Consider the following 57671-nt stretch of genomic DNA (forward strand, 5'->3'; position numbering starts at 1 on the left):
CTCTGGAATGTCCAGAATCCGCTGTGAGAGAATATGGGTGCGCTCCCCTGAAACCTGTTTGTACACACTTCCAGAATTTCAGCTCTGGGAGCGCTTTTTGTCCGCCTATTCAGGTGCAAGTTCTGAGCTATAGTTACCCTCGCGGCAGGGAGTCCTAAAAACTTGCTTGCAAAGGGCTTGAACTCCCAAACATCCAAGTGCATACTGCAGAGCACAAATTTAACTTTCTGCCAAGTGTAAGCATTTGACAGAATATTCTTCCCCTTCTTTCTTTGAGGTATATCTATGACTGTTCCTGATTCCAGCAAAGCCCGCCGACTAAGTGCCCACACCGTAGAGTCTGCCCCAGAAGGGTCACGCGCCCAGCTGGAAGCGGTGCAAAAGCGCAACGGCGGTTACCTGCCCAACCTGCTGGGCGTGCTGTCCAACTCGCCCACGGTGCTGGAAAGCTACCTGACCCTGTCCAAACTGAACGGCAAAACCAGCCTGACCCCTGATGAGCGCGAAGTGGTACAGCTGATGGCCGCTACCACGCACGGTTGCTCCTTTTGCGTCGCTGGACACACCTTGACGGCGCAGAAAACGACCAAGCTAAGCGCAGAGGATATTGAGGCACTGCGCGGTCACAAAACGCTGCAAGACAGCAAACTGGCCGCACTGGCCAGCTATACCAGCGCCGTGATCGCCAACCGTGGAGCTGTCTCAGACGAGGAGCTGCAAGCTTTCTTCGGCGCCGGCTATGACCAGGCACAGGCCCTGGAAGTGGTGCTGGGGGTGGGCCTGGCAACCATCTGCAACTTTGGCAACAACGTGGCTCAGACCACGCTGAACCCCGAACTGGAACCTTATCGCTGGGACGGCCTGAGCTAAGGCCTGCGCCCCCACATCTGACCTGAGCCAGGGCTTCCCTGGTTTTTTTGTAGCCCTACAAACACTGTAAATATCTAATATTTCTAAGAGGAATAAGTCATGAGCCGATTCACTGAACTGCATCAATGGTTAGAGGGCCATGCGGCCCAGCTGGACGCGGGAGATCCGCAAGTCAGCACTGAGCTGCTGCCGCAACTGGCCTCGGCTGGCCTGTTTCGCCTGGGGGTGCCCACGGAATACGGCGGCGCAGGTGGTTCCATCACCGAAGCGATTGAAGCGCTGGCCGATGTGGCCGAGCGCAGCCTGACGGCGGCCTTTGTCGGCTGGGGCCAGCGCACCTTTATCGAGTATCTGCTCACGGGCCGAAGTTCGGGGCCGCTGCGCGAGCAGCTGCTGCCCGGCCTGCTCAGCGGCGAGATCGCCGGGGCCAGTGGCCTGAGCAATGCCATGAAGTTTCTGTCGGGCATCGAGCAGATCAGCCTGAGCGGTAGACCTGACGCCGCAGGATGGACGGTAGACGGCGCGCTGCCCTGGGTCACCAATCTCCGCACGCAGGACCAGGGGTTCTGGGCCGCTGCTATGGTCGCCACGCCCGCCGGCTCTCCGCATCCTCTGGTTGCAGTCAGCCTGGCGCACACGCCTGGCCTGACCCGCACGCCCGACCTGGACCTGGTGGCCCTGCGCGGCAGTGCGACGGCGCAGCTTCATTTCGAGCAGGCTCAGGTGGCAGAGCATCATGTGCTGGACCCCGACGCCGCCGACTACCTGCCACGGGTTCGCCCGGCCTTTTTGGGCCTGCAACTCGCCCTGCCACTGGGCCTGGCCCGCCGCTCCCTGGCCGAGGCCCGCTCCCGGCTGGCCTGCTTCGACACCTCAGTCCTGCACGGGCCTGTGGCGGACACCCAGGCCGAGCTGGACGCCCTGAGCCAGCAACTGTATAGCGGCCTGGCAGCGGGAAAGTTCGTGCAGGACTGCGCCGAGCTGTTCCGCCTGAAAGTGGCCCTGGTCGAAACGGCGGGCCGGGCCGTGGATTTGGAGCTGCAGGCCACGGGCGGGCTGGCCTACCTGTCGGGCCGCGCCGATGGCCTGATGCGGCGCTGGCGCGAACAGGCATTCTTGCCACTCATCACACCCAGTGTGGTGCAGCTTCAGACCCAGCTGGCCCAGGCTGGGCAACCTTACACCGGCACCCCTACCAGGCAGGCGGCGGTATGACGGCAACTCCCGTGCTGAGCGCCAGAAACCTGGCCGTCCGCTACGGTTCTCAGGCAGTGCTGCAGGGCTTTGACCTCCAGGTGGCACCGGGTGAAATCGTCGCGGTGCTGGGGGCCAGCGGCGTGGGCAAATCCAGCTTGCTGCGTATCCTGGCCGGGCTGCAACCGGCAGGAGCCGGAGAAGTGCAGCTGAAGGGCCAGCGGCTGAACAGGCCGCACCCGGCGATGGCCTTTGCTTTTCAGACGCCCAGTCTGCTGCCCTGGCTGAATGTGGAGCGCAACGTGGCCTTCGGGCTGGATTTTCGCCACCAGCCGGCGCTGGACCCTGCTGAAAGACGCCTCCGGGTGGCGCAGGTGCTGGCCGAAGTGGGGCTGGAAGGCCAGGGCCGCCGCTTCCCGGCGCAGCTCTCAGGCGGGATGGCGCAGCGGGCGGCGCTGGCCCGCAGCTTTGCCCGACAGCCGGAAGTGCTGCTGCTGGACGAACCCTTCAGCGCCCTAGACGAGGTGCGCCGCAGCGAAATGCAGACCCTGCTGCTGGCCCTGCTGCAACGCCACCAGACGGCTGTGGTCCTGATTACCCACGATATTGACGAAGCGCTGCTGCTGGCGGACCGGGTGGTCCTGCTGGGCCGCCCCGCTCAGGAGACTTCTGCGCGGCAACTGCGCGAGTGGACGCTGGACCTTCCGCGCCCCCGCGCCGCGCACTCCGAGCAGCTAAGCCACCTGCGCACCGAGGTGCTGCGCTGCCTGTTCGAAGTGCAGCAGGGCAACTGGGCTGCCTCCCCAGAGGGTGCCCCTCAGGCGCTGGTCAGCTGAACCCGCCTGCCCGACCTGCTTGCTCACCTTATTTCCCCGACTCTTTGCAAGGACCCTACTGTGTGCCATGACCACGCTTTTGCGTTTACTGCTCCCTACTCACGCCGCGAGTTCGTTCGCCTGGCCGGTCTGCTGAGCGCTTCTGCCGGGAGCGCTACGCTGCTGGGCGGCTGCACTCCCCGTCAGCCGGACCCGGATGAGCCGGTGCGTGTCGGCTACCTGCCCATCACCGACGCGGCTCCACTGCTGGCGATGCACGGCCTGGGCTACCTGGAAGCCGAGGGCCTGAGTGCCGAGAAGCCCCGGTTGTTCCGCAGCTGGTCACAGCTGGTCGAAGCTTTTGTGTTCGGGCATGTCAATGTGGTTCATTTGCTCTCTCCCCTCCCCATCTGGATGCGCTATAGCGCGCAGGTGCCTACGCGCATTGTGGCCTGGAGCCATGTGGACGGCTCAGCGCTGACTGTTGCGCCAGATATCACCGAGGTGTCCGACCTGGCGGGCCGGACGGTGGCGCTGCCCTTCTGGTATTCAGTACATAACGTGCTGGCCCAGCGCCTGCTGCGTGAAGCGGGCCTGAATCCGGTGGTCAGTGCGCGTGACGCCAGAGGAGAGCGGGACGTACAGCTGGTGGTGATGGCTCCCAGCGACATGGTGCCCGCCCTGAAAGCAGGCCAGATCGCCGGTTTCGTGGTGGCCGAGCCATTCGGTGCCCTGGCCGAAAGCCTGGGCGCAGGCCGGGTGCAGCGCCTGAGCGGCGACGTGTGGAAGGAACACGCCTGCTGCGTGGTCACCATGCATGACCGCGATATCGAGGGCCGACCCAATTGGACCCAAAAAGTAGTGAATGCCCTGACCCGCGCCCAGCTCTGGCTGAACAGTCACCCGGCAGAGGCCGCTCACCTGCTCTCCGCAGAAGGCGAGCAGCGCTACACCCCCCACAAACCGGCTGTACTGGGGCGGGTGTTGCAGCACGAGCTGCCCGCGCAGTACCTGCAAAGTGGCGCAGTGCAGCACCCGGAGTGGCAGGAGCGGCGCATCGCTTTTCGCCCCTACCCGTACCCCACCTACACCGAGGAACTTGTCCGGCAGCTGAGGGAAGTGCGCGTGGAAGGAGACACCACCTTTTTGCAGCGCCTGGACCCGGCTCAGGTGGCCCGCGAGGTCGTGACGGACCGGTTCGTGACCCAGGCCATGCAGGCTCAGGGTGGCCCCGCCGCCTTCGGGCTGAGCGGATACAGCCGCACCGAGACCTTCTCTGCGCCTGCCCAGGGGCCGGTATGAGCCTGGCCGCTTCTTCCCCTGAGGCGCAGGGCAAGTCCGGGCGTCCTTTCCCCTTTCCGGTAGAACTGCTGGGCCTGCTGGGGCTGGGGCTGCTGTGGTGGCTCCTGACCCTCCCTGCTATGACCGGCACCCCCTTTCTGGGGCAGTTCTCGCCCGGCGCGGCGCTGCCAGCCCTGACCCGTCTCCTGGCGGAAGGCACCCTCTGGGAGCACCTGCTGGTCAGCCTGAAGCGGGTCATGGTGGGACTGGGCCTGGCCTTCGTGATAGGTGCGCCGCTGGGACTGTTGGTGGGATCGTCCCGCCTGCTGGAGCGGGCCACCGAACCGGCCTTTCAGCTGCTGCGTATGATTTCCCCGCTCTCGTGGATGCCGCTGGCGGTGATGGTTCTCGGCGTAGGCGACGCGCCCATCTATTTGCTGCTGGCGCTGGCTGGCCTGTGGCCGATCCTGTTTGCCGCAGCTGGTGGGGTCAAGAACCTGAATGCCAGCTGGCTGGACCTGGGGCGCAGCCTCAGCGCCACACGGGGGGAGATGTTCTGGCATATCACCCTGCCGGGCATTCTGGGGTCACTGCTCCAGGGCGTGCGCCTGGCGATAGGTACGCTCTGGATTCTGCTGGTGCCCTGCGAGATGCTGGGCGTGCGGGCCGGTCTGGGCTACTTCATCCTGGATACCCGTGACCGCCTGGCCTACCCGGAACTGATGGCGACGGTGGTCCTGATCGGGCTGCTGGGCTATCTGCTGGACGCCGCTGCCCGCTGGCTGGTGGGGCGGTTCCAGGGGAACACCTGACACGCACTGCATGGGGTCCGGACGGCCACTCACTTTGGTGGCTCCTTACTCTGGTGGCCACTCCCAGCAGCGTCTGCCAAGGCGCGTTCGTACAGGCTGTCAATCATCCAGTGGGCGCGGTCAAGCACTGCAGAATCGTCAAGTCCCCACATATCGCGGAACACTAAAAAAAGCTCTATGCCGAAGAAGGGGGAAAGGGTCTGTACCAACCGCTCGAGATGGACCTGGGGAAGTTGTCCAACCAGCGGTTCTACCGCCCGCCAGAGCAGCTCACGGCGGTGCCCCCGGTTTGGCGTAGCTTGCTCTGGATAAGCTTCTGCCCAGTTGGTCAGATGGACTTGCAAGATCGCCCGGTGATGAACCTCGGCATCGGTGAGCTGACTGAATGTGAAGTCCAGCAACTCGTGCAGTCTTGCCCGGGCATCCTGGGTAACCGGTTCCCAGTAACGAATAGGAATCATCGTATGGCTGGCCAGCGCAGAAACGATATCGGCCTGACTGGAAAAGTAACGGTGAGCCGTTGCCCGCGATACACTGGCCGCTTCCGCCAATTCAGCAACACTTGGAGTGGTGCCACTGTTCATCAGGCGCTCGGCCGTGGTGATCAGGTGCTCAAAAGTGCGCTGCTGGACGGCGGTAGGTTTGCTCATACTCGGTGCAGTCATAACTCATCTCCAGTGTAGATGGTAAGGCGGGCAGATCAAAATGAGACTGCTGTCTTGACATGAGCCTGACCTCAGTAGGTGACAACTTCAGTTCGACCTCGTTCCAGACGGCAAAACCCAAGAGACAGCTCCATCAAGCTTGATGGGGCCGACTGTTCACGGTTTCCTGAGAGTGTGAAAACAACAGAATCCGCTGCTCAGCAGGCTACCGCACTCACCCAGCACTTCAAAGCGCACGCCAGTCATCTCCGCATTGACACCCTTCAGCGCTTGATTGACGTCCTTCTGGCGATGATTGCCGCGAGGAGCATCAATCATCACGACCTGAGTGCCCACATGCCGGGTATCAGCATGCCCCAGGCTAAGAAAAGGCGGGCAGACCGCACCTTCCGGGATGAGCAGCTGGACATGGACTTTTTCATCGCTCTGCTCGTCGTCCATCTTCCACCGGGGAAGGTGTTGCTGAGTCTGGACCGCACCAATTGGGAGCATGGGGAAACGCCCATCAATTTTCTGGTGCTTGGAGCCGTGGTTCATGGCTTCACCCTGCCCCTGATTTGGGTTCCTCTTGATGAGTCCGGGAACAGCCACACCTACGCCCGTATGTGGTTGGTATTGAAGCTCCTCCGCGTCTTGCCAGCGAAACGCTGGCAAGGCCTGGTGGCTGACCGTGAGTTCATCGGTGCGGAGTGGTTCCGTTTTCTCCGTCGTCAAGGCATCAAGCGGGCGATCCGCATTCGGCACAGCGACATGCTGGACGACATGAATGGGAAGGAATGGTTTAAGCACGTCCAGCACGGTCATTTCCATGAAATCGACGAAAAGGTGTTCGTGTTTGGCGAACTCATGCGGGTGGTCGCGACGAGGTCATCCACAGGTGACCTCGTCATCATTGCCACAGATTTCAGCGCTCGGAAGACCTGGAAGCTGTACAAGCAGCGCTGGTCAATCGAGTGCACCTTCAGCAGCTTCAAGAAGCGAGGCTTCGACCTGGAGCGGACTGGGATGACGGAAAGGAGCCGTCTTCAGCGGCTCTTCGGCCTTGTGACACTGGCCTGGATGTTTTGTTTGCGCCTGGGGGTCTGGCTCAGCCAGACCCAGTCCATCCCCATTCTCAAGCATGGTCGTAGAGCGGTCAGTCTGGTGCGGTACGGTGCTCAGTATCTCGTGGATGCCTTACGGTGGAAACCCAAACAGTTCATGGCTATCCTAGACCTGTTGACCCAGCCTTTTTGCCCACCAGGAGGGGCTGGAAGTGAAGTTGTCACCCACTGAGTACCGAAATCACTGAGCTTGATTGTGTTCTCGTCTGCGTCAAAGAGAATATTGCTGAGGCTGAGATCACGATGAATAACGCCCTCGCTATGTGCTAGCTGTACTGCACCAAGAATGTTCTGGAGTGTCTGAATCCGCCAAGCTAGGGTGGGACGACGGCCACAAACTATTCGTTCTTCCAGTGTTTGACCACCGGGAACATATTCCAGAACTCATAAGTTGCACCTTGCATAGCTGAGCGAATAGCCGTGCTGGTGGAGGAATTCTTGCTCTTTTTGAAGCTGGCTCAGCAGGTGGTTGAGCCAGACTTCGGGGAACAGGGTGTAGAGAGCCAGGCGGGCTGCCTCTTTCAGGGTCATGTCCTCAGAGCGGTACAGCATGGTCAGGGTGAAGGCCAGGAAGACCATCAAAATCCAGCGGTCCAGACCCCTGGCAGTTCGCAGCGCGAACTGCGCCAACCCAAACTGATGCTTCCCTTCTTTGAAAAACGACTCCAGTGCCCAGCGCCGTTTTCCTTCAGCAAGGATGTCCTTCCCCTCTAACAGCTCAGACGACACCGCGAAGAATTCACGGTCCCCACGGTCCATCCTCCCCAGGGTCAGCGTTTCCAGAGGCCAGTTGGCGAGGTTGACGTACCCCCCATGCGGACAGTCCGCAACCGTCACCTGTCCAGGATGGTCTGTGCGTCGGTTGCTCCGCACACCCACCACGAACTCGAAACCCAGGCGCTGCACACCGTCCAGAAAGACAGCGGATTCGAATCCACTGTCCGCTAGGACACGTACCCGGAAACGTTTCTTGATGAAGTCCGGCACCTCTTCCAGTAGGTCGAGCGCCAGAGTGACCGGGGTGCTGGTGTGCTTGCCCTGGTAGACCCGGTAAGAAATGGGGAACTTCAGTTCCCCATATTCGGCGAACAGGACCACCAGATGAATGCCGTGCCTGCCGTTGTAGACGCTGACGTAGGGCAGTTGAGTCCCCACCTTTTCCACCGTGGTCAGATCCACACTGAGACGCAGACGAGGTCTGCGTTTGTGACGAGCCGCGTCCAGCAACATGCGCCATTGGGTGTCCTGCATCTCTTCCCAGCAGCGGTCTGAATCCCAGTCATAGATGTTGAAGAAACGGCTGAGTGCACTGGGACTGACTCCCTCAGCCTGGCTGAAGTTGGTCTTCTGACCTGGACTGTGGAAGAGGTGCAGCGAAGCTTGCAAGCTTCGCTGCTGATACAGCGTCTCTGGAATATCCAGAATCCGCTGTGAGAGAATATGGGCGCGCTCCCCTGAAACCTGTTTGTACACACTTCCAGAATTTCAGCTCTGGGAGCGCTTTTTGTCCGCCTATTCAGGTGCAAGTTCTGAGCCTAAGGTAGGGCGCGAAACAGGCAGAGAAGCTCGGCTGGCCGCCACAGGCCCCAGCGAATTTGGGAAGATTCGCCGCACTCTGACTGTTTCTGAAAGAGGTAAGAATATGAAAAAATGACTTTTGTCGCCCTCGGTCTTGGCCTGGCGCTGGCCGCTTGCGGTAACACTCCTTCTGCGCCCGCTTCTACCCCCGCTCAGACGCCGGCACCCGGTGCTTCTGTACCTGGAAACGGCGGAGACCTTGCCCAGGTTCCTGACCCTGAACGCGCTCGCAGCGCCGGGCAGCTGGCTCCTCTGGTGGAAGTGAAACCGGAAAATGCCATCCCTGGGCAGTACATCGTGGTACTCAGCGAAGGCAGCCTGGGTAGTGATCTGAGCGCACAGTCGGCCGGCGGCCTGATTCAAGCGCTGGGACTGAACCCCCAGGGCATCACCATGCAGCACATCTACGGTCAGGCGCTACAAGGCTTCGCCGCTCAGCTGAGCGCGGAAAACCTGCACACTCTGCGAGCCGATCCCCGCGTCAAGTATGTTGAGCAGGATCAGGTCATGCGGGCCAACGCCACCCAGAGCGGCGCTACCTGGGGCCTGGACCGCCTGGACCAGCGTGCCCTGCCACTGGACAGCAGCTACACCTACAACACCAACGTCAGCAACGTCACCTCCTACATCATCGACACCGGCATCCTGACCACCCACAACGACTTCGGGGGCCGCGCCGTGTGGGGCAGCAACCAGACCGGCGACGGCCGCAACACCGACTGTAACGGGCACGGCACCCACGTGGCCGGCACCGTGGGCGGCAACAGCTATGGCGTGGCCAAAGGCACCCGCCTGGTGGCCGTGAAAGTACTGGGCTGTGACGGCTCCGGCAGCAACTCCGGCGTGATCGCCGGCATCAACTGGGCCGCCAGCAACCGCTCCGGCCCGGCCGTGGCGAACATGAGCCTGGGCGGCGGTGCCAGCCAGGCTACCGACGACGCCATCTCGGGCGCCGTGAACCGTGGCCTGACCATGGTGGTGGCGGCTGGCAACGAGAACCAGGACGCCTGTAACGTCAGCCCGGCGCGCGCTCCGCTGGCGATCACGGTGGGTGCCACCACCCGTACCGATGCCCGCAGCTCTTTCTCGAACTACGGCTCCTGCGTGGATATCAGCGCCCCCGGCACCGATATCACCAGTGCGTGGTACACCAGCAACACCGCCACCAACACCATCAGCGGCACTTCGATGGCCACCCCGCATGTGACCGGCGGCGCCGCTCTGGTGCTAGGTGCTAACCCCAGCTACACTCCGGCCCAGGTGGCCAGCGCTCTGAACGCCAACGCCACCACCAACCGGCTGAGTGGCCTGAACGGCAGCCCCAACCGCCTGCTGTACACCCTGGCCGGCACCGACACCACCCCGGCGCCTACCCCCACCCCCCACCCCGCAGCCGGCTCCTGGCCGCACCTACACCAGCACGGCCAGCCAGGGCAATGCCCTGTACGCTCCCAGCAGCAGCAGTGAAACTCGCAGCGGTGCCATTACGCTCACCCTGAGCGGCCCCAGCGGCACCGACTTTGACCTCTACCTGCAGCGCTGGAACGGCAGCACCTGGACGGACGTGGCCTCCAGCGAAAACGCCGGTTCCTCCGAAAAGATCAGCACCAGCGTGCCCAGCGGCACCTACCGCTATGAAGTCTACGCTTACTCGGGCAGCGGCTCTTTCACCCTGACTGTGCAGTAAAACCCGGATATTTCTCCTCAGGCAAACAGCGTGGCCCGCATTACCGCAGGCCGCGCTATTTGTTGCTTAAAGAGTATTCAGCAAGCAAACCTGAAAAAGCCCAGGCCCGGAAGGACCTGAGCTGGAGTGAAGTTGAATAAAGAGCTTAGCCTGCCTGAGCCGCGCTGTGAATTTCCTTCACAGCAGTCATGGCGGAAAGCAGCGCGCCTTCCTGCCAGCCGGGCCAGTAGCTGATCTGTTCGCCGGCCAGGATGATGCGGCCGTGGCGAGCCGAGAGGGTCCTGTAGATGGTCTGGCGCTGTTCGTCGGTATAGGACGAGGCACAACCCAGAACCCAGGGCACCCGGTGCCAGCCCACACTCACACCGCTGATAAATTCCTTGTCGATCTGCGGGTGAATCTGTGCCACCTGCTTGCGCACTTCAGCCAGGCGCTTATCGGGGCTCATTCCGGTGTATTGAATCCCGGTCGGACCATACTGATAGGCCGCCAGCAGCACGCCGGTGTTGTCACGGTTGCGGCCACCGTTGGGGTAAGACACCAGTTCGATTTTCTGGTCGGTATAGGAAATACCGCCGTAAATGCCTTCTTCGGTTTCCCAGAAGCGGCGAGACTCGATGCCGGCCTTGAAAGAAGCGTCGTAAGCAACCTTCTTGCTGGCCTGTACCAGATCCGGATCGGCCTTGAAATCGATCTGTGAGAGCACTGGCAGCGGGATGCTGCAGATGCAGTAATCAGCTTTGACGCTCTTCTCGTTATTGCCGTCGTGGTCGGTATAGACAGCGGTGACTTCATTGTCGCCTACCGTGATCGACTTGACCTTGGCGTTGTAGACGATCATGTCGCGGGTGCGCTTTTCAAAGGCGCGGGCCATCTGGTCCATCCCGCCGACCGGCTGGAAAATCGCCTGCTGGTGTTCGTAGACCAGACCCTGAATCAGGCTGGTCCAGTATTTGTCCTTCATCAGCTCCTGAAAAGGAATCGGGTCGCTGGGTTCCCCGGGCTGCAGGCGCGAAGCCGGGTCGACGTTGTAACCGCGTCGGGCGCTGGAGATCATGCCCTTGACGTACTTGTTGGCATCGTCCAGGGCGCCCCACTCGCTCATGGCTTCGGTCATCATGTCACGGTCTTCAGGAGTCATGTCCTGATCCAGCGCGCCTTTTTTGATGGACTTGGCCAGCAGTTCAGCCGTGTAGCCGTAGAAGTCGGAGCGCACCTCGCGGATGCGGTACTTCTTCTTGGTGTCCTTGCGGTGAACGTAAGCGTTCTCGTTCACCTGGATAAATGCTTCCAGCGGCACCGCAAATTCACGGGCGTAGTGCATGTAGGTACGGTGGTGGTAAGGAATACGCCAGGGGCCAGGGTTCAGGTAGTTACCTTCGCGGAACTTCACCGTCTGGGTTTCGCCGCCCAACTCGGTGAAGGTGTCGCCGCCACGCAGTGTCCAGCAGCGGCCACCGGCACGGTCGTTGTACTCCAGAATGGTGATGTCATAGCCCAACTTTTTCAGCTCGTAGGCCGAGGACATGCCGGCCAGGCCACCGCCCAGAATCAGCACGCTCTTGCCCTTGCCACTGCCCTGCAGGTCCGGCACGGCATCTTCGGTGCCCTGAGCACTCTGGGCCATCCCCAGCGAGGTCATGGCGAAGTAAGCCGCCGAGGTGCCGCCTACGGCACCCATCATTTCAATAAAGCGCCGGCGAGTCACGCCGCTATGTTCGTCTGTCATCCTGCTCCTCCTCCCAGAGCCTTGACTGGGCCTTTGGACCGCATCTGCTCGACATCTTCCGGCTTGGTGTCGCCGTCATATTTGTTCAGGTCGTGGCGCAGGTAGTTCACCACGCTGGCAATCTGCTCGTTGGTCAGGTCGGCCGCGAAGCTGGGCATTCCGCCCACACCGTTGAGGATAAAAGTCAACGGGTACTGCGGGCTTTGCAGGTTCGGGTTGTTGGCCAGCGCCGGGTAGTTCTTCTGGCCCGCGCCGTCGGTGGCCTTGACGCCTACACCGCCGGGCATGTGGCAAGCCTGGCAGGCCTGGGCAAACACGTCGGCACCCTCAGTGGCATCAAAGATGTGCTGCACCACCTGTTCGCCGTTGTTGTCGGCAGTCACGCTGGCAGCGTCGGGGGCCTGGTTGCCAGCGCCGTCCTTGGAGCCGGCCGGCGTGGTTCCGGCCTGCACGCCGCTGTCCTGACCGCTGGTGCCCTTTTGGGTACCGGCAGCATTGTTATCGGCAGACTGTGAAGAAGCCGTCGCCGCCGACTTGTTGGTCGTGGTGCTGGTTTCAGACGTCGTTTGGGCGCTGCGGCCATTGGCCGCCTGGGTGGCCCGGGCCATTTCCCGGTCCGGTGTGGTGCGCGCAAAGCCCAGCAGCAGCGCCGTGACAATCACGAACAGTGCGGCCAGAGCTGCCACGATCTTCCAGACCGATGATTTTGCTTGATCCATTGCGTCTCTCCTCAGGTTAAGTGAAGCCGGCGAGAACAGGCCCCGGCCAGCTGCGCTTTGTGATAAATGACCCTGTAGGTCTAGGGTCAACTTAGTCCTTTTTATCGCTGGGGGCAACTCATGAGAAGAAAGATGAGCACCATCTGAACCGTCGCTTAGGCATCGGGCAGGGCTTCAAGGACCACCACCGCCGAAGCGTGTTCGCGGCTATGGGTCAGGCTGAGATGGGCGCGCCAGCGCCGTTCCGCCATCTCGGCCGCAATGTGCGGTACGAAATGCAGCTGGGGCGCAGCACGCTCAAAGGGGCCGCCGGGCGTCAGGGCACGTTCTACCCAGACTTCCTGCCAGCCAAAAGGCCGCGGCCAGACCTTCTGAAAAGCCTCTTTGGCCGCAAAACGGGCCGCCAGCGAGGGCACCGGATCGCGCTGCGCTAGGGCGTACTCCAGCTCGGCGGGAGCAAAAAGGCGGCGGAAGCGCTGCGGCTCGCGCTCCAGCAGGCCACGGATGCGGGCCAGCTCGATCAGGTCATGGCCGACGGCAACAATCACGCCCAGCATGATAGCGGGCCAAGAGGGAGGCAAGGGCGCCGTCTGGCGACTGCCTCGGCCCGCTCACCGGGCGGCTTTAAGCAAACAGGTCCGACGACAGGTAGCGGTCACCCCGGTCACAGACAATCGACACGATCAGGCCGCGCTGGCCGGCCGCGGTCAGTTCGCGGGCCAGCTGCGCGGCGGCGTGCGCGGCGCCCCCACTGCTCATGCCGGCAAAGACGGTTTCTTCGCGGGCCAGGGCGCGGGTCATGGCGCGGGCATCGGCTTCGCTCACATCGATGACCCGGTCCACCCGCTCAGGTTCGTAGTTGGCGGGCAGGTAAGCTTCGGGCCAGCGGCGAATGCCGGGAATGTTGGCGCCCTCGGTGGGCTGCACGCCCACGATCTGCACGCCCGGGTTCTGTTCCTTGAGGTAACGCGACACCCCCATGATGGTGCCGGTGGTGCCCATGCTGGACACGAAATGGGTGACCTGACCGGCAGTGTCGCGCCAGATTTCGGGGCCGGTGGTTTCATAGTGGGCGCGGGGGTTGTCCGGGTTGCCGAACTGGTTGAGCATCTGGGCATGGCCGGCCGCCACCTCGGCGCGCATGTAGTCGATGGCCGCTTCCATGCCGCCGTCTGCCGGCGTCAGGGTGACGGTGGCGCCGTATGCGCGCATGGTCTGTACCCGCTCGACAGTGGAGTTCTCGGGCATCACCAGTTCGATGTCGAGGTCATTGAGCCGCGCCAGCATGGCCAGGGCAATGCCGGTGTTGCCGCTGGTCGCTTCGATCAGGCGCACGCCCGGCTGGAGTTCGCCGCGTTCCAGCAGCCCCTCAATCATGGCACGGGCCGCGCGGTCCTTGACGCTGCCGCCGGGGTTCTGCCCTTCCATCTTGCCGTAGACATCTACCAGATCGGTGCTGAGACTATGCAGCTTGACCAGCGGCGTGTTGCCGATCAGGTCCAGGGCCGAGGAGTACAGAGCGGGTTGAGAGCCGGGTGCTTGGTCAGTCATGTGCGGCAGTGTAGAGCAGGGCCGGGCCGGCCAAATGCGAGCTGAGACGAACCCGGGTTCGGTCCTGCCCCCAGACTCAGCCCAGCCGCAGGTCCAGTTCGCCGCGGTAGTACACCTTGGCGCCGGGAGCCACACTGCGGGTAATCCAGACATTGCCGCCGATCACGCTGCCGGCCCCGATCACCGTCTGGCCGCCCAGAATGGTGGCCCCAGCATAAATCACCACATTGTCCTCGATGGTGGGGTGCCGCTTGGTGCCGGCCATGTCCTTCTCGACACTCAGGGCGCCCAGGGTCACGCCCTGGTACAACTTGACGTTGTTGCCCAGCTGGGCCGTTTCGCCCACCACGATGCCGGTGCCGTGGTCAATGCAGAAGCGCTCGCCGATTTCTGCGCCCGGATGAATGTCGATGCCGGTGCGGCCGTGGGCCCGCTCGGTAATCAGGCGGGGCAGCATCGGCACGCCCAGGCGGTGCAGGCGGTGAGCGATGCGGTAAAGCGCCGCAGCATAAAAGCCCGGGTAGGCACGGATCACCTCGTAGTGGCTGCGGGCGGCCGGGTCGCCCTCCCACATGGCGTGGGCGTCGTCCACCAGCCGGGCGTACAGCTCCGGCACCCCTGCCATGAACTCGGCGGCCAGGGCGTGGGCCGGCTGCGGCAATTCATGGCCCAGCGGCGTGAGGGTGCGGGCCAGGGTCGCTTCCAGGCGAATCAGTTCGGCCCGCAGGCAGTCGGTGTTGTCGATGCAGCGCCCGGTCTGCTCGGGAAAGAGGGTGTAAAGCAGGCCCTCGGCCCACTCCACCATCCACTCGCTGGGGGGGTAACGGCCACCCTCGCGGTGATGCTGCAGCAATCGCTCCAGAAATTCGGGGCGGAGAAAAGCCGGGCCAGACGAAGTCATGACAAGGAGTATAGGCAGCCGCCGGCGCGGTCAGGGGATGCCGCAGCAGTTTTCCTGGCCTCTGGCCGCAGGCGCGGGAAGCCGCCCGCCCAGGCTATCAGCGCTTTTTCTTAAGGCGAGCCTGGCCCGCGCCGTCTGTCCCGGCATGCTAAAATCCACCGACATCTGGGGGAGTAGCGGCCCGTAAGCGGGCGCTCCGGAGCCGTCAATACGCCGGGAGAAACTCCCGGCCGGCCCGGCAGCAGCAAAAGCGAGACCTGGACAGACCACCGCACGCAGAGCGGAGGCTGTCCAGGCGCCTTTTTTTGGGGTGGTCTGGCCCCTCCGCACCTGCGGCGCGGTGGGGAGGTAAAAGCATGGACCTGAGCAATGTGCTAGGCGGAGTATGGCTGGGACAGCCGGCATGGATGTGGCTGGTTTTTGTCGGAACGGTGGCGGCGCTGCTGGCCTTCGACCTGGGCGTACTGGGCCGGCGGCGCGGCGGGAACGGCGAAATCGGCGTGCGCCGGAGCCTGCTGCTGAGCCTGTTTTATATTGCGGCGGCGGAGGCTTTCGGCGGCTGGGTCTGGCTGACCCTGGGCGCCCAGAGCGGGCTGGAATACTTCACCGGCTTCGCGCTGGAAAAGGCCCTCGCGCTGGACAACGTGTTCGTGATCAGCATGATTTTCGGGGCGCTGGCGATTCCGCGTCAGTACCAGCACCGGGTGCTGTTCTGGGGCATTCTGGGCGTGCTGGTGCTGCGGGCCGCCATGATCGGGCTGGGCGCGGCGCTGGTCACGCAGTTCGAGTGGGTGATGTGGGTTTTCGCCGCTTTCCTGATCTACAGCGGCGTGCGGATGCTGCTGAACCGGGACGCGGAGGAACAGGCCCCCGACCCGGCCCGTCACCCCCTGATCCGGGCGCTGGGGCGCCTGCTGCCCATCACGCCGCAGCTGCACGGGGACCGATTCATGGTGCGGCTGCCAGACGCGGCCGGACGCCTTCGGCGGCACGCCACCCCGCTGCTGGTGGCACTGATCACGGTGGAAGCCGCCGACCTGGTCTTTGCGGTGGACAGCATCCCGGCCATTTTCGCCATTACCAAAGACCCTTTCTTGGTCTATACCTCCAACATCTTCGCGGTGCTGGGGCTGCGGGCGCTGTACTTCGCGCTGGAGGCCCTGCTGCACCGCTTCGAGGCGCTCAAGACTGCCCTGTCGCTGGTGCTGGTCTTTATTGGCGGCAAGATCGTGTACGCGCAGTTTTTCGGCAAGGTGGACGCCGGAGTCAGCCTGGGGGTTACGCTGGCGCTGCTGCTGGGCGGCGTGCTGTACGGCCTGTGGCAAACCCGCGGCCGGCGCCAGCCGCTGGCCTGAGCTACGCCATGTCCCTGGCTCTGTACTGCCGTACCGGGGCCAGACACGCGGCATGATAGGCAGCGTGCCCTCTTCCCCGCCCGTATCTGCTCCCCTTCCCGCCTGGCGCCGACTGTACGGGACCTATCCACCGGCTTTCTGGGTGGTGTGGGTCGGCACCCTGATCAACCGCATAGGCGAATTCGTGGTGCCGCTGCTGGGCTTTTACCTGAGTGCCGAGCGGGGCCTGAGCCTGGGGCAGGTGGGCCTGATTCTCAGCGCGATGGGCATCGGCCGCTTTGTGTCGGAGCCGCTGGGCGGAGCACTGAGTGATCGCTTCGGCACCGCCGTGACCATGCGCCTCTCGCTGGCCGGCGGCGGGCTGATGCTGTTGCTGCTGGCCCAGGCCCGCTCGTTCGGGAGTCTGTTTGCCGGGGTGCTGGCCTTCGCGCTGTTTCAGTCGCTGTACAAGCCGGCAGTCAGCAGCGCCGTGGCGGGGCTGACCCAGGGCGAGCAACGCACCCGCGCCTATAACCTGCTGTACTGGGCGGTCAACGTGGGGGCATCGGTGGCGCCGGTGCTGGGCGGCTGGCTGGCGGGGTTCTCGTTCCGGCTGGTGTTCTGGCTGGATGCGGCGGCCATGTTTATCTATGCCCTGCTGCTCACCCTGCGCTTTCCCAACCGGCGGCCGGAACGCCGCTTGGGCGGGCCAGGACAAGCGGGAAGGCGCGGCCTGCTGCCCCGCGACCGGCTGCTGTGGCAGTTCTGCCTGGCAACCTTGCTCTACTCCCTGACCTATCAGGGCTACAAGTTGCTGGCGCTGGTGTTCGCGCAGGCTGGCTACAGCCCTGCGCAGTACGGGCAGGTGGTGGCGGTCAACGGAGTGCTGGTGGTGCTGCTGGGCCTGCCGCTGGGACACCTGATTGCCCGGGACAACCACCCGCGCTGGCAACCTATCGGAGCGGCGCTGCTGGGGCTGGGTTTCCTGGGACACGCTTTTGCCACCACGCTGCCGGCGCACATGCTGGCGGTGGTGGTCTGGACGGTGGGCGAGATCGTGGCCTACTCCATTTCCAAGACGGTGGTCAGTGAACTGGGCCGCCCCGAGCAGCGCGGGCGGTACATCGGGCTGGTGGGCAGTATGAGCGGGCTGGCAGGCTTGCTGGCCCCGCTGCTGGGCGCAGCGCTGCTGGAGCGGGCCGGCGCCGCGCCGATGTGGTACGTGCTCTCGGGGCTGGGCTTCGCCTCGGCCGGGCTTTATGTGCTGCTGGAAAGCCGGATTCAGGCACGCCGGGCCGCCGTGACGGCGCTGGAAGCTGCTGCGACCACCTGAACTGAACACCTGATCCCACCAGCTCTGCACTACATCCGCCAGCTCTGCACTACGCCATCTGGCCCATGCTGCCGCGCTGGCCCATCCTCTAGGCTGGGCAGCATGACCACTTCCGCTTCTCATTCTGCTGCGGGCAGCGCCCCGGCACGGTCGTCCTCCGGGCGCACCCTGGCCGTGCTGGGCCGCTACCTGGCCCCGCTGAAGTGGTGGGTGCTGGCCCTGGCCGCGCTGCTGCTGGGGGCCACCGCCCTGAACCTGATGCTGCCGCAGCTGCTGGCCCGCTTTGTGGACGATGCCCGGCTGGGGGCGGAGGCCGACCTCAGGGTGCTGACCCGACTGGCCCTCACCTATATCGCCTTTGCGGTGGGCGTGCAGCTGATGAACGCGGCCGCCACCTACCTGGGCGCCCGGGTGGGCTGGCAGGCCACCAACCGCCTGCGTGCCGACCTGACCGGGCACCTGCTGAGCCTGGACATGGCCGAGCACAAGGAACGCACCCCCGGCGAACTGATCGAGCGCATTGACGGCGACGTGACCGCGCTGAGCAACTTCTTCTCGCAGTTCGCGGTGCGGGTATTCGGCGCCGGGCTGCTGCTGCTGGGCGCGCTGGTGATGTTCTGGCGGGTCAACGCCTGGACCGGGCTGGGTGTGACCCTCTTTGCGGCGCTGACCCTCTGGGCCATGAATCTGGTCCGCAAGAACGGCATCGAACCTACCCGGCGCGAGCGCGAGAGCAGCGCGCAGCTGTACGGCTACGTGGAAGAGCGGCTGGCCGGCCTGGACGACGTGCGTTCGCTGGGCGCCGGCGAGCATCACCTGCGCGGTTTTCTGGGCGTGCAGCGCAGCTTTTTCCGGAATTTTCTGGCGTCGTGGAAAGCGCGGGCCATCGTCTGGCAGCTGAGCATGGGACTGTTCGCCGCCGGCTACGTGGCGATTCTGGCCGCCGCCGCTGGCCTCTACGCCGCCGGCACCATCAGCCTGGGCACGGCTTTTTTGCTGTACTCGTACATGAGCATGGTGGAAGACCCCATCGATCAGCTCAGCCAGCAACTACAGGACCTGCAAAAAGCCGGGGCCAGCCTCAGCCGCATCGGGGAGCTGCTGGCGCTGCGCTCGGAGCTGGTCAGCGGCACCCAGGAGCTGCCCGCCGGCGCCCCGGAACTGACCTTTGACCGGGTGGATTTCCGCTACTCGCCGGAGGGTGAGCGGGTGCTGAAAGACGTGTCCTTTACCCTGCCGGCCGGGCAGACGCTGGGGCTGCTGGGCCGCACCGGCAGCGGCAAGACCACCCTGACCCGGCTGGTCTCCAGGCTGTACGACCCCAGCGGCGGCGAGGTGCGGCTGGGCAACCTGCCGACCACTGACATTGCCCTGCCCAACCTGCGCGAACGGGTGGCGGTGGTCAGCCAGGACGTGCAGTTTTTCAGGCAAGTGTGCGCGACAACCTCACCTTCTTTGACCCCAGCGTGCCCGACGCGGAGGTGGCCGCCGCCCTCCAGGAAGTGGGCCTGGACGAGTGGCTGGGCGGGCTGGAAAACGGCGTCCACACCCCGCTGCCCACCGGCAGCCTGAGTGCCGGGCAGTCACAGCTGCTGGCTTTTGCCCGGGTGCTGCTGCAACGGCCCACGGTGGTGATTCTGGACGAGCCCAGCAGCCGCCTGGACCCCGCCACCGAGGCCACCCTGACGGCCGCCATGAACCGGCTGCTGAGCGGGCGCACTGCCATCGTGATCGCGCACCGGCTGGAAACGGTGGCCCGCGCCGACCGGATTCTGGTGCTGGGCGCCGGCGAGGTGCTGGAGTTCGGTGAGCGCGCGGCCCTGGCCGCCAACCCACGCTCACAGTACGCGGCGCTGCTGCGGGCCTCGGCCGGCGCGGCGGAAGGCAGCGCCGAGGAGCTGATGGAAGAACTGCTGGTGTAACCGCTTCTTCCCAGCTCTCCCTGTTTGCGCACTCTTTTCTGTCTCAAGCCTTTTTCTCTGCATCACTTTCCCGTGAGGACCCCACCCATGACCACGACTTCCAGCAGTTCCAACCCGCATCAGGTGGACGGCGCCCAGACTTTTGCTCTGGCGCGGCGCATCATCGCCTACAATCCGCTGCTGTTTTTGACCAATCTGGCGCTGTGGGCCAGCGTGTACCTGACGCCGGCCGCGCTGGCCTGGCTGATCAGCGAGCTGTTCCGGCAGCTGGAAGCGGTCACGCCCGGTCCCGGCGCGCAGCTGGGCGCCGTGTGGCTGGCACTGGCGGCCTTTGCGGCGGTGCGGCTGCTGCGCTTCGGGCTGTTTTACGCGGCGTTCCTGAAATTTATCGAGCTGACGGCCACCACCGGCGCGCTGCTGCGCCGCAATCTGCTGAACTACCTGTTGACCGCCAGCGGCACCCGCGCCCTGCCCGACACCCCGGCCGAAGCAGTCAGCCGCTTCCGCGACGATGTGGAAGACGTGAACGCCTACATCGAAGCCTGGGTGGACGGGTTCGGCATGGCACTGCTCGTGCTGGTCGCCGTCGGCCTGATGGCGCGGGTGGACCTGCGGCTGACAGTGGTGGTGGTGGCGCCGCTGTTCCTGATGATTGCCGTGGTGAGCCGCCTCTCGCCGCGGATCCGCACCTACCGCCGCCGGATGCGCGAGGCCACCGCCCGGGTGACCGACTTTATCGGGGAAACTTTCGGCGCCGTAGGAGCCGTGAAGCTGGCCGGCCGCGAGCGGCAGATGGTGGCGCACCTCGAAGCACTGGGCGACATCCGGCAGGATGCGGCCCTTAAGGACGTGCTGCTGACCGAGCTGATCCGCGGCGTGAACACCAACATGGTCTTTCTGGCGACCGGGCTGGTGCTGCTGCTGGGCGCCCGGCTGGTGACCGGCGGACAGATGGTGGTGGCCGATTTCGTGCTGTTTATCGGGCTGCTGCCGCGGCTGACCGGCACCTTGGGATTTTTCGGGGACTGGATCGCCACCCACCGCCGCACCGGCGTGGCCTTCGAGCGCATGAACCGCCTGCTGACCGACGCTGGCCCCTTCGAGCCGGCCCGGCACGCCCCGCTGTACCTGCGCGGCGAGGCGCTGCCGGCCCCCGCCCCAGCCCCGGCCGCCGAGCCGCTGCGCGAGCTGGAAGTGCGCGGGCTGACCGCCCAGTATGGCGGCAGCGGCGGCGTGCAGGACGTGAACCTGACCGTGCGCCGGGGGCAGTTCGTGGTGGTGACCGGCCGAATCGGCAGCGGCAAAAGCACCCTGGTGCGGGCGCTGCTGGGGCTGCTGCCACACCAGAGCGGCGAGATTCTCTGGAACGGGGAGCAGGTCAGCGACCCGGCCAGTTTCTTCGTGCCGCCGCGCTCCAGCTACACGGCACAGCTGCCGGGCCTCTTTTCCGATACCCTGCGCGAAAACGTACTGAGCGGCGCGGACGAAGCGGCGCTGAACCGGGCAGTGCGGCTGGCGCAGCTGGACACCGACTTGGCGCAGCTGGGCGGCGGGCTGGACACCCCGGTGGGCGCCCGCGGCGTCAAGCTGAGCGGCGGACAGATTCAGCGCGCGGCGGTGGCCCGGATGCTGGCCCGCGACGCCGACCTGCTGGTGTTCGACGACGTCTCCAGCGCGCTGGACGCCCGCACCGAGAGCGCCCTGTGGGACGCCCTGGGCCGCGAGCTGGACGCCACCTGCTTGGTGGTATCGCACCGCCGCGCTGCGCTGAGCCGCGCCGACTGGGTGGTGGTGCTGCAAGCGGGCCGGGTGGCCGACCAGGGCACGCTGGCAGAACTGCTGGAACGCAGCCCCGAAATGCAAGCACTCTGGGCCGAGGATGCGCCGCACTGAGCCGAGGACCAGCCTGCAGCGTCATTCGGGGAAAATGCAGCAAAAAAAGCGCGCAAACGTCACATGCCCTGCGGCGGCGCCCGGAGAGAGGCGACTATCATGGCCGCTATGACCATGACCGCCATCAACCCCCACACCGGCGAAAAGCTGCGTGAGTACGCCACGCTCTCTGCCGAGCAGACCCAGGCCGCCATTGCCCGTGCCCACCAGACTTTTCAGAGCTACCGCCGCACCAGCTTTGCCGAGCGGGCCGGCTGGCTGAACCGCGCCGCCGACCTGTTGGAAGAACGCCAGGAAAGCCTGGCCCAGCTGGCGACCAACGAGATGGGCAAGACGCTGGAATCGGCCCGCCAGGAGGTGCAGAAGTGCGCCCGAGTCTGCCGCTACTATGCCGAGCACGCCGAGGACTTTCTGGCCACGCAGCCAGCGCAGACCGACGCCGAGCGTGCCGAGGTGCGCTACCTGCCGCTGGGCGTAATTCTGGCGGTGATGCCCTGGAATTTCCCCTTCTGGCAGGTGTTCCGCTTTGCCGCGCCCACCCTGATGGCCGGCAACACGACGCTGCTCAAGCATGCCAGCAACGTGCCCGGCTGCGCCGTGGCGATTGAGGAGATCTTCCGCGACGCCGGGCTGCCGCAGGGTGCCTTCCAGACCCTCTTGATCGGCAGCCGCGATGTGGAAGCGGTGCTGCGCGACGACCGGGTCAAGGCCGTCAGCCTGACCGGCTCGGAAGGCGCGGGGCGGGCAGTCTCCAGCACCGCCGGCGACACGCTGAAGCCGGCCCTGATGGAGCTGGGCGGCTCCGACCCCTTTATCGTGATGCCCAGCGCCGACCTGGACGAAGCTGTCCGCAGCGCCGTCAGCGCCCGCACCATCAACAACGGCCAGAGCTGCATCGCGGCCAAGCGCTTTTTGGTGCATCAGGACATTTACGGGGCGTTCCGTGACCGCTTCGTGGCGGCCATGCGGGAACTGAAAATGGGTGACCCGATAAATGAGCAGACCGATATCGGCCCGCTGGCCACCGCCCAGATTCGTGACGACCTGCACGCGCAGGTCCAGGACGCCGTCAGCAAGGGCGCCCGGCTGCTGCTGGGCGGCGAGGTGCCGCAGGGCAGCGGGTACGCTTACCCCGCCACCGTGCTGGAAAACCTGAGCCCCAAAATGGCCGTCTGGTCCGAAGAAACTTTCGGCCCGGTCGCCAGCCTGTACCAAATTGCCGACATTGACGAAGCCATCACGCTGGCCAACGCCACCCGCTTTGGCCTGAGCAGCAGCGCCTGGACGAACGACCCGGCCGAGCAGGAACGCTTTATCCAGGACCTGGAAGCCGGCGCCACCTTCCTGAATTCGGTCACGGTGTCGGACCCACGGCTGCCGTTCGGCGGCGTCAAGGCCAGCGGGTTCGGGCGCGAACTGGGCCGCGAGGGCATTCTGGAATTCGTGAATGTGAAAGCGGTGTCGGTCGGCGCGGCGCAGAGCCACGCCGGTTCCAGAACCGAGTAACGCCAGGCGGGGCCGGCCCTGGCCCCCGGCCCGATTTCAGACCTCGGAGAGCGGCTTGGTGCGGACCCGGCGGGCGATGTACCACACGCCGAACAGACCAATCAGAACCCAGGCGACCTGACCAATCAGCACCGGAATCCGCCCCACGCTGAGGCCGACTGCCAGCAGGATGGTCAGACAGGTGACCCACTTGGCCCGCAGGGTCATGCCGGCACCGCTGCGAAAGTCCCGCACCAGCTGACCCACCACCGGCAGGTCCAGCAGCCAGCGCTCGAAGCGGGGGCTGGAGCCGGCGAACAGCCAGGCCGCCAGCACCAGAAACCCGGTGCCCGGCATCAGCGGCAAGATGGCGCCGGCGATGCCCAGGGCGGTCAGCACCAGGCCGGCGGCAATGGCGAAAGGCCGCACGGGGCGCGGGAACAGGAAAGGGCCGTCCGGGCTGCCAGCTGCGGAAGCCCCACGCTGGGGGTCAGGGGCACTCATACTTTCCAGCCTAACGGTTTGATGAACTGACATGGCGCCCAAAACTGCAAAGCTCCTCCCGCATTCCCCTTGTGACCGTGCGGCGCAGCTGAAATAGTTCTGTTCATGAGTGCTGCTTTGCCCGCTCCGTGCTGGGGACTTTTCCGTATCTCCGCCCGGCCGGCCTGGGGCGCCTGTGAGGCGCAGAAATGAGTGCGCCCGCCAGCGCGGCCCTGACCCAGCGCGAGAAACTACTGGCCTTTGCCGGCATCCTGACGGTGCTGTTCCTGGCTTCTATCAACATGACGGTGGTGGGCAGCGCCATGCCGCGCATCGTGGCAGACCTGGGCGGCTTCGAGCTGTACGCCTGGGCTTTTACCGCCTACTCGCTGGTCAGCACCATCGCCATTCCGGTGGCCGGCACCCTGAGTGACCGGATGGGGCGGCGGCCGATTCTGCTGTTCGGCATCGTGGTGTTCGCGTTGGCCAGTACGGCGCTGGCTTTTGTGCAGGACATGACCGGATTGATCGCGCTGCGGGCGGTGCAGGCGGTAGGCGGCGGCGCCCTGATGGCGATGGCCTTTACGGCGATTGCCGACATCTTCACGCCGCTGGAACGCGGGAAATACCAGGGCTACACCGGCGCGGTGTGGGGGGTCAGCTCGGTGGTGGGGCCACTGGTAGGCGGCTTTCTGACCGACCATGTGGGCTGGCGCTGGGTGTTCTCGGTCAACCTGCCGTTTGCGCTGCTGGCCGGCTATTTCATCTGGCGTTATTTCCGGCTGCCGGCCAATAACCCCGGCGCCGGCGCCGGGTTGGACCTGCCCGGCGTCGCCCTGCTGAGCGCCGCTGTGACCGCCCTGACCCTGGCGATGTCGTGGGGCGGCGTGAAATACGAGTGGACCAGCCCCCAGACCCTGGGCCTGCTGGCCCTGACCCTCGTGAGCGGCGGCGCCTACGCCTGGCACTCGCTGCGGGCAGCGCGGCCCATCGTGGACCTGCGGCTGCTTAAAATCCGCACGGTGGCGCTGGGCGCTCTGGCCGGCTTTCTGACCAGCGGGGGCATGTTCGCGGCCATCATGTATCTGCCGCTGTATATGCAGGGCGTGCAGGGCACCAGCGCCACGTTCAGCGGGCTGGCGCTGGCCCCGCTGATGGTGGGCATGGTGGTTTCCAGCACGCTGGGCGGACGCTGGGTCAGCCGGCACGGGCGCTACAAGCCGGTCATCCTGCTGGGGGCCCTGGTTGCCGCCGCCGCCATGCTGCTCTGCACCGGCCTGAGCCTGAGCACCCCGATGTGGCAGGCCGTGGGGCTGATGGTGCTGCTGGGCCTGGGATTAGGCGGAATCAACGCGCAGCTGACCCTGGCCGTACAGGTGGCGGCCCCGCCGAGCCAGGTGGGCAGCGCCACCGGGTCGCTGCAGTTCTACCGCCAGATCGGCAGCACGCTGGCGGTCAGCCTCTACGGCTCGCTGGTGGCCTCCTACGTGGGCCAGCATCTGGCACAGCGACTGCCGCCGGAAGTGGCAGCGCTACCCCGCGCCGTGCAGGCGGAAGTCGCCAACCCCAATCTGTTGAGTAACCCCAGCGCCATCGCCGCGCTGACCCGTGACCTGGGCGGCAGCGGGCAGGCCGCACTGCTGGAGCCGGTGCTGACTGCCGCCCGCGGCGTGATGTCATTGGCACTCTCGCAGGTGTTCTGGTGGGCCGGCCTGCTGCTGGCCGGCACCTTCCTGGTCAGTCTGCTGCTCCCGGAACTGTCGCTGGTCAGCCGCCGCAGCGGGCCGCAGCCGGCCCCAGCCGGCCCCAGCCGCTCAGGCACCAGCTACTCAGCCGGGCGACGACTGAGCCCCGGTTCTTACCACAGTTCAGAGAAGGTCAGGCCCTGTCCGGAACTTGGGGCCTGACCTTCTTCTTCTGCTTGCCAGCTGTCCCCGCGCTGGGCACGCACTGGAGCCACCGCCGGAAAATGAGCTAGAACATGGAGGTTCGCTTAAGGCCGCGGCGCCGCCTGCTGGCCTTTTTTTCCGTCTGTTCTGACCGGTCACGGGCTTTTCGGGGCTCTTCTCACCGTGACCTTTCCGGCGTCAGAAAGCCTGCCAGTGGAGGCCTGGCCCACCATCCTCCAAGGAGACCCATGACCAATATTCCTTTTCGCCAGCGCTCCTGGCTGGACCGCTATTTCGGGCTGACCGAAAGCGGCACCACCGTCGGCCGCGAGCTGCGGGCTGGCCTGACCACTTTCCTCACGATGAGCTACGTGCTTTTTGTGAACCCGCAGATTCTCTCGGCGGCCATTGACGTGCCCAACGCCTTCGTGCAGCTGCTGATGGTCACCGCCATCTCGGCGGCCTTCGGCTCGGCAGTGATGGGGCTGGTGGCCCGCTATCCCTTAGCGCAGGCGCCCAGCATGGGCCTGAACGCTTTTTTTACCTATACCGTGGTGCTGGGCATGGGCTTGCCGTGGCAGACCGCCCTGGGCGCCGTGTTTATTTCCGGAGCCCTGTTCGTGCTGCTGAGCCTACTGGGGGCCCGGCAGGCCATCGTGGACGCCATTCCCACTTCGCTCAAGCTGGCCATTACCGGCGGCATCGGGGCCTTTCTGGCCTTTGTAGGCCTGAAAAATGCCGGCATCGTGGTGGGCAACGACGCCACGCTGCTGAGCCTGGGGCAGCTGACGGCCGCCCCGGTGTGGCTGGCGCTGTTCGGGCTGGTGGTGTCGGGGGCGCTGATGGCCCGCCGCGTGACCGCCGCCGTGCTGTGGGGCATTCTGGCCACCACCGTGCTGGCCATCGTGACCGGCGCGCAAGTGTACGCGGGCGGCCCGGACGGCGCCCTGCAGGCGTTTCCTGGCCTGACCGGCAGTGTGGCCGGCATCATCTCCGCGCCGGTCTGGCCGGGTGACCTGGTGGGCAAGCTGGATATTCCCGGTGCTCTCAGCCTGGGCGCCCTGAGCGTGATTTTCACGTTCTTCTTCGTGGACTTTTTCGACGCCACCGGCACCCTGACCGGCCTGGCGCAGCGGGCCGGATACATGCAAGAAGGCCGGCAACTGCCGCGCGCCCGGCGCCTGTTTGCCAGCGACGGCCTGGCCGCCATGTTCGGCGCCGTGATGGGCACTTCGACCACCACCGCCTTTATCGAAAGTGCCAGCGGCATCGAAGAAGGCGGGCGCACCGGCCTGGTGGCGGTCACGGTGGCCGTGCTGTTCCTGCTGGCCACTTTCCTGTGGCCGCTGGCCGCCGCCATTCCGGGCGCCGCCACTGCCCCGGCCCTGATTCTGGTGGGTTCGATGATGCTCGAAGGCCTCAAGCACATCGACTGGGAGGACGTCACCGAAGCGCTGCCGGCGTTTCTCACGCTGCTGTTCATGCCGCTGACCTTTTCTATCGCCAACGGCGTCAGCTTCGGCGTGATCAGCTACTGCGGCCTGAAACTGCTCAGCGGCAAGGGCCGCGAAGTCAGCCCGGTGCTGTATGTCATCGCCGTGCTACTGCTGCTGCGCTACGTGTACCTGAACGAATAATCCTCCCCTTTCCCGCCGGGCGCCGCAGAGCCGAGACAGGCCGCAGCGCCCGGCGGCTTTGCATGAGGTGGGGGCAGCGACCGGAATGCTCTTTTTCCCCGCCCCGCTCGCCCTAGACTGCGGCCATGCACCGACTGGCCGACTGGGTCACCCGCGCTCCGAAACAGGTTCTGACCCTCTGGGCCATTTTGCTGGTCCTGGCCGCGCCGCTGGCCTGGCAGGCCCCCGGCCGCCTGAGCGCCAGCCTGAGCGAACTGCCCAACGCCGAAAGCACCCGCGTCACAGCCGCGCTGCGCGGGCAGTTTGGTGAGCAGGCGCTCAACTCGGTGCTGCTGGTGTTCAAACCCGGCCCGCAGACGCCGGCAGAGGCAGCTGACCGTTATCAGGCCGGGCTGCGGCAGTTGCCGGGAGTCTCGCGGGTCCGTTCCAGCGCCGAACTGGGCCTGCAGGCCGCGCCAGGAAGCGAGCTGCCGCCCGGCGCCGAACTGGTGGTGGCACAGATTCCCCTGTACGAGGGCGCCGACGAGGCGCTGGCCGCCATTCGCCGCTACAGTGATCAGTTCGAGCAGGCCCAGGGAGCCGACATCGGTGTAACCGGCGGGCAGGCGATTGCCGACGACTTCACCCACTACGCTGAAGCCGACACCAAGCGCAGCGAACTGACCGCCCTGCCCCTGATCGGCGGGGTACTGCTGCTGGTGTTCGGGGCACTGGTCGCCAGTGGACTGCCCCTGGTGGTGGGCCTGACCAGCATCACGGTCACGCTGGCGCTGCTGTACCTGCTGACCGGCGTGATGGAAGTGGCGACTTTTGCCCAGAGCGTGGTGACGATGCTGGGCCTGGGCGCCGGCATCGACTACGCCCTGCTGATGGTGAGCCGCTTCCGCGAGGAACTCGGCCGGGGGCAGAGCAGCGCGGCGGCCGCGCACACGGCGGTGCTGACGGCCGGCCGCTCGGTGGTCTGGAGCGGCACCACCGTGATGATCGCCATGGCCGGGCTGCTGGTGCCGCCCATTTCCTTCGTGCAGAGCATCGGCGTGGGCGGGGTACTGACTGTGCTGGTCACGGTGCTGACCGCCGTCACGGTGCTGCCGGCGCTGCTGACCCTGCTGGGCGAACGGGTCAACAGCCCCCGGCGCTGGGCGCTGCGGCCCGGCCGGCTGGCGGAAGTCTCGCCCGGATGGCAGCGCTGGGCCTGGACCGTGATGCGCCGGCCCTGGGCCTGGACCGCAGGCGGCACTGCCCTGCTGCTGCTGCTGGCCTGGCCGGTGACGCAAATTCAGACCGGCTACGGTGGGGCCTGGGGCCTTTCGGCCGGCATCGAAAGCCGCGACGCGCTGGAAGATGTGCGCCGGCTGGGAGCCGGGGGGCTGCTCTCGCAGTTCGAGGTGGTGCTGCCGCTGGAACGCCCTTACGTTCCCGCGCAGGACGCCGAAGCGTTCCGGCAGGTGGCTGAGCGGGCCAGGGCCGTGCCGGGAGTACAGGCGGTCATCAGCCCTTTTCTGAGCGCGGCAGACCTGCAAGCAGCCGGCGCCGGGAGCGGCAGCGCCCTGAACGGCCTGGAAAGCGCCATCGAGCTGAACCGGCGTTCCTTTTCGGCAGACGGCCGCTGGCTGCGCCTGACCGTGATTCCCGACCACTACCTGCGCGCCGACGAGATTGACAGGCTGGAACCACAGCTGCGGGCGGCGCTGACGGCCGGCCCACTGCTCCCGCTGAGCGGCGCCCCGCTGCTGGGCGGCGCACCCATCGGTGAACGCGAGTTCAGCCATGAGGTGACCGGGGCACTCCCGGCCGTGATGTTCAGCGTCTTTGCGGCCACTTTCGTGCTGCTGTTGCTGGCGTTCCGCAGCCTGGTGGTGCCGGTCAAGAGCATTCTGCTCAACGGGCTGACGGTGGCCGCCGCGACCGGCGTGGTGGCGGCAGTGCAGCGGGGTCCGCTGGGCGCGTGGCTGGGCTTTCCGCCCGGCAGTGAAGTGATGGACGCCATGCTGCCCCTGCTGCTGTTCACGGTGATGTTCGGCCTCAGCATGGACTACGAGATTTTCCTGATTTCACGGGTTCACGAAGGGGTACAGGCCGGGCTGAACAACGACGAGGCTGTGGCGCAGGCTCTGGGCCGCACCGCCCGCATCATCACCTCGGCGGCCCTGATCATGTTTATCGTGTTCGCCGCTTTTATTGCCGGCCGGGTGGTGCTGACCAAGAGCATCGGCCTGGGGCTGGCCACGGCCGTGCTGCTGGACGCCACCCTGGTCCGGCTGACCCTGGTGCCGGCGGTGCTGCGGCTGGCCGGGCACTGGAACTGGTGGCTGCCCCCCTGGCTGGACCGCTGGCTGCCCCGGGTAAACCTCAAACATTAACCTGCTGCGGCAGGGCAATGCGGCTGCGTTAGGGTGGCGTATGGCATTTGTTCTGGTGGTGCTGGGCGCGGCCCTGCTGTATCTCGGCGGCAACCTCTTGGTCAGTAACGCTTCGGCGCTGGCCCGCTCCTTCGGGCTGACCCCTTACGTGGTGGGGCTGACAGTGGTGGCCTTCGGCACCTCCAGCCCGGAGCTGGCCGCCACGCTCTCATCGAGCCTGGCCGGCACCGCCGACATGGCGCTGGGCAACGTGGTGGGCAGCAACATCGCCAACATCGGCCTGATTTTGGGGCTGACCGCCCTGGTCTATCCTCTGGTCAGCCGCCGTGAGACGGTGACGCGCGAATTGCCGGTGATGCTGGCGGTATCGCTGCTGCTGTGGCCGGTGGTGCAGGGCGGTGTCAGCCGGGCCGAGGGCGCCCTGCTGGTCGGGCTGCTGCTGGTCTATCTGGTCTGGCAACTGCGCCAGGGCCGCGCGGGGACTGCTGGCGCAGAAGAGGCACAGGAGGCAGCCGCCCCAGAGGAAACACTGGAAGCAGCCCCATCACGTGGCCGCGCCGTTCTGGGCGCCGCATTGGGGGTTGCCCTGCTGGTGGGCGGAGCGCAGGCGCTGGTTTCGGGGGCCACCACCATCGCCCAGGGCTTTGGAATTTCCGAGCGGGTGATCGGCCTGACCATGCTGGCGCTGGGCACTAGCCTGCCAGAACTGGCCAGCAGCCTGATTGCAGCGGCGCGGCACGAAACCGACCTGATTCTGGGCGGCATCATCGGCTCGAACATCTTCAACATCCTGGCGATTCTGGGCCTGACTGCCCTGGTACGCCCGCTGCCAGTCGATGTCGCAGCCACGCAGGGCGATATCGCGGTGATGCTGGCCTTCACGGCGGCCCTGCTGGCGCTGATGTGGCGCCGTGCCCGCCTGGGCAAGCTGGGCGGCGCCTTGCTGCTGGCCGGGTACGCCGCCTACACCTGGTCACTGTTCTGAATCTGAAGAATCAGGCTTCCCGGCCACTGCCTGGCCGCCCGGTGCCCGCCCCGCCGCCAGCAGCAGCGGCACGTTGAAAGTCACCGCTGGCCCTTCCTCTGTGCCGGCACCGGCGCCAGGGGCAAAATAGGGCGCCAGTTCCGCCAGATGAGCTTCGCGCAGTTGCTCTACCGTTTCCGGCGGCAGCCCCCGCAGCGGCAACCCTTCCAGCCCGTGCACGATATGGTCCCAGCGCTCCTGCGGTGAAGCCAGCGCCAGCGGCAAGTCCAGCGCTTCCAGCCGCAGGTCCACGAAGCCGGCCGCCGTCAGCAGCTCGGCGGCAGTCGCCAGCGACCCGATCCGGGCGGCCGGCGGCACCGGCGGCTTCAGGCCCAGCGGGGCCAGCTGGGCCGCCCACAACTCCGGAAGCGGCGTCATCAGGGACCCGCGAAATGAGCTGAACACTGCCTGCCCGCCGGGCCGCAGCACCCTGTGCCACTCCTGCAGGCCGGCCGGCATATCCGGCAGGAAAAACAACCCAGCCGCGCACAATACGCCGTCCTGGCTGCGATCCGGTACCGGCAGCTGGGCGCCGTCCGCCTGGGCATACCGCAGCTGCGGCGGGTCGGCCGGCGACCGGGCAGAGGCCAGCATGGCGCCGCTCAGGTCGGTGGCCAGCACCGCGCCTTCCGCCCCCACCGCCGCGGCCAGCGAGCGGGCGGCCTCGCCGGTGCCGGTCGCCACATCCAGCCAGCGCTCGCCGGGGCGCGGCGCGGCCCAGCGCACCAGTTCGCGGGCACTGAGGGCCAGGAAACTCAGCGAGCCATAGCCCGGGGCAATGGCGTCACAGTCGGCCAGGGTCGCGCGCGGCATGCCCGGTAGCCCCGCCTCAGTTCTGGAGCCGCAGCGCCGCCAGCTCGGCGGGCAGCTCGTCCAGATAGATGTCGGCCCAGTGATCGCCGTCAAAAGTCACCTGGGACTCGAACAGCAGCTCGTTGGGGTTCTCGGCGTCCTCGATGGCGTCCAGCGGCACGTCCAGTTTCAGGCCCAGCGGCACCGGGAAGTCGGCAGCCGGCACCCCGGCCAGAAAAGGCGCCGTTTCCTCGTAGGCATCTACCAGCGCGGTGCGGGCAAACTCGGCCCAGCGCGCCGGGTCGCCGGCACCGGTGCGTTCCAGCAGCTGCCCACGCAGGCGGCTGCCCTGCTCCTCATCCACCTCTTCCTCGTCCCAGCTGACGCGGCCATCGGCCATCACGGTGAACTCGGTGGTGCCCAAGTCCAGAATCTGGTTAAAGAATTCACTCAGCTCCGACTCGGTCGGCTCGGCGCTGGGGTCCACGTAGGAGTACCAGACTGCACCGTCGGGGCTGAATTCGGTGCTGCCCTGGCCCACCAAAATGGCCAGATCACCCCATTCACCGACCGGGGCAGTCAGTGGAGTATTCAGCGGCGAACGCTGGCGCAGTTCGAAGGTCAGGCGGCGTGCAGCGGGAACACCCTGCGGCAGTGCCCGGCCTTCCTCGTCGGCCCACTCGGTGCGCTCAATCATCTGCTGGTGCGCCTCTGCCCAGCTTGCCTCGTCGCGGCCGTGCAGGGTCAGGGCCAGCAGTTCCAGGGTGCCCAGCAACTCGGCGGGCGGCTCGGGATCCACAGTGACCAGCCCTTCGCGGTGGTGCGTCACCTGATACACCGCTTCCAGTTCGCCGCGCTCACGGGCGATGGGGTGCTGCATCAGGAATTTCAGGCCGCGTTCGCCCATTTCGGCGGCCGGCAGCGGTTCCCAGCTCTGGCCCCCAAACGACACTTCCTGTTCACGCAGGCGTAGGGCCGTCTGGCCGCCGCTGCTCTCGTTGCCGCTCAGTGCTTCACTGTCCAGCAGGAAAAAGCGGCTGGCCGTCTCATCGTCCCGGTCCCGCAGCGAGCGGGGGTCGAACCCGGTCAGCAGTTCGCCGCTCAGCCGCAGCCGCTCCGGCACAGCGATGGCTTCCACGTCGTCCACGCTGTTGAGGTAATCGGTAGGGCGCCCGGCGGCCACCCAGCGGGTACGGTAATCGGCTGCCCAGCCACCGGGGCTCGGCAGGCTGTCCAGCAGACCTTCTTCCAGGGTGCGGGCCAGCCCGCTGTTCTCGGGGGCACGCAGCCACTCCAGCTGCCAGCCTTCTTCACGTGGCTGAGCGACGACTTCAAAAGAATAGGACTGCGGCATCAGGCCCAGTTGTTTGCGGCGTTTGGCTTCTCCCATGTACTGCAGGGTAGCGCGGCGACCGGGCCTGACCCACCGGGCGAACCCGCCTTCATTTCCGCTTCATCTTTTAGGTCACTGCTGTCCTTTCTCTGGAGCCGGAACCAGCCGTCTAAAAATGCTCGGTCGTGACAGAGGCCTCAGAACAAGGCCGACAGCATTTCCAACATTTTTTAGCTGCCCAGCAGGAAAAATAGGTGACCCTGGACAGCTACGCAATTCTTCCCTTAAGCAGAAATGAATGAAGGGCAAGTGTCCAAAGAGCGCTGACGGCGCCTTTTCCTTTATAGGGCGCCGAAGTGTAAGACAGTGGTGAGGAGAGGATGCCCATTCTAAAGCTCATAACTTGCACCTTGCATAGCTGAGCGAATAGCCGTGCTGGAGAAGAAATTCTCGTTCTTTTTGGAGCTGACTCAGAAGATGGTTGAGCCTGACTACGGGGAACAGGGTGTAGAGGGCCAGGCGTGCCGCCTCTTTCAAGGTCATGTCCTCAGAGCGGTACAGCATGGTCAGGGTGAAGGCCAGGAAGACCATCAAAATCCAGCGGTCCAGACCCCTGGCAGTTCGCAGCGCGAACTGCGCCAACCCAAACTGATGCTTTCCCTCCTTAAAAAAGGATTCCAGCGCCCAGCGCCGTTTTCCTTCGGCCAGGATGTCATCCCCCTCTAACAGCTCAGACGACACCGCGAAGAATTCGCGGTCCCCACGGTCCATCCTCCCCAGAGACAGCGTTTCCAGAGGCCAGTTGGCGAGGTTGACGTACCCCCCATGCGGACAGTCCGCAACCGTCACCTGTCCAGGATGATCCGTGCGCCGGTTACTCCTCACACCCACCACGAACTCGAAACCGAGACGCTGCACACCGTCCAGAAAGACAGCGGATTCGAATCCACTGTCTGCCAGTACGCAGACCTGAAAGCGTTTCCCGACGAAGTCTGGCACCTCTTCCAGCAGGTCAAGGGCTAACGTGACGGGAGTGCTGGTGTACTTGCCCTGGTAGACCCGGTAAGAAATGGGGAACTTCAGTTCCCCATATTCGGCGAACAGGACCACCAGATGGATGCCGTGCCTGCCGTTGTAGACGCTGACGTAGGGCAGCTGAATTCCCACCTTTTCCACCGTGGTCAGATCCACGCTGAGCCGCAGACGAGGTCTGCGTTTGTGACGAGCTGTATCCAGCAGGATGCGCCACTGGAAGTCCTGCATCTCTTCCCGGCAGCGGTCTGAATCCCAGTCATAGACGTTGAAGAAGCGACTCAGTGCACTGGGGCTGACTCCCTCAGCCTGGCTGAACTTGGTCTTCTGACCTGGACTGTGGAAGAGGTGCAGCGAAGCCTGGAGGCTTCGCCGTTGGTACAGCGTCTCTGGAATGTCCAGAATCCGCTGTGAGAGAATATGGGTGCGCTCCCCTGAAACCTGTTTGTACACACTTCCAGAATTTCAGCTCTGGGAGCGCTTTTTGTCCGCCTATTCAGGTGCAAGTTCTGAGTTAAGCGTTTATAAGGAGCTGAGACTGTCGCGGCAGCCTGTTCCAGGCCTGTTCCAGCGGCTTCGGCCCCGACTCTTAACTTCTGGAGGAGCATCCCGATGGCAAAAATTCTACTGGTTGACGATTCCCCCGCCGATATCCGTTTCATGACCGAGGTGCTGCGTGGCATGGGTCACACCGTGGCCAGCACCAGCGACCCCGCTGAGGCGGAAGGCGCCATCGGCAGCGAAGATCCGGATCTGGTCCTGCTGGATGTGGTGATGCCCGGCCGCAACGGCTACGAGGTGCTGCGCGGAATCAAGCGCGAATTCCCCAACCCCAGTTTCAAGGTGGTATTCGTCTCGTCCAAGGGCAGCGAAACCGACCTGAAGTGGAGCCTGCGTCAGGGCGCTGCCGACTACATCATCAAGCCTTACACCCCGGCGGATGTGCAGACGGTCCTGAGCCGGCACCTCTGAGCCCCTACAGGAGCTACTGAACCATGGCCGAACGTCTGCTGCTGTTCCGTTATCAGGACGAGGTCCTGGGCCTGCCGGCCAACCTGAGCCGCGAAGTGATCGAAATTGACCGGGTGGCCCCCTTGCCCGGCGGCCGCGGCGGGTTGGCCGGGCTGGTGGTGGCTGGCGGACAGGCCCGGCCTCTGCTGGACCTGCACCTGCTGGCAGGTTTGCCGCGCCACCACGCTTCGCTGGGGCTGGTCGCCCAGATCGGCGAGGACCTGCTGGTTTTGCCGATGGACGAAGTGGTGGGCAACCTCGTCAGCGAGGACAGCCTCAGCACCTCGGAAATGCTTTCCGCGCCCCAGCCTACCGGCGATTATCGCCTGGACTTCAGTGTCCGGGTCATTAACCCCGGCGTGCTGAGCAGCACCTTGCAGGCCCGCCTGACTCCGGTCTGAAGCTCTGGCTCTGTCGCAGTTCACTCAACCCGCCTTTTCTGCCTTTTCTTTCTTGCCCGGGTCACGGCGGCTTCCCGCACCACCTCTGAAACTGCCCCTGATCCCGTGACGGCGCCCCAGGGCCCCAAGGAACTCACACCATGATAGACACCAATCTCGGACCCTCCACTACCCCGGCCGCTCCCCGCAAACTGCAAACTCCCCGCACCGGTAATTTTCTGGGCCGCCTTTCCGTGGGCCAGAAGCTGCTGCTTTCGGGCTTACTGCTGGGGGTGCCAGCCGGCGCCCTGGTCGTCAACATCCTGAACGCCGAACAGGCCCAGATCAACACCCTCGACACCCAGATCAAAGGCCAGCAGTTTCTAGAGCCCCTGGCCCAGACCCAATACCGGATCCGCTCTGCTCGCCCTCTGGCTTTTGCCTACAGCACAGGTGACCAGAAAGTCACCGATAAGTACAAACAAGCGTCTGCTGAAGCCCTAGCGCAGCTGGATACAGCGGCCAAGCTGGCTCAGCAAAACGGCGACACCGAGCTGGTCAATCAGATCAAGGCAACCCGGCAGGCATACAGTAACCTGACCGATGGCCTTCTTAACAAGCGCGTATCTTATCCGGAATACATCAGCGGCACCGGCAAGATTCTGAGCGCCGACCTACTGGGCCTGTTCAATAAGGTCAGTGAAGATTACGGCATGCACCTGGCGTCCAACGAGAAAATGTATGACTTGCTGAGAATCTCGACTGAGCAGCTGCCGGCAACTTTTCCTGTGGTGGCTGCCACCTTCGCCGAGGGCGTGAACTCTGCCAGAACAGCAGCTGGGCTTTGCTGTGCGACAGGGCCGTCAAGTGCAGCAGCAACTGGTGGCCCAGTTCGCGGCGCTGGAAAATGACCATATCGAACTATCAGGCAGCCTGAAAGGCAAGCTCGCCGACCTGGCCAGCCAGACTGAAGAAGGTCTGAACCTGGTCGATGCCCAGCTGCTGCAGCCCCAGCGCATTACCTTGGCGCCACAGGACATCACTGCCTTTACTGGCAGATTACAGCCGCTGCAATATGACACCTACACCGCAGTGAACAACGAAATCGGCCAGGAGTTGCAGTCCCAGCGGCAAAATGTTCAGCGGCGGTTCATAGCTCTGCTGCTCGGAGCCATTCTGCTGGCGCTGGTGCTGGTAGGCCTGCTGATTCTGGTGGCCCGCTCCATTACTCAGCCGCTGGAACGCCTCTCGGGAGCGGCCGCCGCGCTGGCCCGTGGGCAGTTCGGCGCCCGCGTGCCCGTGACCACCAGTGACGAATTCGGTGCCCTCTCTGCCACCTTCAACACCGCCGCTGCCCAGCTTGAAGCCAACGAACGCCGCGCTGAGCAGGAACGTATTGAACAGGAACAACTCCAGAACAACATCGGCCAGTTCCTTGACGTCACCATGGACATCGCCGAAGGGGACCTCACCAAACGCGGTGTCGTCACCGAGGACGTGCTGGGCAACGTCGTGGACTCCATCAACCTGATGACCGAGGAGCTCGGCTCGGTGCTGGGTGACGTGCAGAAAGCTTCCGGTTCCGTGACCAACGGCTCGCACCAGATGCTCAACTCCACCGAGAATATTCAGCAGGGCGCCGAGCAGACCGCGCAGGCCGCGCAGCAGGTGGCCGAACAGACCTCGGCCGTGAACCGCCAGATTCAGGCCATGGCGCAGCTGGCCCAGGCCTCTGCCGAAGCGGCCCGGCAAGCACTGCTGGCGTCCAACGAAGGCCAGCAGGCCGTGCAGGAAACCCTCAGCGGGATGCAGGAGATCCGCGAAACCACCCAGACCGCCGAGGAACGCATCGCGGCGCTGTCGGAGCGTTCGCGGCAAATCGGGCAGATCGTGGACACCATCTCGGCCATCGCCTCGCAGACCAACCTGCTCTCGCTGCACGCCTCGATCGAGGCTGCCGGGGCCGGAACAGCCGGCGAACGCTTCAGCGTGGTGGCCGACGAAGTGCGCCAACTGGCCGACGAGTCCGCCCAGGCCACCCGGCAGATCACCAGCCTGATCACCGGCATTCAGCGCGAGATCGCCGAGACCGTGCGCACCATTCAGGACAATGCCCGGCAGGTGAACGAGGGCTATCAGGTGGCCGGCACCGCCGGTGAGCGCCTGGAGCAGATCGGCGAACTGTCGCGTGAATCGGCTCGCCTGGCCGAGCAGATTTCGATTTCCAGCCGCGAGCAGGTGCAGAATATCGAGCAGGTGTCGTCGTCGGTGCAGGACATCGCCCAGACGGCCGAGCACTCACAGCAGTCGGTGGAGCAGGGCCGCGCCGCCGCTCAGCAGCTGCAGCAGCTGGCCGAGAACCTGAGCGCTTCGCTGGCCCGCTTCCGGCTGCCCGGCTGATGACCGCCAAGAGAGGGAGTTCATGACCACCGCCAACAACGAACTGCTGCGTTTTTTCTTTGAGGATGTCCGCGATACCATGGCCGGCATCAACGAGCGGCTGCAGCATCTGAAAGCCGCCCCCAGCCACGCGGAAGCCGCGCCGCAGATGGAAGCCCTGGGCGTGCTGACCCACCGCCTGCGCGGCTCGGCCGGGCTGTACGGCTTTCCGCAGATGGCCCAGCTGGCCTCGGTGGCCGAGCGGCTGCTGATGCCCCAACCTCAGCTGCGGCCCGAGCTCCAGGACACCTACACCGAGGTGATCTGTGACATCGTGGCGGCCCTGGACACGGCCATCGGCGAGGCTCAGGCCAGCGGCCAGGAGGGCAACCTGGGCCTGAGCTTCGCGCAGAGCGGGGCGCCCCAGAAAATGTCTCAGTTGCTGCGTGCCCAGCCGGAAGCTTTTCACCTGGCTCAGGGCCACCTGCGCGGCCCCGCCGCCGAGGAGATGGAAGCCGAAGCAGCAACGGACCCAGCCGCGCAGCCTCAGGGCACCGCCGTCCCCTCTACTAGCGATGTATTGGGCACTCAGCTGCGTGACTTTGCCCGCGACAACGCCGAGGTCTGGGAGTATTTCGCCCCGGAAGTACTGGAACACGTGGACACCCTGCAAAGCGGCCTGGACGCCGCCGAGCCGGATATTGCCGCGCTGTTTCGCTCGGCACATACCATCAAAGGCAGCGCTTATATGGTGGGGCTGCAACCGCTGGGTGACTTTGCCCACCGCCTGGAAGACCTGCTGGGCGCTGTGCGCGATCAGCGCCAGGAGCTGGAAGGCCCGGTCTCTGAAACCCTGGAGCTGTCCAGCGACCTGATTGCTCAGATGGTGCAGGTGGCCGGCGGCGCGGACGCCGCCCTTGATGAGCCGACCGCCCGCCTGAGCCTACGGCTGCAACTGCTGGCCGGAGGCCACGACTGGGCCGAAGTGATCGCCCGCGAAGCCCAGCGGACTGCCGCCGCGCAGGCAGCGCTGGCCGCTGGGCCCATCGCCGGACCTGAAACCAGCGCCCTGGAAACTGAACTGGCCGCTTTCGGCCGTGAGAACGGTGACGTGCTGGACTACTTCGCGCCCGAGGTGCAGGAACATATCGACGCGCTGCGGGCCCAGCTGGAACGCAGCGATGACGATATCAGCATCGACGAGATGTTCCGCTCGGCACACACCATCAAGGGCAGTTCCTACATGGTGGGCCTGCAACCGCTGGGCGACTTTGCCCACCGCCTCGAAGACCTGTTCGGCGCCGTGCGCGACGGTGCGCAGCGCCTGGACGGCCCGGTGCTGGACACCATCGATCAGGCCGCCGACGTGCTGGCGCGGATGCTGGAACTGGTCCAGGGCGGCCAGGGCAAGGTGGCCGCTGACGCTGCCCAGCTGGGCGAGCGCCTTCAGCTGCTGGCGCTGGGCCGCAGCTGGGAGAGCGTGCTGGACGCCGAACGGACGGCCGAGCCGCGCGCTGCAGCGCCGCAGAGCCGCCCCGCTGCGCTGCTGCCGGCGCGCACCAGCGTGCGGGTAGACACCCGCCGCCTGGAAAACCTGATGGACCAGGTGGGGGACTTGGTGGTCTCGCGCGCCCGGCTGGAACAGGCGCTGGGGCAGTTCGCCGCTCTGCAAAGTGCCCTCGACCAGTCGCAGGCCCGCTTCAGCCGCACGGTGCGTGACTTCGAAGAACGCTACCTGAACCCCGACATGGTCACGGACCGCACGGCCGATACCGGCCGCACGGCTGTGCAGGGCACTGACCTCAGCGAGCAGTTCGATGAGCTGGAATTCGACACCTACAACGACTTGAACATCCTGGCACGGTCCATGACCGAGCTGGCCGCCGACTTCTCGGAAGTGCGCTCGCGCTTTGAAACCGGGCTGCGCACCCTGCAGGAAGAAAGCGAAGACCTCGGCAAGCTGACGCGCCGCCTGCGCCTGGACCTCAGCCGCACCAGCCGGGTGCCGTTCAGCGGCACTGCTGGGCGACTGCGCCGCTGGGCCTGTGAGCGCGAGGACCGCCTAAGCCTAAGCATCGAAGGCGAAAGCACCGAAGTGGACACCGCCGTGCTGCAGCAACTGGCCGAACCGCTGTTGCACCTGCTGAATAACGCCGCCAGCCACGGCATCGCCGCGCCCGAAGTGCGCCGCGCCGCCGGCAAACCCGAAAAGGGTGAAGTCACGGTGCAGGTGAACGAAGCGGGCAACTTCTTGGAAGTGACGGTCGCGGACGACGGTCAGGGACTGGACCTGGACGCCATCCGCATCCGGGCGCTGGAAAAGGGCCTGCGTTCGGCGCAGGAGCTGGAGCAGATGAGCCAGAGCGATCTGGCCCGCCTGATTCTGCTGCCGGGTCTTTCGACCGCCCAGACCGTCAGCTCCGAAGCGGGGCGCGGGGTGGGCATGGACGTGGTGGCCAGCACGCTGCGCCAGATGGGCGGCGACCTGCTGATCCGCTCGGCGCCCGGCCAGGGTACCGCCTTTACCATGCGCATTCCCACCAACCAGCGCATCACCGACCTGCTCACCTGCCGGGTGGGCGATTCGGAAGTGGCTTTCGCGGTAGGCACCGTGCGGGTGCTGCTGGAACGCCGCGCCGGCGAACTGCTCAGCGGCGAGGGTGGCCCCGAGCTGCTGCTGGACGGCGAACGCCTGCCGGTCATTGATCTGCGGCGTATCTGGGGTGTGGACCAGCCCAGCGACAGCTACAGCCTGGTAGTACTAAACTCGGTGGCAGGAGACGTGGCCGTGCGGGTCGACAGTTTCGGCGACATTGACGAAACAGCCGTGGGTGCCCTGGGCGGCGCCCTGGCGCAGCTGGATTACCTGTCCGGCACTGCCGTCTCGGCCAGCGGCCAGGCGATGCCCATCATCGACCCGGCCGGCGTGGCCCGGCTGGCCCGCCGCCGTGACATGTGGCTGCGCCCGGAAGTGCGCGGTCCGGTGATTGCCCGGCAGGCGGCCCGGGTGCTGCTGGTGGACGACTCGCTCTCGGTGCGCCGGCTGGTCAGCCGCATGCTGGAGCGTGGTGGCTACGAGGTGGTCACCGCCGCCGATGGCCAGGAAGCCCTGGACCTGTTGCAGCTGGACACCCGCTTCGATCTGGTCATCTCGGATCTGGAAATGCCGCGCATGAACGGCTACGAATTGCTCTCGTCGCTGCGTGCCCGGCCGGCCACCGCTGCGCTGCCTTTGGTCGTGATGACCACCCGCGCCGGTGAAAAGCACCAGCGGCTGGCCTTCCAGCTGGGTGCCAACGACTACTTCAGCAAGCCGGTGGATGAAGCCCTGCTGCTGCGGCGCCTGGGCAGTATGCTGAGCGAAACATGAAGCAGATCTTCGTGCTGGTTCCCAACCCGGCCCGCGCCCAGCTGATTCGCCGGCTGGTGGAAGCGGCCGGGGCGCACGCTCACCTCAGCGACGGGGCCCTGCCGGCCCTGACCGAACTGGAGCGGACCCCCGCCGACGCCGTGATCTGTGCCGAGGACGCCGGCGACATGAGCGGTGAGGATTTTCGCAACATCCTGCGGTTCGAGCCGGCCACCCGGGATACCCCGGTGTACCTGCTGACCGCGCAGGCCGGCGAGCAGCACACCGAGCCGCCCAACTATGACCTGCCTCCCGAAACCGGCACGGTGGCCCTGGTGCGCCAGGTGCTGAGCGACCTGGGGGTTGACCCATCGCCGGCGCTGCCCTGCGACGACTCCCCCGGCGATCTACACGGCGGCGTGGGTGATCCGGGCGCAGGTGGCCTGGGCCTGCCCGAACTGCTCAGCTGGGTGGCGGCCATGGAGCTGGACGGTCACTGGCTGATCGACACCGGCGCCGGGCAAGAAGGCTACCTGCTGATGCAGGGCGGTGACGTGGCCTATGCCGAATTCGGCGAGTATTCCGGTCGCCAGGCCCTGCTGGAACTGCTGGACCTGGCCGAGCAGGACTCCGGGAGCCACTTCCGGTTCTGCCGCGCCGAGCTGCCGCCCGACCTGGCCGAACCCGACGCCCGCAATATCGAAGAACGCACCGAGCGCCTGCTGATGGAAGTCGCTGTGGATCTGGACCACCGGCACGCCGAGCGGGACGCCCTTCTGTAAATTTTTTCTGCCCCTATTTCCGAGGAGACTCCATGAGCCATGTTTTCGTGATTGACGACAGCATCAGTGTCCGCAAGGCGCTGGAGCTGGCCCTGACCAAAGAAGGCCTGCAGGTCCGCAGCGCCGCCAGTGCCGAGCAGGCGCTGGATCTGCTGGACAATGAACCCACCGACCTGATCATCGCGGACGTAATTATGCCGGGCATGAGCGGCTTCGAGCTGTGCCAACGCCTGAAGGCCGACGAAGCCCACCGCGACATTCCGCTGCTGATTATCAGCGGCAACGTGGATTCGGATATCCGCCAGCAAGCCCAGGACGCAGGCGCGGCCGGGGTACTGAAAAAACCTTTCCGCCAGGAAGAACTGCTGCCAGCGGTGCAGCAAGCGCTAGCCAGCCTCTCTGCCGCAGATACGGTAGTGTCCCCTGCGCTGGCTGCCACCCCAGCCACAGATCTTCCAGAGGCCACGGAGCCAGCGGCCGAACCGATGGTCAACCCGCCGGCTGAAGCGGCCCGGCCCCAGCAACACAGCGGCGTGTTCAGCGCCATGGTCAAGCGGGCGGCCCAGGCCCCCGGTGCGCTGAGTGCGGCCCTGATCGAGCGCGACGGCACAGTCCTGGAACGCCATGGTGACCCGCTGCCCGACAACATCGGCCAGTTCGCCCGCTTCTATATGGGCACTGCTGACTTCCTGGCCGGGCGGGTCGGTGAAAGCGGCGCCGGACAGCTGGACCTGGAACTGGGCAGCAAACGCCTGACCATCCGCGGCCTGGGCGACAAACTGCTGGTCAGCCTCAGCCGCCTCTGAGCTTTTTCTGCCCGGCTCTCCCCTGCCTTACCCGGCAGGGGGTTTTTATTTCAGGTCCCTGCCCTGGGCCAAAGTCCCGGCTGCTTTTCACGCCGGTCAGTAGAGCAGGCGGCGGGCAGGTGCAAGCCAGAGGACAAACTCAGGCACGAAAAAAAGGAGGCAGTGCTCCCCAGGGGAAACGCTGGCCTCCTTTCTCGCTCAGTTCCAGGCAGAACTTATATGTGCAGAGCGCGGCCGTCCACGGCCAGAGCAGCTTCCTTGACCACTTCGCTGAGGGTGGGGTGGGCGTGGATGGTACGGGCCAGATCCTCGGCGCTGCCGCCGAATTCCATAATGGCCACCGCTTCCGCGATCAGTTCCGAGACGCCTGAACCAATCATGTGGACACCCAGAATCTTATCGGTGCTGGCGTCGGCCACCACCTTTACGAAGCCGCGGGGGTCACCGTGGCCCAGTGCGCGGCCGTTGGCGCTGAAGGGGAACTGGCCGGTCTTGACGCTCAGGCCCTTTTCCTTGGCGGCCTTTTCGGTCAGGCCCGCCCAGGCGATTTCGGGGCTGGTGTAGATCACCCAGGGAATTGCATCGTAGGAGACGTGTCCGGCTTGGCCGGCCAGCATTTCGGCCAGCGCCACGCCTTCTTCTTCGGCCTTGTGGGCCAGCATGGCGCCGCCAATCACGTCACCGATGGCGTAGATGCCGGGCAGGTTGGTGCGGTAGTGGCTGTCCACCCGCACGAAACCGCGCTCGTCCAGCTCTAGGCCCACATTCTCGGCGCCTAGGCCGGCGGTGTTCGGCACCCGGCCGATGCTCACGATCAGCTTGTCGAAGCGGGCGTTGACTTCCTGCTCGCCTTCCTTGTAGGTCACGGTGACGCCCGAGTCGTCCTGCTGCACGGCGGTGATGTTCACGCCGAAGTGGAAATCCAGGCCCTGCTTCTTGAACTGCTTGAGGGCTTCCTTGCTCACAGCGTCGTCGGCCGCCATCAGGAAGCCAGGCAGGGCTTCCAGAATGGTCACTTCGGCGCCCAGGCGGCGCCACACGCTGCCCAGTTCCAGACCGATCACACCGGCGCCGATCACACCCAGCTTGCCGGGCACGGCGTCAAAGCTCAGCGCGCCACTGTTTTCCACCACGTTGCCGCCAAAAGGCGCGATAGGCAGTTCGCGGGGGTTGGAGCCGGTCGCCACGATCACGTGACGGGCCACCACTTCGGTGCCAGCGGCGTCCACCACCCAGCCGGCTTCGTCCTGGCGCACCAGGCGGCCGTAGCCGTGGAACGACTGGACCTTGTTCTTCTTGAACAGGAACGCGATGCCGCCGGTCAGCTTGTCCACCACGCCGGTCTTGCGCGACAGCATCTTGGAAACATCCACCGAGGCGCCCTGCACCTGAATACCGTGATCGGCCGCTTCGGTCTGGATCATCTCGAACTTTTCGGAGGAATCCAGCATCGCTTTGCTGGGAATGCAGCCCACGTTCAGGCAGGTACCGCCCAGAGACGCCTTGCCGTCACGCTCGAAAGCGTCCACGCAGGCCACCTTGAAGCCCAGCTGCGCCGCACGAATGGCGGCCACGTAACCGGCCGGGCCGCCACCAATCACCAACACGTCATAAGAATCCATGGTGCTCAGTCTAACGCCGGCAGCAGCGCCGAACGGGGGTTGTCTCGCACTCAGGGACAAAGCCCCCGCCCCTACTAAGGTAAGTGCGCAAAGTACCCAGTCAGCCCAGCCGCCACTGCCTGAGCGTAGGCTTCCTGGCCAGCCGAACTCATCAGCAGCTGCAGGTTCTGGGGATCGGTCAGGTAGCCCAGTTCCAGCAGCACGCTGGGCTGCGAGGTGGGCCGGGTCAGCGCCAGATCGGCGCCGGGATGTAGGCCGTCGTCGCCAGCCTCAGGCAACGCCGACACCAGCGCCGCCTGCAGCGCAGCGGCCAGCGGACGGGCCTGCGGATGGCTGAAATAACTGCCGATGCCGCGCACCGAGCGGGGGTCCCGGCCATCGGGAATAGCGTTGGCATGAATGCTGACCAGCACGTCGGCATTCTGCTGCTCGGCCAGTAAAGGGCGCTGATAAAGCGGAACGGTCCGGTCGTCCCCACGGGTCAGGACGACTGTGGCCCCGCGCTGCCGCAGCAGCTCAGCGGCCCGCAGCGTGATGGGCAGGGTCAGGTCCTTTTCCGGCACCCGCAGCGCGCCGGCGCCGCCCAACTCGCTGCCACCGTGCCCGGCGTCCAGCACGATTCGTCGGCCGGTCAGCGGGCCGGGCAGGGGCGCCAGCCGGTAGCGCAGTACCAGGAAGTCACCGCCAGGCTGACCAGCTGCCGAACGGTAAAAAGCCTGATAGCCGTGCAGCGGCCGGGGCAAAGCCAGGTCCAGAGTGAGAGCCGCGCCCTGCTGCGCCGCTTGTAATGAGGGCTGCTGGCCGGCTGGCCACTCCCCCACCCGCTGCGCTCCTATCAGGCTCAAGCGCAGGCCACCATCTGCCGTCTCGGACAGCTGAAAAGGCGTCCGGGCCGACACCAGCCAGCTCACTTCCTGCCACTCGCCCGGCCCGGCAGCGGTCCAGTGCGGCGCACCCACCACCGCTGTCTGCGGCAGAGTGCCGGGCGGGAGTAGCCTCAGAGTGTTGCTGCTGGCCCACAGCAGCTGTCCATCGGCCAGTTGGACCCGGCTGAGGTCGCCGCGAGTACCGACCACCGCCACCCGCTGTCCAGAGCGGCCATACAGTGCCGCTTGACCCGCATCATTTTCCCAAGCGGCCTGCACGGTATTCAGTCCCACACCTGCCTCAGAAGCTTGGACCTCGGCCTGGCGCGGCGACGGCAGCGGGTGGTAAGGCAATTCCGGACGGGCCGCTGGCATCTGGCGGATAACCTGCAGGGTACCTGTCCAGGTCTGGCCGCCCCGGTGGCTGGTCAGCCGCAGCAGATTCGTCCCCGGCTGCAGCGGCACCCATTCGATAAACAGGCCATCAGGCCCCAGCGTGATGGGCTGCCCGTTCAGCTGCAGCGTGGCCCCGGGCAGCACACTGCCTTCCAGCAACACATGATCAGCCGAGACCCGGTGACCATTGTCCGGATAAGCCACAAAAATGGGTGCCCGCGGGTGATCGAGCGTCTGAATCTCTCTGGCTGGTGGCAACGACTGCGCCGCCGCCGGCATGGCAGCTGCCAGAGCGATCAGGCCCAGCCCTAGCAGCGCGGCTGGCCGCCTGTGGCCCCGCCGGAAAACAGCGTTCCACAGACGCCGAATGTGTAGAAAATGCTGTTTCATGCTTGCCCTCCTGGCTTCCCAACTCTGACTTACTGTAAAAGACACCGGTGAGAAGAAAGGATCAGCCCGAGGGCCACTGCCCTTTCTTCAGAGCCAGCATCCATGTTTTCAGCAGAACATAAATTTTGATTTTTGGCGGTCGGACGCCAGACAAAAGCAGAAATGCTTACCTTTGTGCCTGCTCTAAGGGGTGTCAGAAGGGGAGCCAGCAGAGATTTACCGTCATAGCCGCATTTACCTGACGTTTAGAATGGATAGTTTCTAAAGCTGCAATTCACGAGCCTCTGGAAATTGGCCCCTAAGTTGACTCTAAGGAGTTCCCATGAATCTACAAGATCAATTCAGTCAGTTTTTTTCTAATCGGGTGCTGGAATTGCTGTCCAGCGCCGTCGGCTTGACCCCTGCTCAGACCCAGTCGGCCCTACGGGCCATTTTGCCCCGTCAGCTGGATCAGCTGGCCGAACTGGCCGGTAGTCCTCAGACCTCGGCTAACCTAGGCGACCTCTGGGCCGGGAACGACCTGCCGCAGGACCCCGAACAGGCTCTGGCTACCCCTGAAGGAATCAGCCGCCTGGAAACCCTGGGCCAGACCCTCAGCACCCGGCTGTTCAGCGGCAACGCCAGCTGGATGAACGACGCGGCTCAGTTGGCCGGCGGCAACCAGAGCGCCGCCTCGCGCCTGAGCCAACTGGCCCTGCCGTTGTTGCTGGCGTTCCTGGGCCGCAGCGGTGTGACCGCACAGAACGCGGCCAGCCAGCTGAGCGGTATGCGCGGCGCTCTAAGCGGCATGCTGCCCGCCGGTCTGGGCGCTGCTGCCAGTGCCGTAACTGCCACACCGGGCAGCGGCACCGGAGAAATCGTCGATTCGGTGACTGCGCAGCCGGGGGCGCAAGTCAAGGAAGGCAGCGCCGTAAAAGCGGCGACTCCTACCCCCGCTCCGCAGCCCGAGCCGGAGCGCCACCTGACGGCCGCCCCAGCTCCACAGGACCGCAGCGGCTGCAATCCGCTGTGGCTGCTGCCGTTGCTGCTGCTGGCCGGCCTGGCCTGGTATCTCTACCAGAACAACCAGAAGACCACCGACACGCCTTCGCAGACCACCGTGTCGGAAAGCACCACTTCCACGACGACCACCAGCGCTGCCACGGCGAGCAACAGCAACGAGGGCATTGTGGTGGGCAGCGTGAAGGACGGCGCCGAGCTGCCGCTGGAGCCTTTCGTGCTGAACGGCACGGCGCCTGCCGACGAGGTCCTGACCATCACCAATCAGAACGGTGAAATCCTGGCAACCGAAACTGCCGACGGCGACGGCAAGTGGGAAGTGGATATGCCCGCCCCGATGGCTGGCGAGAATGTCTATACCGTCACCGGAACGCCCAGCAATGCAGCCAGCACCTTTAAAGTTCAGGGGGTGGGCACGGCCAGTGGCGCCACAACCAGCACCACTTCCACGACTTCTGAAACTGCCACGGCGGCCGCCCCGGCCACCAGCAGTGCTTCGGGCACGGCCAGCGGTGGAACCGCTACCGAAGCTGCCGTGCCGGTCACCATCACTGAGCCGGCCAGCGGCGCCAACGTACCGGCCGAGTCCTTTACCATCGCCGGGAAGGGCCAGCCCAATGCCAGCTACCGCCTGTTCGAGGATGGCGTGAACGTGGGCACTTTCTTCGCCGACGAGAACGGGGCCTGGAGCGCCGACGTGACCGCTCCCGAACCCGGCAACCGCAAGTACGTGGTTGTGAACGAAGACGGCAACCAGGCCGCCACCCTACCGGTGGTGGTCAGCCAGCCGGTTGCCTCCAAGGACTGCTCGGCCAACGATGTGCTGAGCCTGAGCCTGGATAACGGCGACACCGTAAGCGCACCCTTCCGTTTCGGCGGCACCGGCAGCGCCAAGAACTACACTGTGCGGGTGCTGCGCGGCAAGGAAGGAATCGGCAAAACCAACGTCAAGAACGGCACCAACTGCTCCTGGAGCTACCTGAGCGAACCGGGCGGCCCTGAAGACGAAGTGGGCGAAATCACCTATGAAGTGACCCCCGAAGGCGCCACCGCGCCCGAAAGCACCATTACCCTGAACGTGGTGCAAAGCGGTGTGAACTTCAAAAACGGCGAGTATGTGGGCCCCACCGCCCGCCCGTCGGGCACCACCGCTCAGTAAGGCAATTTGAATTGATTCAGCCTAGAGGCATGAGAGCCTCTTTCCTGAAACCAGCCATAGAAAGTGCACCGGCCCTAGAGGTCAGGTGCATTTTTTATGGCCGTCCGGTCTATGGTCCTTCAGGCCGGTTGATTCAGAAACTCACGGACTATTTCGGGCAGGTGGCCTGGATCAATCAGAAAAGCGTCATGGCCGTGGGGGCTGTGCAGCTCCCAGTATTCTCCCTGCGGCAGGGCAGTCACCGAGTCGCGCACCTCACGGGCGGTATAGAGCAGGTCGCTGGAAATCCCCACCGCCAGTACCGGCACCTTGATGGCACGCAATTCGCGGGCAGTGGGCTGAAAAGCGTCCATAGCACGGGTAATCGCCAGGTAGCTGGCTTCTGAGAAACGGGCGGCCAGCTTCTCGCCGTGGTGCTGCAAGTAGGCCACCACCGGCTGCTCGCCATTGGCACGGTGCGGCTGCCGCTGCGCCAGACTTTCGGGCGTGCGGTAACTCAGCATGGCAATCTGCCGGGCCACTTTGAGGCCTTCGCCACCCGGCCCTAGGGCAATGGCGCTGCGGGCCGCCGTATTCAGGCCCACGGCCCAGGGCGAATGCTGCGCCGGCGCCGCCACGATCACGGCGCGGTCCACCATGTCGGGGTTTTCCAGCAGCCAGGCGTAGGCCAGCATGCCCCCCATGCTGCACCCCACCACCTTCACCCGCTGCACGCCCAGATGCTCCATCAGGGCGCGGCCGGCGCGGGCTATATCGCGCAGGGTCAGCGTGGCCCCTTCCGGCAGGTCTTCAGGACCGCTAGAACCGTTGCAGCCGCCCAACACGTTGCCGCACACGATAAATTCCCGGCTGGGGTCCAGCGGGCGGCCCACTCCCAGGAAATCGGGCCACCAGGCGTGCACCGCACTGTCGCCGGTCAGGGCATGCAGCACCAGCACTGCTTCCTCGGCCGGCCGGCCGTAGGTGTGGTAGTTCACCTGGATGTCATGGACTGCCATTCCGCAGTCCAGCAGCAGAGGCTGCTCGCGGAACAGCTTGACGTGGGCAAAAGAGACTTGCGAACGCACTGCCGAAGCTTGAGCCATCGGAGATTCGGAGTAGTCGTAGTCGAAGCTGGGAGAGTCAGTCACGGTCAAGGGACGCTCCTTTCTGCCGCCAGTATCCCAGAACTATGCACGGTCCTTGTCTGCTAGCGGAGGGCCTGCAGCGCCTGGGCAAAATCGGCCTGAATATCGGCGATATGTTCGATGCCCAGCGAGACCCGCACCAGCCCCGGCGTGATGCCGCCGGCCTGCAGCTGCTCCTCGCTGAGCTGAGAGTGGGTGGTGCTGGCCGGGTGAATGGCCAGGGTGCGGTTGTCACCCACGTTGGCCACGTGCTCGGCCAGCTGCAACCCTTCGATCAGGGCGCGGCCGGCTTCCAGCCCACCAGTCAGCTCGAAGGTGAGAACACCGCCAAAGCCGCGCGGCAGGTAACGCTGCGCCCGCTCATGGCTGGGGTGGTCTGTCAGCCCCGGATAGGTCACTCGGGCCACGCCGGCCTGCTCAAGCAGCCATTCGGCCAGCGCCTGGGCATTCTGCGCCTGCCGTTCGGCCCGCAGCGAAAGGGTCTGGACACCCTGAATAAACTGCCAAGCTTGCTGCGGCGCCAAAGTGGCTCCCAGGTCGCGCAGGCCTTCGGTGCGGGCGCGGATGGCGAACGCCACATTCGGCAGGCCCAGCGGATTGCCCTCCCCGAAAGTTTCCCAGAAGTTCAGATCGTGGTAGCTGGGGCTGCCCTCGCTGAACAGCGGGTAGCGGCCGTTGCCCCAGTCGAAATTGCCGCCATCCACAATGATGCCGCCGATGCCGTTGCCGTGACCGCCAATCCACTTGCTGAGCGACTCGACCAGCACGTTGGCGCCGTGCAGCAGCGGTTGGCAGTAGTACCCGCCGGCCCCGAAGGTGTTGTCCACCACCAGGGCTACCCCGTGCCGGCGGGCCACCGCCGCCAGCCCTTCAAAATCCGGCACGTTGAGCGAAGGGTTACTCAGTGTTTCCACGTACAGAGCGCGGGTCCGGTCATCAATCAGGGCCTCGAACTCCTCGGGCCGGTCCTCTGCGGAGGTAAAGCGCACCTCGATGCCCAGACGCCGCAGGGTGACCCGGAACTGGTTGGAGGTGCCGCCGTAGAGGTTAGGCGAGGACACGATATTGTCGCCGGCCTGAGCCAGCAGGGTCAGCGCGGTGAACTGCGCGGCGTGCCCGCTGGAGACGGCCACCGCACCGGTGCCGCCTTCCAGCGCAGCGACCCGGTCTTCCAGCACCGCGTTGGTGGGGTTGGTCAGGCGGGAGTAGATATTGCCGAAGGCCCGCAGGCCGAACAGGTCGGCGGCCTGCTCGGCGCTGCCGAACACGTAGGAATTGGTGGCGTAGACCGGTACCGCCTGGGCGCCGGTAGCGGAATCGGGCTGCTGGCCGGCGTGGACCTGCAGGGTTTCAAAATGGGTCATGGTATGTCTCTCCTGGAACAGAGCGAAAAAACCGCTGGGCAGCATTTTTCTGTGCTTGTCTGTGCATGGTCCAGAGGGAACAGCAAAAAGTCCCTCTGCCGGAGAGGGACTGGGGCCGCGGGATAACGCGAGTACGAACATCCGCTAAGAATTCAGCCTTCCCTCATCGGTCCTGCGCGGCCGGTCATCGTAACCCTGCGCGGCAGGCTGGCCGGAGCACCGTGGGCGAAATGAGGCCCTGGTTGCCGCGCCGTCAACGAGCCAGTTCTCTCGGGCGCTTCTGAATGAGGCTCCTGAACATGCGGGAGCTGAGTGCAACCCTAGCAGGGGGGTCAGGACTTGTCAAACCGTTAGCTCAGGTACATCGTCAGGAACAAATGCCATCTTTTCGACTCCCCGCGCCTGACGACCTGGCCGCCCTTGACGCCCGGCCCCTGTCAGCACCTATAGTAGGCTGTGAGTACGGACAGCACCCCCGGTGCCCACTGCCCGGCAGACCAGGGCCCCACCGGGAACCGCGCATGACCACCCGCCTTTCCTCGTGCCCACCGACACGAGGAGACTGACCGAATGACCCGAAACAACTTTTCCCCCCGCATCTCGGTTGAACTGGTGCCGCGCACCCGCGAGAGCATTACCGCCGAGCTGAGCGAATTGCGCCAGCTGTGGCCGGCCATTACGGCTGTCAACCTGCCGGACCTGGACCATCTGGAACTGGGCTCCTGCGAGAGCTGTGAGCTGCCGCAGGCCCAGGGCTTCAGCCGTATTCCGCACCTGCGGGCTTCCCGCACGCCGCTGGACAGTGTGCCGCAGCTGCTGGACCGGCTGAACCGCCTGGCCGTAAGCGAGGTGCTGGTGGTGCAGGGTGATCCCCCACAGGATGACCGCCCGGTTTTCCCCACCACCAGCCTGGACCTGATCCGGGCGCTCAAGGCGGCACAGCCGGACCTGACCGTTCACGCCGCCCTGGACCCCTACCGCCAGAGCTTGCAGGACGAGCAGACCTATGCCCTGCGCAAGATTGAGGCCGGCGCCAGCAGCCTGTTTACCCAGCCGCTGTTCGATACCCGGCTGATGGAGGTGTTCGGGGAGATGCTGCCCGGCGTGCCGATTTACTGGGGGATCACCAACGTGAGCAGTGAGCGCAGCAAGAACTACTGGATCCGGCGCAACCGGGCCGTGTTCCCCCGCTCTTTCGAGCCCACCCTGGACTGGTGCACTGCTTTTGCCCGCGAAGCCGTGCAGCACGCGCAGAGCACCAGCAGCCACCTGTACTTCATGCCGATTCGCACCAGCCTGCGCGACTTTCTGGGGGCTGTCTTTCCCCCGGCGAGCGGCAGCGGCCCTGACCTGTCGGGTGCAGGCAATTCCAGCTCTACGCCCCTGCCGGGCGGCTCCAGCAACCACAGTCAGAGCGCCGCTTGCCCTTAAGCCAGGCGCTCCGGCCTGCCCCTGTGTCTACCCCGCGCCCCCTCCCCCGCCCCGCCCGAGGGCGCTCCCCCCTCCCAAACTTTTCCCGCTGAACAGGATTTCCCGCCATGACCCATACTTTTTCCGCCGTCCAGCCACCCCTCGCTCCACAGGCCAGCCTGGCCCAGCATCCGATTTACCGCGCGCTGCAACAGCGCATTCTGGTGCTGGACGGGGCGATGGGCACCATGATTCAGCGTCACCACCTGAGCGAAGCCGAGTTCCGGGGCGAGCGGTTGAAGAACCACCCCCGTCCGCTGCAGGGCGCCAATGACCTGCTGACCCTGACCCAGCCACAGATTATCGAGGACATTCACGCCGCCTATTACGAGGCGGGCGCCGACATCGCCGAGACGAATACTTTTTCCAGTTCGCGTCTGGGGCTGGCGGAATACGGCGTGGACGACCTGATCTACGAGCTGAACGTGCAGGGCGCGCAGCTGGCCCGCCGCGCCGCCGACCGCTACAGCACCCCGGAAAAGCCGCGCTGGGTGGCCGGAGCCATCGGGCCGACCAACCGCACCGCCTCCATGTCGCCGGACGTGAACCGGCCCGGCTTCCGGGCGGTGACTTTCGATGAACTGGTAGGCAGCTATAGCGAGCAGATACGCGGCCTGCTGGACGGTGGGGTAGATACCCTGTTGATCGAAACGGTGTTCGACACGCTGAACGCCAAAGCAGCCCTGTTCGCTGCTGAACAGGTGTTTGCCGCCGTGGGCCGGCAGGTGCCACTGATGGTGTCCGGCACTATCACCGACGCCTCGGGGCGGACGCTGTCGGGGCAGACGCTGGGGGCTTTCCTGGCGTCCATCTCGCACCTGCCGCTGCTGTCGGTGGGCCTCAACTGCGCCCTGGGCCCGGCCGAGCTGCGCCGGCACGTGCAGGAACTTGCCCACAGCACGCCTTTTTTTACCAGCGCCTACCCGAACGCCGGCCTGCCCAACGCGCTGGGCGGCTACGACGAAACCCCCGGGACCATGCTGGACGTGATGCGCGAGTGGCTGGCGCAGGGCTGGGTCAACATCGTGGGCGGCTGCTGCGGCACCACCCCGGATCACATCCATGCTTTTGCCGAGGCAGCGCAGGAGTACAGCCCCCGGGTGCCCCCGGCGCCGGCGGCTCTCCCCACCTACGCCGGGCTGGAACTGCTCACCCTGCGCCCCGATTCCAACTTTCTGAACGTGGGCGAGCGGACCAACGTGACCGGGTCGCGCCGCTTCCTGCGGCTGATTCGGAACCGCTGCTTCGATGAGGCGCTGGACGTGGCCCGCGAACAGGTGGAAGGCGGCGCCCAGATCATCGACATCAACATGGACGAGGCCATGCTGGATTCCGAAGAGGCGATGGTGGAATTCCTGAACCTGATCGCGGCCGAGCCAGACATTGCCCGGGTGCCGGTGATGCTGGATTCCAGCCGCTTCAGCGTGATTGAAGCGGGGCTCAAGCGGGTGCAGGGCAAGGCGGTGGTCAATTCCATCTCGCTAAAAGGCGGCGAGGAAGAATTTCTGCGGCAGGCGGCGGTGCTGCGGCGCTACGGCGCGGCGGCTGTGGTGATGGCCTTCGACGAGCAGGGGCAGGCCGATACCCTGGAGCGGCGCACCGCCATCTGCCAGCGGGCCTACGACCTGCTGACGGCCCACAGTTTCCCGCCGCAGGACATTATCTTTGACCCCAATATTTTTCCGGTAGGTACCGGCATCCCCGAGCACGACCGCTACGCGCTGGATTTCTTCGAGGCGACCCGCTGGATCAAGGCCAACCTGCCCGGCGCCCTGGTCAGCGGCGGCGTAAGCAACGTGTCATTCTCGTTCCGGGGCAATTCGGCCGTGCGTGAGGCGATGAACGCAGCGTTTTTGTATCACGCCCGGCAGGCGGGGATGGACATGGGCATCGTCAACCCCAGCACCCTGGAGGTGTACAGCGAAATTGAGCCAGCGCTGCTGGAACGGGTGGAAGACGTCCTGCTGGCCCGCCGCCCCGACGCCACCGAGCGGCTGCTGGAATACAGTGAGACGGTCTCCGGCAGCGCAGCCAAAAAGGAGCGCGACCTGGCCTGGCGCGAGCAGCCAGTATCGCAGCGGCTGGAACATGCCCTGGTGCGCGGCATCACTGAATTTATCGTGGAGGACGCCGAAGCGGCCCGCACCGAACTGGGCGACCCCCTGAAGGTGATTGAAGGCCCCCTGATGGACGGCATGAACGTGGTGGGCGACCTGTTCGGCAGCGGCAAGATGTTTCTGCCGCAGGTGGTCAAGTCCGCCCGGGTGATGAAACAGGCAGTGGCATACCTGGAACCCTACCTGCAGGAAGGGCAGGGCCAGCGCCAGAGTGCCGGGCGGGTGGTGCTGGCGACCGTCAAGGGCGACGTTCATGACATCGGCAAGAATATCGTGGGCGTAGTGCTGGCCTGCAACGGTTTCGAGGTTCACGACCTGGGCGTGATGGTGCCGGCCGAGCGCATTCTGGATGAGGCCGAGCGGCTGAACGCCGACATTATCGGGCTGTCGGGTCTGATCACACCCAGTTTGGACGAAATGGTGGGTGTGGCCGAGGAGATGCAGCGCCGCGGCCTGGGCGCCCGCAGTGGCGGCCTGCCGCTCTTGATCGGCGGGGCCACCACCAGCCGGGTGCATACCGCCGTCAAAATTGCCCCGCAGTACCAGGGCCTGACCGTGCATGTGCTGGATGCCAGCCGCAGCGTGGGCGTGACTGCACGGGCCATTAGCGCCAAGGAGCGGCCCGCGCTGGCCGAGGAAGTGGCCGAGCAGTATGCTAGGGCCCGTGAGCAGTTCGCGCAGCGCGGCGAGCGCCGCCAGTTGCTGCCGCTGGCCCAGGCGCGTGCCAATGCGCCGCGGCTCAGCTACGCGCCGGTGCAGCCCAGTTTTCTGGGAGCACGGCCGGTAACTTTCAACTTGAAAGCTCTGGTGCCTTTCATCGACTGGACACCCTTTTTTATCGGCTGGGAGCTGGCCGGGAGGTTTCCGCAGATTCTGGAGGATGCGGTGGTGGGTGAACAGGCCCGCAGCCTCTATGCTGACGCCCAGCAGACCCTGAAAGACCTGATTGAAGGCGGGCAGCTGGAAGCCCGGGGCACTGTGGGCTTCTGGCCGGCCGAGCGGCAGGGCGACGACTTGCAACTGTTCAGTGACGAGGAGCGCCAACACCAGACCGCCACCCTGCACACCCTGCGGCAACAGACCCAGCAGCGCGAGAACCGTCCCAACCGCGCTCTGGCCGATTTCGTGGCGCCGGAGGGTGATTTTGTGGGCGGCTTTGCGGTGGGCATTCACGGCGCCGAGGAAGTGATTGCAGCCCACAAGGCCCGCCAGGACGACTACGCCGCCATCATGACCGGCCTGCTGGCCGACCGGCTGGCCGAAGCCTTCGCCGAGGCCCTGCACCAGCAGGTGCGCCGCGAGCTGTGGGGATATGCCCCACAGGAACAGCTGAGCAGCGACGACCTGATCCGCGAGCGCTACCAGGGCATTCGTCCGGCGCCCGGCTACCCGGCCTGCCCCGACCACACCGAGAAAGGCACCCTCTTCCAGCTGCTGAACGCCCGCGAACTGGCCGGCCTGGAGCTGACCGAAAGCTACGCCATGATGCCTCCCTCGGCCGTGTCGGGGCTGTACTTTGCACATCCGGAAAGCGGCTATTTCGGGGTGGGCAAAATCGGCGCGGATCAGCTGGAAGACTACGCGGCGCGCAAAGGCTGGAGCCCTGAAGAAGCCCGGCGCTGGCTGCGGCCCAACCTGGCCGAATGATGCCCCGGCGGGCAGGCGGCTGGCCCGCATTATTCGGGGAGCTGATACAGTAACTCGTTATGGCAGCGCAGGCACAAGGAAAAACCTGGGGTGCGGTCATGCTGATCGCCGGAACGACGCTGGGGGCCGGTATGCTGGCCATGCCACTGGCCACAGCCAGAGCCGGATTTTGGCTCACCTCTCTGGGCCTGCTGGCCGTGTGGGCGCTCTCGTACTTCACGGCCCTGATGTTCCTGGAAATCTACCGTTATCACACCCCCGAAGAAGGCTTTTCGACGCTGGCAGGGCAGGCTTACGGCAAGCTGGCCCGCCTGATCGTCACGCTCGCCATTTTGCTGTACATGTACGGCTTGATGGCCGCCTATGCCAGCCAGGGCGGCACCCTGGTCTCGCGGTTGCTGGGCCTGGGGTATGTGCCCAGCGCCCTGCTGTATACGGCGCTGTTCGGGTGGGTCATCAAGCGCGGGGTGCGGTCGGTGGATCAAGTCAACCGGGGCCTTTTTCCGGTGCAGCTGCTGGTATTTGCCGGCCTGCTGGCCCTGATGCTGCCGCGCATCGCCCCGGCCAACCTGACGGCCCCTCCGCAGGAACTGGGGCTGGCCCTGTCCATCCTGCCGGTGTTCGTGACCGCCTACAGTTTCCACGTGGTGTTGCCGTCCATCGCCGAGTACCTGGACAATGACCCCACCGAGCTGCGCCGCGCCGTGCTGTGGGGCACCGCTATTCCTCTGGTCGCCTATCTGCTGTGGCAAATGGCGATTCACGGCCTGATTCCGCAGGACCAGCTGAGCAAGGTCACGTCGTTGGAGCAGCTGAGCGCCCTGGTTACCCAGCTGACCGGCAACCGCTTTCTGGGCACCGGAATGGACCTGTTCTCGGGCCTGTCGCTGACCACCTCGTTTCTGGGAATTGGTCTCTCGCTGACCGACAGTCTGCGCGACAGCTTTCCGGGCATTTCGCTGACCGGCGACCGGCGCGGCTGGCCGATCATCCTGCTGACGCTGGTGCCGCCTATCCTGGTGGCGCTGCTGGCCCCCAAGGCTTTTGTGGTGCTGCTGGCCTACAGCGGCCTGATGGCGGTGATTTACAGCATCCTGCTGCCGGTGCTGCTGGTGCGCCGGGCCCGCAGCCAGGGTCAGGAGATCCGGCTGCCGGGCGGCCAGGGTGTCCTCTGGGCGATCCTGCTGATCGGGGCGGTGCTGCTGTTGGTGCCCTTCCTCTCTCAGCTGGGCCTGCTGCCGCAGGTGGCCGGCTGAGAGCAGCTTAGCAACCAAGGCGGCGGGGAAACTGGCAGCCTAAACATTCCGGGCCCAGACGTTTCTAGTGCAGAGCCGCTTCCAAGTCTCCTAGTGAAACTGCCTGGGTAGCCTGATCCAGCACGGCCTGGCCTTCACGCAGCGCCAGCACCCGCTGACCCAACGTGAGGGCTTCTTCCAGCTGGTGGGTTACGAAAACCACCGTCACGCCCTGCTGGCGCCAGATGTCCAGCAGTTCGCTGCTCAGCCGCTCGCGGGTGGCCGGGTCCAGCGCGCTGAACGGCTCGTCCAGCAGCAGCACCCCTGGCCGGACCGCCAGTGCACGCGCCAGGCTAACCCGCTGACGTTGCCCGCCGCTCAACTCGTGTACCCGGCGTTCTCCCAGGTCCGGCAGGCCCACCAGCGCCAAGCTGTCCTGCACGCGGCGCTCCTGCTCCGTGCGCGGTAGCCCCTGCAGCCCGAAGCGGACATTGCCGGCCACCGTCAGCCAGGGAAACAGCGCCGGCTCCTGCTGCACCAGCGTCAGGCGGGGGTGGGGCCCCCACACCGGGGCGCTGTCCAAGCGAATTTCGCCGGTTTGCGGGGCCAGGAAGCCGGCCAGCAGCCCCAGCAAGGTGCTTTTGCCACTGCCGGAAGGCCCCACCACACACAGAAACTCGCCCGGAGCCACCTGCAGGTCCAGTGGGCCCACGCCGGCCTGCGGAGCCGCGCCCTTCTGCCCGCGCCGGGTGCGGTAGTGGTAACTCACGCCCCGCAGGCTCAGCTCGGCGCCGGTTCCGGGGGCTGGCGCAGTCACAGGGCGGGTCATGCGCTGGCCTCCAGGCCATAGTCTCGCCGCACCCGGCCCTCGACCTGTCGCAGCAGGGCATCGAAAGCCCCACCGATCAGCCCGATAATCAAGATGGTCGCCAGCACCAGCGCCACGTTGGCGGTGTTGCGGCCCACTTCCAGTTGCTGGCCCAGGCTGCCGGCGCCCGCAATCAGAAGTTCACCGCCGATCAGGGCGCGCCAGGCGAAACTCCAGGCAGTACGAAGGCCACCCAGAATGCTGGGTAACGCCGCTGGCAGCAGTACCCGCAGCGTCAGCGCCGGCCCGCTGGCCCCCAGGGTACGGCCCGCCGCCCGC

The 57671-nt window shown here is 65.4% G+C and carries 45 protein-coding genes, 1 pseudogene and 1 riboswitch (1 of these 47 running past the window's edge); of the genes and pseudogenes, 28 read left to right on the forward strand and 18 right to left on the reverse strand.

What is annotated here, in order from left to right; all coding sequences use genetic code 11:
* Window positions 1-285 precede the first annotated feature (285 nt).
* The 5 genes from OCI36_RS12200 to OCI36_RS12220 all read left to right on the forward strand — a co-directional run bounded on the left by OCI36_RS12200 (window position 286) and on the right by OCI36_RS12220 (window position 4972).
* Entirely contained in the window at window positions 286-870 is a 585-nt protein-coding gene (locus tag OCI36_RS12200) for a carboxymuconolactone decarboxylase family protein (protein ID WP_261665356.1), read from the forward strand.
* Window positions 871-969: 99 nt separating this feature from the next.
* Window positions 970-2085 (forward strand): acyl-CoA dehydrogenase family protein, encoded by a 1116-nt coding sequence (locus OCI36_RS12205; RefSeq protein ID WP_261665357.1) that lies wholly within the window; start codon window positions 970-972, stop codon window positions 2083-2085.
* Complete coding sequence (locus OCI36_RS12210; protein ID WP_261665358.1) at window positions 2082-2900, forward strand: ABC transporter ATP-binding protein; 819 nt, start codon at window positions 2082-2084, stop codon at window positions 2898-2900. The genes OCI36_RS12205 and OCI36_RS12210 overlap by 4 nt, the downstream gene beginning before the upstream one ends.
* 60 nt (window positions 2901-2960) lie before the next feature.
* Window positions 2961-4181 carry an ABC transporter substrate-binding protein gene (locus OCI36_RS12215; RefSeq protein ID WP_261665359.1) on the forward strand — a complete coding sequence of 407 codons (1221 nt, stop codon included), beginning with the start codon at window positions 2961-2963 and terminating at the stop codon, window positions 4179-4181.
* Window positions 4178-4972: an ABC transporter permease gene (locus OCI36_RS12220; RefSeq protein WP_261665360.1), complete on the forward strand. Its 795-nt coding sequence runs from the start codon at window positions 4178-4180 to the stop codon at window positions 4970-4972. Before OCI36_RS12215 ends, OCI36_RS12220 begins: the two co-directional genes overlap by 4 nt.
* Before the next feature lie 29 nt (window positions 4973-5001).
* Here the strand turns inward: OCI36_RS12220 and OCI36_RS12225 are convergent, their stop codons facing one another.
* Window positions 5002-5622, reverse strand: a complete 621-nt coding sequence (locus OCI36_RS12225) for a TetR/AcrR family transcriptional regulator (protein WP_261665361.1) — start codon at window positions 5620-5622, stop codon at window positions 5002-5004.
* A 306-nt stretch (window positions 5623-5928) separates the two neighbouring features.
* Here OCI36_RS12225 and OCI36_RS12230 point away from each other — a divergent pair, with 306 nt between their 5' ends.
* Window positions 5929-6912 carry an IS4 family transposase gene (locus OCI36_RS12230; protein ID WP_261665425.1) on the forward strand — a complete coding sequence of 328 codons (984 nt, stop codon included), beginning with the start codon at window positions 5929-5931 and terminating at the stop codon, window positions 6910-6912.
* On the opposite strand, the gene OCI36_RS13460 is transcribed toward OCI36_RS12230, so the two are convergent.
* Together OCI36_RS13460 and OCI36_RS12235 are read right to left on the reverse strand one after the other, a co-directional pair.
* On the reverse strand, window positions 6795-7121 hold the full coding sequence (locus OCI36_RS13460; protein ID WP_409996747.1) for a protein kinase domain-containing protein: 327 nt from the start codon (window positions 7119-7121) through the stop codon (window positions 6795-6797). The two genes, OCI36_RS12230 and OCI36_RS13460, sit on opposite strands and share 118 nt — an antisense overlap.
* A 3-nt stretch (window positions 7122-7124) precedes the next feature.
* Window positions 7125-8213 (reverse strand): transposase, encoded by a 1089-nt coding sequence (locus OCI36_RS12235; RefSeq protein WP_261665362.1) that lies wholly within the window; start codon window positions 8211-8213, stop codon window positions 7125-7127.
* Between the two features lie 360 nt (window positions 8214-8573).
* On the opposite strand from OCI36_RS12235, the gene OCI36_RS12240 reads away from it, so the two are divergent.
* Window positions 8574-9785 (forward strand): S8 family peptidase, encoded by a 1212-nt coding sequence (locus OCI36_RS12240; protein WP_261665363.1) that lies wholly within the window; start codon window positions 8574-8576, stop codon window positions 9783-9785.
* A 64-nt stretch (window positions 9786-9849) separates the two neighbouring features.
* Window positions 9850-10005, forward strand: a complete 156-nt coding sequence (locus OCI36_RS12245; RefSeq protein ID WP_261665426.1) for a hypothetical protein — start codon at window positions 9850-9852, stop codon at window positions 10003-10005.
* Window positions 10006-10150: 145 nt separating this feature from the next.
* Here OCI36_RS12245 and OCI36_RS12250 read toward each other — a convergent pair whose 3' ends face one another.
* The 5 genes from OCI36_RS12250 to OCI36_RS12270 form a co-directional block, all read right to left on the reverse strand.
* The gene (locus OCI36_RS12250) at window positions 10151-11734 is read right to left on the reverse strand and encodes a flavin monoamine oxidase family protein (RefSeq protein ID WP_261665364.1); all 1584 of its coding nucleotides are present in this window, start codon (window positions 11732-11734) and stop codon (window positions 10151-10153) included.
* Window positions 11731-12453 (reverse strand): c-type cytochrome, encoded by a 723-nt coding sequence (locus OCI36_RS12255; protein ID WP_261665365.1) that lies wholly within the window; start codon window positions 12451-12453, stop codon window positions 11731-11733. The genes OCI36_RS12250 and OCI36_RS12255 overlap by 4 nt, the downstream gene beginning before the upstream one ends.
* 155 nt (window positions 12454-12608) lie before the next feature.
* Complete coding sequence (locus OCI36_RS12260) at window positions 12609-13001, reverse strand: 4'-phosphopantetheinyl transferase superfamily protein (RefSeq protein WP_261665366.1); 393 nt, start codon at window positions 12999-13001, stop codon at window positions 12609-12611.
* Between the two features lie 76 nt (window positions 13002-13077).
* Window positions 13078-14004 carry a cysteine synthase CysM gene (cysM, locus tag OCI36_RS12265; protein ID WP_261665367.1) on the reverse strand — a complete coding sequence of 309 codons (927 nt, stop codon included), beginning with the start codon at window positions 14002-14004 and terminating at the stop codon, window positions 13078-13080.
* A gap of 76 nt (window positions 14005-14080) precedes the next feature.
* Window positions 14081-14905 carry a serine O-acetyltransferase gene (locus OCI36_RS12270; RefSeq protein WP_261665368.1) on the reverse strand — a complete coding sequence of 275 codons (825 nt, stop codon included), beginning with the start codon at window positions 14903-14905 and terminating at the stop codon, window positions 14081-14083.
* A 356-nt stretch (window positions 14906-15261) separates the two neighbouring features.
* On the opposite strand from OCI36_RS12270, the gene OCI36_RS12275 reads away from it, so the two are divergent.
* The 5 genes and pseudogenes from OCI36_RS12275 to OCI36_RS12295 all read left to right on the forward strand — a co-directional run bounded on the left by OCI36_RS12275 (window position 15262) and on the right by OCI36_RS12295 (window position 22893).
* A complete protein-coding gene (locus tag OCI36_RS12275) occupies window positions 15262-16260 on the forward strand; it encodes a TerC family protein (RefSeq protein ID WP_261665369.1) in 999 nt (332 codons plus the stop codon).
* Window positions 16261-16324: 64 nt separating this feature from the next.
* Window positions 16325-17572 carry an MFS transporter gene (locus OCI36_RS12280; RefSeq protein ID WP_261665370.1) on the forward strand — a complete coding sequence of 416 codons (1248 nt, stop codon included), beginning with the start codon at window positions 16325-16327 and terminating at the stop codon, window positions 17570-17572.
* A gap of 102 nt (window positions 17573-17674) precedes the next feature.
* Window positions 17675-19494 (forward strand): annotated as a pseudogene (locus tag OCI36_RS12285) (ABC transporter ATP-binding protein).
* A gap of 87 nt (window positions 19495-19581) precedes the next feature.
* Window positions 19582-21387 carry an ABC transporter ATP-binding protein gene (locus OCI36_RS12290; RefSeq protein ID WP_261665371.1) on the forward strand — a complete coding sequence of 602 codons (1806 nt, stop codon included), beginning with the start codon at window positions 19582-19584 and terminating at the stop codon, window positions 21385-21387.
* Window positions 21388-21495: 108 nt separating this feature from the next.
* Window positions 21496-22893 (forward strand): NAD-dependent succinate-semialdehyde dehydrogenase, encoded by a 1398-nt coding sequence (locus OCI36_RS12295; protein WP_261665372.1) that lies wholly within the window; start codon window positions 21496-21498, stop codon window positions 22891-22893.
* A gap of 36 nt (window positions 22894-22929) precedes the next feature.
* On the opposite strand, the gene OCI36_RS12300 is transcribed toward OCI36_RS12295, so the two are convergent.
* On the reverse strand, window positions 22930-23376 hold the full coding sequence (locus tag OCI36_RS12300; protein ID WP_261665373.1) for a YbaN family protein: 447 nt from the start codon (window positions 23374-23376) through the stop codon (window positions 22930-22932).
* Window positions 23377-23564: 188 nt separating this feature from the next.
* Between OCI36_RS12300 and OCI36_RS12305 the strand changes: the two genes are divergently transcribed.
* The 4 genes from OCI36_RS12305 (at window position 23565) to OCI36_RS12320 (ending at window position 30229) form a co-directional block, all read left to right on the forward strand.
* Entirely contained in the window at window positions 23565-25262 is a 1698-nt protein-coding gene (locus OCI36_RS12305; protein WP_261665374.1) for an MDR family MFS transporter, read from the forward strand.
* Between the two features lie 230 nt (window positions 25263-25492).
* A complete protein-coding gene (locus tag OCI36_RS12310; RefSeq protein WP_261665375.1) occupies window positions 25493-26881 on the forward strand; it encodes an NCS2 family permease in 1389 nt (462 codons plus the stop codon).
* A 125-nt stretch (window positions 26882-27006) separates the two neighbouring features.
* A complete protein-coding gene (locus OCI36_RS12315; RefSeq protein WP_261665376.1) occupies window positions 27007-29244 on the forward strand; it encodes an MMPL family transporter in 2238 nt (745 codons plus the stop codon).
* A gap of 40 nt (window positions 29245-29284) precedes the next feature.
* Complete coding sequence (locus OCI36_RS12320) at window positions 29285-30229, forward strand: calcium/sodium antiporter (protein WP_261665377.1); 945 nt, start codon at window positions 29285-29287, stop codon at window positions 30227-30229.
* Here OCI36_RS12320 and OCI36_RS12325 read toward each other — a convergent pair.
* The 3 genes from OCI36_RS12325 to OCI36_RS12335 form a co-directional block, all read right to left on the reverse strand.
* Window positions 30218-31081, reverse strand: coding sequence for a class I SAM-dependent methyltransferase (locus OCI36_RS12325; RefSeq protein ID WP_261665379.1), 864 nt, complete (start codon window positions 31079-31081; stop codon window positions 30218-30220). The two genes, OCI36_RS12320 and OCI36_RS12325, sit on opposite strands and share 12 nt — an antisense overlap.
* A gap of 16 nt (window positions 31082-31097) precedes the next feature.
* A complete protein-coding gene (locus OCI36_RS12330; RefSeq protein ID WP_261665380.1) occupies window positions 31098-32450 on the reverse strand; it encodes a hypothetical protein in 1353 nt (450 codons plus the stop codon).
* Between the two features lie 339 nt (window positions 32451-32789).
* Window positions 32790-33878 carry a transposase gene (locus OCI36_RS12335; RefSeq protein ID WP_261665381.1) on the reverse strand — a complete coding sequence of 363 codons (1089 nt, stop codon included), beginning with the start codon at window positions 33876-33878 and terminating at the stop codon, window positions 32790-32792.
* A 159-nt stretch (window positions 33879-34037) separates the two neighbouring features.
* On the opposite strand from OCI36_RS12335, the gene OCI36_RS12340 reads away from it, so the two are divergent.
* The 7 genes from OCI36_RS12340 to OCI36_RS12370 all read left to right on the forward strand — a co-directional run bounded on the left by OCI36_RS12340 (window position 34038) and on the right by OCI36_RS12370 (window position 42132).
* Window positions 34038-34397 carry a response regulator gene (locus OCI36_RS12340; RefSeq protein ID WP_261665382.1) on the forward strand — a complete coding sequence of 120 codons (360 nt, stop codon included), beginning with the start codon at window positions 34038-34040 and terminating at the stop codon, window positions 34395-34397.
* 23 nt (window positions 34398-34420) lie between these two features.
* Window positions 34421-34837: a chemotaxis protein CheW gene (locus OCI36_RS12345; RefSeq protein WP_261665383.1), complete on the forward strand. Its 417-nt coding sequence runs from the start codon at window positions 34421-34423 to the stop codon at window positions 34835-34837.
* A gap of 140 nt (window positions 34838-34977) precedes the next feature.
* On the forward strand, window positions 34978-35727 hold the full coding sequence (locus tag OCI36_RS12350; RefSeq protein ID WP_261665384.1) for a hypothetical protein: 750 nt from the start codon (window positions 34978-34980) through the stop codon (window positions 35725-35727).
* Complete coding sequence (locus tag OCI36_RS12355; RefSeq protein WP_261665385.1) at window positions 35666-37216, forward strand: methyl-accepting chemotaxis protein; 1551 nt, start codon at window positions 35666-35668, stop codon at window positions 37214-37216. The genes OCI36_RS12350 and OCI36_RS12355 overlap by 62 nt, the downstream gene beginning before the upstream one ends.
* Window positions 37217-37238: 22 nt before the next feature.
* Window positions 37239-40565, forward strand: a complete 3327-nt coding sequence (locus OCI36_RS12360; protein WP_261665386.1) for an Hpt domain-containing protein — start codon at window positions 37239-37241, stop codon at window positions 40563-40565.
* Complete coding sequence (locus tag OCI36_RS12365; protein ID WP_261665387.1) at window positions 40562-41326, forward strand: DUF4388 domain-containing protein; 765 nt, start codon at window positions 40562-40564, stop codon at window positions 41324-41326. The genes OCI36_RS12360 and OCI36_RS12365 overlap by 4 nt, the downstream gene beginning before the upstream one ends.
* A 32-nt stretch (window positions 41327-41358) precedes the next feature.
* Window positions 41359-42132: a response regulator gene (locus OCI36_RS12370; RefSeq protein WP_261665388.1), complete on the forward strand. Its 774-nt coding sequence runs from the start codon at window positions 41359-41361 to the stop codon at window positions 42130-42132.
* Window positions 42133-42347: 215 nt separating this feature from the next.
* Here OCI36_RS12370 and lpdA read toward each other — a convergent pair whose 3' ends face one another.
* Window positions 42348-43754 carry a dihydrolipoyl dehydrogenase gene (lpdA, locus tag OCI36_RS12375; protein WP_261665389.1) on the reverse strand — a complete coding sequence of 469 codons (1407 nt, stop codon included), beginning with the start codon at window positions 43752-43754 and terminating at the stop codon, window positions 42348-42350.
* Between the two features lie 74 nt (window positions 43755-43828).
* Entirely contained in the window at window positions 43829-45406 is a 1578-nt protein-coding gene (locus OCI36_RS12380) for an N-acetylmuramoyl-L-alanine amidase (RefSeq protein ID WP_261665390.1), read from the reverse strand.
* Between the two features lie 322 nt (window positions 45407-45728).
* On the opposite strand from OCI36_RS12380, the gene OCI36_RS12385 reads away from it, so the two are divergent.
* Window positions 45729-47564, forward strand: a complete 1836-nt coding sequence (locus OCI36_RS12385; protein WP_261665391.1) for a DUF937 domain-containing protein — start codon at window positions 45729-45731, stop codon at window positions 47562-47564.
* Window positions 47565-47683: 119 nt separating this feature from the next.
* On the opposite strand, the gene OCI36_RS12390 is transcribed toward OCI36_RS12385, so the two are convergent.
* Both OCI36_RS12390 and OCI36_RS12395 read right to left on the reverse strand, forming a co-directional pair.
* Window positions 47684-48649, reverse strand: coding sequence for a homoserine O-acetyltransferase family protein (locus OCI36_RS12390; RefSeq protein ID WP_261665427.1), 966 nt, complete (start codon window positions 48647-48649; stop codon window positions 47684-47686).
* A gap of 104 nt (window positions 48650-48753) precedes the next feature.
* Window positions 48754-50055 (reverse strand): O-acetylhomoserine aminocarboxypropyltransferase/cysteine synthase family protein, encoded by a 1302-nt coding sequence (locus OCI36_RS12395; RefSeq protein WP_261665392.1) that lies wholly within the window; start codon window positions 50053-50055, stop codon window positions 48754-48756.
* A gap of 160 nt (window positions 50056-50215) precedes the next feature.
* Window positions 50216-50346, reverse strand: a riboswitch (SAM riboswitch).
* Window positions 50347-50625: 279 nt separating this feature from the next.
* Here OCI36_RS12395 and OCI36_RS12400 point away from each other — a divergent pair.
* The 3 genes from OCI36_RS12400 to OCI36_RS12410 all read left to right on the forward strand — a co-directional run bounded on the left by OCI36_RS12400 (window position 50626) and on the right by OCI36_RS12410 (window position 56545).
* Entirely contained in the window at window positions 50626-51486 is an 861-nt protein-coding gene (locus OCI36_RS12400) for a methylenetetrahydrofolate reductase (protein WP_261665393.1), read from the forward strand.
* A gap of 107 nt (window positions 51487-51593) precedes the next feature.
* On the forward strand, window positions 51594-55289 hold the full coding sequence (metH, locus tag OCI36_RS12405) for a methionine synthase (protein ID WP_261665394.1): 3696 nt from the start codon (window positions 51594-51596) through the stop codon (window positions 55287-55289).
* A gap of 59 nt (window positions 55290-55348) precedes the next feature.
* Window positions 55349-56545, forward strand: a complete 1197-nt coding sequence (locus OCI36_RS12410) for an amino acid permease (RefSeq protein WP_261665395.1) — start codon at window positions 55349-55351, stop codon at window positions 56543-56545.
* 64 nt (window positions 56546-56609) lie between these two features.
* Here OCI36_RS12410 and OCI36_RS12415 read toward each other — a convergent pair whose 3' ends face one another.
* Together OCI36_RS12415 and OCI36_RS12420 are read right to left on the reverse strand one after the other, a co-directional pair.
* On the reverse strand, window positions 56610-57353 hold the full coding sequence (locus OCI36_RS12415; RefSeq protein ID WP_261665396.1) for an ABC transporter ATP-binding protein: 744 nt from the start codon (window positions 57351-57353) through the stop codon (window positions 56610-56612).
* Window positions 57350-57671: the 3' end of an ABC transporter permease gene (locus OCI36_RS12420; protein WP_261665397.1), read on the reverse strand. It continues 503 nt past the right edge of the window; 322 of the gene's 825 nt are visible here — the last part of the coding sequence; the start codon falls outside the window, past its right edge; the stop codon is at window positions 57350-57352. Before OCI36_RS12420 ends, OCI36_RS12415 begins: the two co-directional genes overlap by 4 nt.

It is taken from the genome of Deinococcus sp. Marseille-Q6407 (genome assembly GCF_946848805.1).
In the GTDB taxonomy this organism is placed as follows: Bacteria; Deinococcota; Deinococci; order Deinococcales; family Deinococcaceae; genus Deinococcus.

Excerpts from the sequence above, each read along its gene's own strand:
- OCI36_RS12320 (WP_261665377.1), top strand. The coding sequence starts at position 29,285 with ATGGCATTTGTTCTGGTGGTGCTGGGCGCGGCCCTGCTGTATCTCGGC.
- OCI36_RS12325 (WP_261665379.1), bottom strand. The coding sequence starts at position 31,081 with ATGCCGCGCGCGACCCTGGCCGACTGTGACGCCATTGCCCCGGGCTAT.
- OCI36_RS12290 (WP_261665371.1), top strand. The coding sequence starts at position 19,582 with ATGACCACGACTTCCAGCAGTTCCAACCCGCATCAGGTGGACGGCGCC.
- OCI36_RS12340 (WP_261665382.1), top strand. The coding sequence starts at position 34,038 with ATGGCAAAAATTCTACTGGTTGACGATTCCCCCGCCGATATCCGTTTC.
- OCI36_RS12385 (WP_261665391.1), top strand. The coding sequence starts at position 45,729 with ATGAATCTACAAGATCAATTCAGTCAGTTTTTTTCTAATCGGGTGCTG.
- OCI36_RS12250 (WP_261665364.1), bottom strand. The coding sequence starts at position 11,734 with ATGACAGACGAACATAGCGGCGTGACTCGCCGGCGCTTTATTGAAATG.
- OCI36_RS12350 (WP_261665384.1), top strand. The coding sequence starts at position 34,978 with ATGATAGACACCAATCTCGGACCCTCCACTACCCCGGCCGCTCCCCGC.
- OCI36_RS12310 (WP_261665375.1), top strand. The coding sequence starts at position 25,493 with ATGACCAATATTCCTTTTCGCCAGCGCTCCTGGCTGGACCGCTATTTC.
- OCI36_RS12315 (WP_261665376.1), top strand. The coding sequence starts at position 27,007 with ATGCACCGACTGGCCGACTGGGTCACCCGCGCTCCGAAACAGGTTCTG.
- OCI36_RS12205 (WP_261665357.1), top strand. The coding sequence starts at position 970 with ATGAGCCGATTCACTGAACTGCATCAATGGTTAGAGGGCCATGCGGCC.
- cysM (WP_261665367.1), bottom strand. The coding sequence starts at position 14,004 with ATGACTGACCAAGCACCCGGCTCTCAACCCGCTCTGTACTCCTCGGCC.
- OCI36_RS12380 (WP_261665390.1), bottom strand. The coding sequence starts at position 45,406 with ATGAAACAGCATTTTCTACACATTCGGCGTCTGTGGAACGCTGTTTTC.
- OCI36_RS12330 (WP_261665380.1), bottom strand. The coding sequence starts at position 32,450 with ATGGGAGAAGCCAAACGCCGCAAACAACTGGGCCTGATGCCGCAGTCC.
- OCI36_RS12295 (WP_261665372.1), top strand. The coding sequence starts at position 21,496 with ATGACCATGACCGCCATCAACCCCCACACCGGCGAAAAGCTGCGTGAG.
- OCI36_RS12270 (WP_261665368.1), bottom strand. The coding sequence starts at position 14,905 with ATGACTTCGTCTGGCCCGGCTTTTCTCCGCCCCGAATTTCTGGAGCGA.
- OCI36_RS12300 (WP_261665373.1), bottom strand. The coding sequence starts at position 23,376 with ATGAGTGCCCCTGACCCCCAGCGTGGGGCTTCCGCAGCTGGCAGCCCG.
- metH (WP_261665394.1), top strand. The coding sequence starts at position 51,594 with ATGACCCATACTTTTTCCGCCGTCCAGCCACCCCTCGCTCCACAGGCC.
- OCI36_RS12345 (WP_261665383.1), top strand. The coding sequence starts at position 34,421 with ATGGCCGAACGTCTGCTGCTGTTCCGTTATCAGGACGAGGTCCTGGGC.
- OCI36_RS12395 (WP_261665392.1), bottom strand. The coding sequence starts at position 50,055 with ATGACCCATTTTGAAACCCTGCAGGTCCACGCCGGCCAGCAGCCCGAT.
- OCI36_RS12305 (WP_261665374.1), top strand. The coding sequence starts at position 23,565 with ATGAGTGCGCCCGCCAGCGCGGCCCTGACCCAGCGCGAGAAACTACTG.
- OCI36_RS12230 (WP_261665425.1), top strand. The coding sequence starts at position 5,929 with ATGATTGCCGCGAGGAGCATCAATCATCACGACCTGAGTGCCCACATG.
- OCI36_RS12410 (WP_261665395.1), top strand. The coding sequence starts at position 55,349 with ATGGCAGCGCAGGCACAAGGAAAAACCTGGGGTGCGGTCATGCTGATC.
- OCI36_RS12400 (WP_261665393.1), top strand. The coding sequence starts at position 50,626 with ATGACCCGAAACAACTTTTCCCCCCGCATCTCGGTTGAACTGGTGCCG.
- OCI36_RS12360 (WP_261665386.1), top strand. The coding sequence starts at position 37,239 with ATGACCACCGCCAACAACGAACTGCTGCGTTTTTTCTTTGAGGATGTC.
- OCI36_RS12225 (WP_261665361.1), bottom strand. The coding sequence starts at position 5,622 with ATGAGCAAACCTACCGCCGTCCAGCAGCGCACTTTTGAGCACCTGATC.
- OCI36_RS12220 (WP_261665360.1), top strand. The coding sequence starts at position 4,178 with ATGAGCCTGGCCGCTTCTTCCCCTGAGGCGCAGGGCAAGTCCGGGCGT.
- OCI36_RS12390 (WP_261665427.1), bottom strand. The coding sequence starts at position 48,649 with ATGGCTCAAGCTTCGGCAGTGCGTTCGCAAGTCTCTTTTGCCCACGTC.
- OCI36_RS12370 (WP_261665388.1), top strand. The coding sequence starts at position 41,359 with ATGAGCCATGTTTTCGTGATTGACGACAGCATCAGTGTCCGCAAGGCG.
- OCI36_RS12415 (WP_261665396.1), bottom strand. The coding sequence starts at position 57,353 with ATGACCCGCCCTGTGACTGCGCCAGCCCCCGGAACCGGCGCCGAGCTG.
- OCI36_RS12255 (WP_261665365.1), bottom strand. The coding sequence starts at position 12,453 with ATGGATCAAGCAAAATCATCGGTCTGGAAGATCGTGGCAGCTCTGGCC.
- OCI36_RS12210 (WP_261665358.1), top strand. The coding sequence starts at position 2,082 with ATGACGGCAACTCCCGTGCTGAGCGCCAGAAACCTGGCCGTCCGCTAC.
- lpdA (WP_261665389.1), bottom strand. The coding sequence starts at position 43,754 with ATGGATTCTTATGACGTGTTGGTGATTGGTGGCGGCCCGGCCGGTTAC.
- OCI36_RS12275 (WP_261665369.1), top strand. The coding sequence starts at position 15,262 with ATGGACCTGAGCAATGTGCTAGGCGGAGTATGGCTGGGACAGCCGGCA.
- OCI36_RS12200 (WP_261665356.1), top strand. The coding sequence starts at position 286 with ATGACTGTTCCTGATTCCAGCAAAGCCCGCCGACTAAGTGCCCACACC.
- OCI36_RS12365 (WP_261665387.1), top strand. The coding sequence starts at position 40,562 with ATGAAGCAGATCTTCGTGCTGGTTCCCAACCCGGCCCGCGCCCAGCTG.